The organism is Enterobacter sp. CP102 (genome assembly GCF_025152625.1).
In the GTDB taxonomy this organism is placed as follows: domain Bacteria; phylum Pseudomonadota; class Gammaproteobacteria; order Enterobacterales; family Enterobacteriaceae; genus Enterobacter; species Enterobacter soli.
On sequence record NZ_CP104014.1, the window covers coordinates 3,962,612 to 4,019,464 of the forward strand.

General features: G+C 53.4%; 53 protein-coding genes and 6 pseudogenes (2 of these 59 only partly in view). 27 read left to right on the plus strand and 32 right to left on the minus strand.

The features are described 5' to 3' along the window. Positions 1–1,163, minus strand: partial view of a metallohydrolase gene (locus tag N1249_RS18660; RefSeq protein WP_259831962.1) — the 5' portion only. It extends 19 nt beyond the left edge of the window; the window shows 1,163 of its 1,182 coding nt (coding positions 1–1,163); the start codon lies at positions 1,161–1,163; its stop codon lies off the left edge, out of view. Positions 1,164–1,300: 137 nt separating this feature from the next. Between N1249_RS18660 and N1249_RS18665 the strand changes: the two genes are divergently transcribed. Further along, positions 1,301–2,173: a WYL domain-containing protein gene (locus tag N1249_RS18665; RefSeq protein ID WP_259831963.1), complete on the plus strand. Its 873-nt coding sequence runs from the start codon at positions 1,301–1,303 to the stop codon at positions 2,171–2,173. Beyond that, positions 2,166–2,687 carry a hypothetical protein gene (locus N1249_RS18670; protein WP_259831964.1) on the plus strand — a complete coding sequence of 174 codons (522 nt, stop codon included), beginning with the start codon at positions 2,166–2,168 and terminating at the stop codon, positions 2,685–2,687. The genes N1249_RS18665 and N1249_RS18670 overlap by 8 nt, the downstream gene beginning before the upstream one ends. Positions 2,688–3,457: 770 nt before the next feature. Here the strand turns inward: N1249_RS18670 and N1249_RS23290 are convergent. Together N1249_RS23290 and N1249_RS23295 are read right to left on the minus strand one after the other, a co-directional pair. Continuing rightward, the gene (locus N1249_RS23290; protein WP_409193149.1) at positions 3,458–4,204 is read right to left on the minus strand and encodes a hypothetical protein; all 747 of its coding nucleotides are present in this window, start codon (positions 4,202–4,204) and stop codon (positions 3,458–3,460) included. 19 nt (positions 4,205–4,223) lie between these two features. Next, entirely contained in the window at positions 4,224–4,895 is a 672-nt protein-coding gene (locus N1249_RS23295; protein ID WP_409193150.1) for an ATP-binding protein, read from the minus strand. A 284-nt stretch (positions 4,896–5,179) separates the two neighbouring features. On the opposite strand from N1249_RS23295, the gene N1249_RS18680 reads away from it, so the two are divergent. Further along, a complete protein-coding gene (locus N1249_RS18680) occupies positions 5,180–5,401 on the plus strand; it encodes a hypothetical protein (protein ID WP_259831965.1) in 222 nt (73 codons plus the stop codon). Positions 5,402–6,160: 759 nt separating this feature from the next. Here the strand turns inward: N1249_RS18680 and N1249_RS18685 are convergent. The 3 genes and pseudogenes from N1249_RS18685 to N1249_RS18695 all read right to left on the minus strand — a co-directional run. After that, positions 6,161–6,565 (minus strand): hypothetical protein, encoded by a 405-nt coding sequence (locus N1249_RS18685; RefSeq protein ID WP_259831966.1) that lies wholly within the window; start codon positions 6,563–6,565, stop codon positions 6,161–6,163. After that, positions 6,562–8,700 (minus strand): annotated as a pseudogene (locus N1249_RS18690) (conjugative transfer ATPase); the annotation flags it as partial. The pseudogene N1249_RS18690 and the gene N1249_RS18685, both read right to left, overlap by 4 nt. A gap of 206 nt (positions 8,701–8,906) precedes the next feature. Then, positions 8,907–9,254, minus strand: a pseudogene (locus N1249_RS18695) (DUF3438 family protein); the annotation flags it as partial. Between N1249_RS18695 and N1249_RS18700 the strand changes: the two are divergent. The 10 genes and pseudogenes from N1249_RS18700 to N1249_RS18745 form a co-directional block, all read left to right on the plus strand. Further along, positions 9,249–9,434 (plus strand): annotated as a pseudogene (locus N1249_RS18700) (type VI secretion system-associated protein TagO); the annotation flags it as partial. The pseudogenes N1249_RS18695 and N1249_RS18700 overlap by 6 nt on opposite strands. After that, a pseudogene (tssA, locus tag N1249_RS18705) lies at positions 9,406–10,765 on the plus strand (type VI secretion system protein TssA); the annotation flags it as partial. The pseudogenes N1249_RS18700 and tssA, both read left to right, overlap by 29 nt. Further along, positions 10,757–13,551, plus strand: a pseudogene (gene tssM / locus N1249_RS18710) (type VI secretion system membrane subunit TssM). The pseudogenes tssA and tssM, both read left to right, overlap by 9 nt. A 10-nt stretch (positions 13,552–13,561) precedes the next feature. Beyond that, a complete protein-coding gene (locus N1249_RS18715; RefSeq protein ID WP_259831967.1) occupies positions 13,562–14,914 on the plus strand; it encodes a VasL domain-containing protein in 1,353 nt (450 codons plus the stop codon). A gap of 27 nt (positions 14,915–14,941) precedes the next feature. Then, positions 14,942–15,421 carry an Hcp family type VI secretion system effector gene (locus tag N1249_RS18720; RefSeq protein ID WP_259831968.1) on the plus strand — a complete coding sequence of 160 codons (480 nt, stop codon included), beginning with the start codon at positions 14,942–14,944 and terminating at the stop codon, positions 15,419–15,421. Between the two features lie 32 nt (positions 15,422–15,453). Continuing rightward, complete coding sequence (locus tag N1249_RS18725) at positions 15,454–16,332, plus strand: LysM peptidoglycan-binding domain-containing protein (protein WP_259831969.1); 879 nt, start codon at positions 15,454–15,456, stop codon at positions 16,330–16,332. An 18-nt stretch (positions 16,333–16,350) separates the two neighbouring features. Continuing rightward, positions 16,351–16,797, plus strand: coding sequence for a hypothetical protein (locus N1249_RS18730; protein ID WP_259831970.1), 447 nt, complete (start codon positions 16,351–16,353; stop codon positions 16,795–16,797). A 9-nt stretch (positions 16,798–16,806) separates the two neighbouring features. Beyond that, complete coding sequence (locus tag N1249_RS18735) at positions 16,807–17,172, plus strand: hypothetical protein (RefSeq protein ID WP_259831971.1); 366 nt, start codon at positions 16,807–16,809, stop codon at positions 17,170–17,172. A 719-nt stretch (positions 17,173–17,891) separates the two neighbouring features. Then, the gene (locus tag N1249_RS18740) at positions 17,892–18,653 is read left to right on the plus strand and encodes a hypothetical protein (protein ID WP_259831972.1); all 762 of its coding nucleotides are present in this window, start codon (positions 17,892–17,894) and stop codon (positions 18,651–18,653) included. Positions 18,654–18,781: 128 nt separating this feature from the next. Next, positions 18,782–18,996, plus strand: a pseudogene (locus N1249_RS18745) (transposase); the annotation flags it as partial. Positions 18,997–19,170: 174 nt separating this feature from the next. On the opposite strand, the gene N1249_RS18750 reads toward N1249_RS18745, so the two are convergent. The 5 genes from N1249_RS18750 to gss all read right to left on the minus strand — a co-directional run bounded on the left by N1249_RS18750 (position 19,171) and on the right by gss (position 24,193). Continuing rightward, entirely contained in the window at positions 19,171–19,800 is a 630-nt protein-coding gene (locus N1249_RS18750) for a DUF1109 domain-containing protein (protein WP_259831973.1), read from the minus strand. Beyond that, positions 19,787–20,344, minus strand: a complete 558-nt coding sequence (locus tag N1249_RS18755; protein ID WP_259831976.1) for a sigma-70 family RNA polymerase sigma factor — start codon at positions 20,342–20,344, stop codon at positions 19,787–19,789. The genes N1249_RS18750 and N1249_RS18755 overlap by 14 nt, the downstream gene beginning before the upstream one ends. A 22-nt stretch (positions 20,345–20,366) precedes the next feature. Continuing rightward, positions 20,367–21,602, minus strand: a complete 1,236-nt coding sequence (locus N1249_RS18760; protein WP_259831977.1) for a protein-disulfide reductase DsbD — start codon at positions 21,600–21,602, stop codon at positions 20,367–20,369. Between the two features lie 20 nt (positions 21,603–21,622). Further along, positions 21,623–22,174 carry a peroxiredoxin gene (locus tag N1249_RS18765; RefSeq protein WP_259831978.1) on the minus strand — a complete coding sequence of 184 codons (552 nt, stop codon included), beginning with the start codon at positions 22,172–22,174 and terminating at the stop codon, positions 21,623–21,625. Positions 22,175–22,330: 156 nt separating this feature from the next. Then, positions 22,331–24,193: a bifunctional glutathionylspermidine amidase/synthase gene (gene gss / locus N1249_RS18770; protein WP_259831979.1), complete on the minus strand. Its 1,863-nt coding sequence runs from the start codon at positions 24,191–24,193 to the stop codon at positions 22,331–22,333. Positions 24,194–24,348: 155 nt separating this feature from the next. Between gss and N1249_RS18775 the strand changes: the two genes are divergently transcribed. After that, entirely contained in the window at positions 24,349–24,897 is a 549-nt protein-coding gene (locus tag N1249_RS18775; protein ID WP_259831980.1) for a thioredoxin domain-containing protein, read from the plus strand. A gap of 55 nt (positions 24,898–24,952) precedes the next feature. On the opposite strand, the gene N1249_RS18780 is transcribed toward N1249_RS18775, so the two are convergent. Genes N1249_RS18780 through N1249_RS18800 form a run of 5 tightly spaced genes read right to left on the minus strand, consistent with a single transcriptional unit; the run spans position 24,953 to position 30,351 of the window. After that, on the minus strand, positions 24,953–25,930 hold the full coding sequence (locus N1249_RS18780) for an ABC transporter ATP-binding protein (RefSeq protein WP_259831981.1): 978 nt from the start codon (positions 25,928–25,930) through the stop codon (positions 24,953–24,955). Continuing rightward, a complete protein-coding gene (locus N1249_RS18785; RefSeq protein ID WP_259831983.1) occupies positions 25,927–26,904 on the minus strand; it encodes an ABC transporter ATP-binding protein in 978 nt (325 codons plus the stop codon). Before N1249_RS18785 ends, N1249_RS18780 begins: the two co-directional genes overlap by 4 nt. After that, the gene (locus tag N1249_RS18790) at positions 26,897–27,742 is read right to left on the minus strand and encodes an ABC transporter permease (protein WP_014071734.1); all 846 of its coding nucleotides are present in this window, start codon (positions 27,740–27,742) and stop codon (positions 26,897–26,899) included. The genes N1249_RS18785 and N1249_RS18790 overlap by 8 nt, the downstream gene beginning before the upstream one ends. Before the next feature lie 5 nt (positions 27,743–27,747). After that, the gene (locus tag N1249_RS18795) at positions 27,748–28,701 is read right to left on the minus strand and encodes an ABC transporter permease (RefSeq protein WP_259831984.1); all 954 of its coding nucleotides are present in this window, start codon (positions 28,699–28,701) and stop codon (positions 27,748–27,750) included. 60 nt (positions 28,702–28,761) lie between these two features. Further along, positions 28,762–30,351, minus strand: coding sequence for an ABC transporter substrate-binding protein (locus tag N1249_RS18800; protein WP_259831986.1), 1,590 nt, complete (start codon positions 30,349–30,351; stop codon positions 28,762–28,764). Positions 30,352–30,596: 245 nt separating this feature from the next. Between N1249_RS18800 and yghU the strand changes: the two genes are divergently transcribed. Beyond that, entirely contained in the window at positions 30,597–31,463 is an 867-nt protein-coding gene (yghU, locus tag N1249_RS18805) for a glutathione-dependent disulfide-bond oxidoreductase (protein WP_217186937.1), read from the plus strand. A gap of 502 nt (positions 31,464–31,965) precedes the next feature. Here the strand turns inward: yghU and N1249_RS18810 are convergent. Both N1249_RS18810 and N1249_RS18815 read right to left on the minus strand, forming a co-directional pair. After that, complete coding sequence (locus N1249_RS18810; protein ID WP_259831987.1) at positions 31,966–32,649, minus strand: molybdate ABC transporter substrate-binding protein; 684 nt, start codon at positions 32,647–32,649, stop codon at positions 31,966–31,968. After that, positions 32,649–33,701: an ABC transporter substrate-binding protein gene (locus N1249_RS18815; protein ID WP_259831988.1), complete on the minus strand. Its 1,053-nt coding sequence runs from the start codon at positions 33,699–33,701 to the stop codon at positions 32,649–32,651. Before N1249_RS18815 ends, N1249_RS18810 begins: the two co-directional genes overlap by 1 nt. Before the next feature lie 163 nt (positions 33,702–33,864). On the opposite strand from N1249_RS18815, the gene N1249_RS18820 reads away from it, so the two are divergent. From N1249_RS18820 to N1249_RS18830, 3 genes are all read left to right on the plus strand, one after another. Beyond that, positions 33,865–34,197 (plus strand): glycine zipper family protein, encoded by a 333-nt coding sequence (locus N1249_RS18820; protein ID WP_259831990.1) that lies wholly within the window; start codon positions 33,865–33,867, stop codon positions 34,195–34,197. Positions 34,198–34,385: 188 nt separating this feature from the next. After that, positions 34,386–34,718, plus strand: a complete 333-nt coding sequence (locus tag N1249_RS18825; protein WP_259831991.1) for a type II toxin-antitoxin system RelE/ParE family toxin — start codon at positions 34,386–34,388, stop codon at positions 34,716–34,718. Between the two features lie 12 nt (positions 34,719–34,730). Then, the gene (locus N1249_RS18830) at positions 34,731–35,057 is read left to right on the plus strand and encodes a DNA-binding protein (RefSeq protein ID WP_259831992.1); all 327 of its coding nucleotides are present in this window, start codon (positions 34,731–34,733) and stop codon (positions 35,055–35,057) included. Positions 35,058–35,092: 35 nt separating this feature from the next. On the opposite strand, the gene N1249_RS18835 is transcribed toward N1249_RS18830, so the two are convergent. From N1249_RS18835 to N1249_RS18845, 3 genes are all read right to left on the minus strand, one after another. After that, positions 35,093–35,365, minus strand: a complete 273-nt coding sequence (locus N1249_RS18835; RefSeq protein ID WP_259831993.1) for a hypothetical protein — start codon at positions 35,363–35,365, stop codon at positions 35,093–35,095. A 180-nt stretch (positions 35,366–35,545) separates the two neighbouring features. Then, the gene (locus tag N1249_RS18840) at positions 35,546–35,995 is read right to left on the minus strand and encodes a hypothetical protein (protein ID WP_259831994.1); all 450 of its coding nucleotides are present in this window, start codon (positions 35,993–35,995) and stop codon (positions 35,546–35,548) included. Between the two features lie 291 nt (positions 35,996–36,286). Next, entirely contained in the window at positions 36,287–36,541 is a 255-nt protein-coding gene (locus N1249_RS18845) for a hypothetical protein (protein ID WP_259831995.1), read from the minus strand. Between the two features lie 192 nt (positions 36,542–36,733). Here N1249_RS18845 and N1249_RS18850 point away from each other — a divergent pair, with 192 nt between their 5' ends. Both N1249_RS18850 and fucR read left to right on the plus strand, forming a co-directional pair. After that, entirely contained in the window at positions 36,734–37,717 is a 984-nt protein-coding gene (locus tag N1249_RS18850; RefSeq protein WP_259831996.1) for a sensor domain-containing diguanylate cyclase, read from the plus strand. Further along, the gene (gene fucR / locus N1249_RS18855) at positions 37,714–38,430 is read left to right on the plus strand and encodes an L-fucose operon activator (protein ID WP_259831997.1); all 717 of its coding nucleotides are present in this window, start codon (positions 37,714–37,716) and stop codon (positions 38,428–38,430) included. Before N1249_RS18850 ends, fucR begins: the two co-directional genes overlap by 4 nt. On the opposite strand, the gene N1249_RS18860 is transcribed toward fucR, so the two are convergent. The 3 genes from N1249_RS18860 to yghX form a co-directional block, all read right to left on the minus strand. Then, complete coding sequence (locus tag N1249_RS18860) at positions 38,412–38,699, minus strand: DUF2623 domain-containing protein (protein ID WP_259831998.1); 288 nt, start codon at positions 38,697–38,699, stop codon at positions 38,412–38,414. The two genes, fucR and N1249_RS18860, sit on opposite strands and share 19 nt — an antisense overlap. A 100-nt stretch (positions 38,700–38,799) precedes the next feature. Then, on the minus strand, positions 38,800–40,437 hold the full coding sequence (locus N1249_RS18865; RefSeq protein ID WP_259831999.1) for a methyl-accepting chemotaxis protein: 1,638 nt from the start codon (positions 40,435–40,437) through the stop codon (positions 38,800–38,802). Between the two features lie 115 nt (positions 40,438–40,552). Beyond that, on the minus strand, positions 40,553–41,440 hold the full coding sequence (yghX, locus tag N1249_RS18870; protein ID WP_217186944.1) for a YghX family hydrolase: 888 nt from the start codon (positions 41,438–41,440) through the stop codon (positions 40,553–40,555). Positions 41,441–41,522: 82 nt separating this feature from the next. Between yghX and N1249_RS18875 the strand changes: the two genes are divergently transcribed. Then, entirely contained in the window at positions 41,523–42,563 is a 1,041-nt protein-coding gene (locus N1249_RS18875; RefSeq protein ID WP_259832000.1) for an aldo/keto reductase, read from the plus strand. Between the two features lie 61 nt (positions 42,564–42,624). Here N1249_RS18875 and N1249_RS18880 read toward each other — a convergent pair whose 3' ends face one another. Together N1249_RS18880 and N1249_RS18885 are read right to left on the minus strand one after the other, a co-directional pair. Then, positions 42,625–43,113 (minus strand): TIGR00645 family protein, encoded by a 489-nt coding sequence (locus tag N1249_RS18880; protein ID WP_259832001.1) that lies wholly within the window; start codon positions 43,111–43,113, stop codon positions 42,625–42,627. Positions 43,114–43,192: 79 nt separating this feature from the next. After that, positions 43,193–43,696 (minus strand): ESA_00282 family adhesion-associated protein, encoded by a 504-nt coding sequence (locus tag N1249_RS18885; RefSeq protein WP_014071751.1) that lies wholly within the window; start codon positions 43,694–43,696, stop codon positions 43,193–43,195. A 103-nt stretch (positions 43,697–43,799) separates the two neighbouring features. Between N1249_RS18885 and N1249_RS18890 the strand changes: the two genes are divergently transcribed. Both N1249_RS18890 and N1249_RS18895 read left to right on the plus strand, forming a co-directional pair. Continuing rightward, positions 43,800–44,204 carry a hypothetical protein gene (locus N1249_RS18890; RefSeq protein WP_259832002.1) on the plus strand — a complete coding sequence of 135 codons (405 nt, stop codon included), beginning with the start codon at positions 43,800–43,802 and terminating at the stop codon, positions 44,202–44,204. Further along, on the plus strand, positions 44,197–44,652 hold the full coding sequence (locus N1249_RS18895) for a cytoplasmic protein (RefSeq protein ID WP_259832003.1): 456 nt from the start codon (positions 44,197–44,199) through the stop codon (positions 44,650–44,652). The genes N1249_RS18890 and N1249_RS18895 overlap by 8 nt, the downstream gene beginning before the upstream one ends. On the opposite strand, the gene N1249_RS18900 is transcribed toward N1249_RS18895, so the two are convergent. The 3 genes from N1249_RS18900 to exbB all read right to left on the minus strand — a co-directional run bounded on the left by N1249_RS18900 (position 44,649) and on the right by exbB (position 48,226). Next, positions 44,649–46,100 carry a methyl-accepting chemotaxis protein gene (locus tag N1249_RS18900; RefSeq protein ID WP_259832004.1) on the minus strand — a complete coding sequence of 484 codons (1,452 nt, stop codon included), beginning with the start codon at positions 46,098–46,100 and terminating at the stop codon, positions 44,649–44,651. The genes N1249_RS18895 and N1249_RS18900 overlap by 4 nt on opposite strands. 962 nt (positions 46,101–47,062) lie before the next feature. Next, entirely contained in the window at positions 47,063–47,488 is a 426-nt protein-coding gene (gene exbD / locus N1249_RS18905; protein WP_259832005.1) for a TonB system transport protein ExbD, read from the minus strand. A gap of 6 nt (positions 47,489–47,494) precedes the next feature. Then, complete coding sequence (gene exbB / locus N1249_RS18910; RefSeq protein WP_259832006.1) at positions 47,495–48,226, minus strand: tol-pal system-associated acyl-CoA thioesterase; 732 nt, start codon at positions 48,224–48,226, stop codon at positions 47,495–47,497. A 251-nt stretch (positions 48,227–48,477) separates the two neighbouring features. Here exbB and metC point away from each other — a divergent pair, with 251 nt between their 5' ends. Both metC and yghB read left to right on the plus strand, forming a co-directional pair. Continuing rightward, on the plus strand, positions 48,478–49,665 hold the full coding sequence (gene metC / locus N1249_RS18915) for a cystathionine beta-lyase (protein ID WP_259832008.1): 1,188 nt from the start codon (positions 48,478–48,480) through the stop codon (positions 49,663–49,665). A gap of 142 nt (positions 49,666–49,807) precedes the next feature. Beyond that, positions 49,808–50,467: a DedA family general envelope maintenance protein YghB gene (gene yghB / locus N1249_RS18920; RefSeq protein WP_166717940.1), complete on the plus strand. Its 660-nt coding sequence runs from the start codon at positions 49,808–49,810 to the stop codon at positions 50,465–50,467. A gap of 49 nt (positions 50,468–50,516) precedes the next feature. On the opposite strand, the gene N1249_RS18925 is transcribed toward yghB, so the two are convergent. Further along, complete coding sequence (locus N1249_RS18925) at positions 50,517–51,416, minus strand: AraC family transcriptional regulator (protein WP_259832009.1); 900 nt, start codon at positions 51,414–51,416, stop codon at positions 50,517–50,519. Between the two features lie 194 nt (positions 51,417–51,610). Here N1249_RS18925 and yqhD point away from each other — a divergent pair, with 194 nt between their 5' ends. Both yqhD and dkgA read left to right on the plus strand, forming a co-directional pair. Then, positions 51,611–52,774, plus strand: a complete 1,164-nt coding sequence (yqhD, locus tag N1249_RS18930; protein WP_259832010.1) for an alcohol dehydrogenase — start codon at positions 51,611–51,613, stop codon at positions 52,772–52,774. Positions 52,775–52,880: 106 nt separating this feature from the next. Then, positions 52,881–53,708, plus strand: coding sequence for a 2,5-didehydrogluconate reductase DkgA (gene dkgA, locus N1249_RS18935; RefSeq protein ID WP_259832011.1), 828 nt, complete (start codon positions 52,881–52,883; stop codon positions 53,706–53,708). Positions 53,709–53,804: 96 nt separating this feature from the next. Here dkgA and N1249_RS18940 read toward each other — a convergent pair whose 3' ends face one another. Further along, complete coding sequence (locus N1249_RS18940) at positions 53,805–55,979, minus strand: YgiQ family radical SAM protein (protein WP_259832012.1); 2,175 nt, start codon at positions 55,977–55,979, stop codon at positions 53,805–53,807. Positions 55,980–56,130: 151 nt separating this feature from the next. Further along, a protein-coding gene (gene ftsP, locus N1249_RS18945; protein WP_259832013.1) for a cell division protein FtsP crosses the window boundary here: on the minus strand, positions 56,131–56,853 show its 3' portion. The gene runs 690 nt beyond the window's last position; only the last 723 of its 1,413 coding nucleotides appear in the window; its start codon lies off the right edge, out of view; it ends in the stop codon at positions 56,131–56,133.

A 56,853-nucleotide genomic window follows, 5' to 3' on the forward strand; every position in this document is an offset into this window, starting at 1 on the left:
GCGCGCGGTACTGCAGCCGCTGCTGTGCTAGCTGCTGCTGAAGCAACACCAGCCACAACACGGGCAATTGTTCCACTTTGAGTGATCTCAAACTCAATAAATTCCTTGTCTTTAAGGTCACCCGTGCAACCAAACCAGCCATCAACGTCATCTACAATCTCATCGTACTCTCGTTTCGCACGAATACAGGGCGGATCGTTTTCATCATCGAGGATTTGTTTACTGCTGGAGATAATGGTTGCACCGGCTCGGGCCTGCCCCAAGGCTTTACGGGCATCCTCATTAACTCGAGCATTTTCCCCATACTGGGACCAGCTATGGTAGGACAAGGAATGCCAGGAGCAGTGGTGCGGAGTAAGGAGGAGATCATACTGAAGTACTTCGGGCTGATCTTTATAACGTTCCCAGAGGCGCTCCCAGATAAGTACTTCTGCATCCCCCCCCATCAGTAAATGAACGGGATTTAGTGACCCAGCTTGTGGCGATAGCCTCATGTTCATCACAATGCTGGATTCGTTTTTAGAAAGAGCATCCTCAAGGTTTTCATCATCCTCATGTGGAGCCGGAGCAAGAAGCATGCCTGAGAAAAGTGAAGAGTACTCGCCATTAATACGTGAAAACGTCTCTCCTGCTTTAACCAGAATAGCCTGTAAATTATCTGTCTTGCCATCGGCGTCCTCACCCATTATCAGGATGCGGTTACCGTCAAAAGCGAAGTGGTTTGCTTGCCAGTAGCGGACGCGGCGGCGGGCTTCAGCATCAAAGGCCTGTGCATCTTTGCACAGCACATGGTTCTTGGAACGACGGCGAAAAATCAGGGGGGAAGACCATAGTTCCCTGATGATAATACGCTTTTTAGAATGATGGAGATCATCATCAGGATAATCATCGGGATGGCCTAACCAGAAGTGTTTACTCAGTCCGCCGCAATGATCCTGGTCGGGATGGCTGAGCATAAAGACGTCGACAAAAGGCCGATGCTTATTATCAAGTTTCAGTTTGTTTCGCAGTGCCTTAGCAACATCAGGTGTATCGTCCTGAGGATCATCAGCCGAAGCCCTGATGTGAGTATCAATCAGAATCGCAGTGCCACGAACATCAGCGAGACGCACTAAAGTCATATCGCCATTACCAACCTGAAAAAACGTTATCTTAGCGGTCATCGGGTTCACCCTTCTGGTCATCAGTTGATTGAGCAATAATGCAACAACTGCTAAGATACATATATAAATACGACGAGTCTAGTAATTATACGCATAATTTTTATTCTTATAATGTTGGATATCAGGAATCACAGGTCATGAGTACACATACCACCAGAACAGGCAACTGGGGCCAAGACAGAAGGCTTGAGTTCATCGATTTCCGTTTAATGTGGGAGGGACGGCTGAATCGTTCTGATATTACGGCCTTTTTCCGGATTTCTGTCCCTCAGGCTTCACTGGACCTGGCAAAATATCAGGAGAAAGCACCTGAAAATGCTTACTATGATCGTAACCAAAAGTCCTACATTGCTAACGCTAATTTCAAACCTGTTTTTGCAACGTTTGAAAGCAACCATTACCTGAACGAGTTGATAGGTCTGGAGACGGGAATCCTGTCACCATCTGAGAGTTTCATCGGATGGGTACCCCCGGTTGCGAGCCTTCCTTTGCCAACACGTAAAGTGCAGCCAGAGACTCTGATTGATTTAATTATGGCTATCAAAAACCAGCGTGCATTAGTCGTTGACTATCGTGCGATGCGTGATGAGCCGTCAATTCGAACCCTATTTCCGACGGCTTTTGCGCATGATGGTCATCGCTGGCACGTTCGCGCCTATTGTTTTAATTCGGAGACGTATAAAGATTTTGTTTTAGGCCGTTTTTTTGACATCGTTGAATCTATATCTCCATCAAGTGAGGTGCCCGTTGATACAGAATGGGAGACATTTATTGATGTTGTTATAGGGCCAAATCCTGACTTCTCCATGAATAAAAAAATGATAATTGAAAGCGATTATCAAATGGATAACGGTGAAGCGAAAATACGTATCAGGAAATCCCAGTATTTTTATCTTAAGCGTCGCCTGAATCTTAATGAAGATGGTGAGCCAGTAAACGAGAATCAGCAAATTGTATTACTGCGCATCGAAGAACCGCTTATCTCTTCTGGAGACATCGAGCATGAATGAGAATCCGGATGTCACCAAAGTCAAAAGCAATCACGGCCTGATGATTAGTGTGATCATTCTTTATCTTTTCGCGCTACTGAGCTTTTCCACCTACGCTATCGGAGCTATGTCATTAGGATGGCTACCTGAACCTTACGCACCTCTTCGAGTTCCCTTAATGTGCGGAGCGATAGCTTATACGGGAGGATGCCTCTACTGTTTTCGTGCTATATATCTCAACAAGTGTGTCAGAAAAAACTGGGACCCTGATTGGCATTTGTGGTATTTCATCCGTCCCGTCACAAGCACCATCGCGGGTGCTATCAGTTATTTATTCCTCAAGGCAGGATTGCTCATTCTGGAATCGAGCACCAACGTAGGCTCCAGTGAAATGGGATTTTTTGCCTTAGCCTTTATCGCAGGATTTAACGTTGATAAATTTGTTGCGAAAATTGAAGAGATCGCAAAAGCTGTCTGGGGCATAGATAAAACTCGAAGTTCTAATATTAACAATGGAAATATCGATAGTAGATAACTACTTCACCCGTTCTTAATTTACCCTTTCCCCCCAGATAATGCCTGACGGCAGGCATTATCTGATTTCTCTTCTTCTAAAGACACTCAGCAGGCAACAAAACAATCTGGTTTTAAAGACACTTATGACATTCGCCATCAGACCCCAACCGCAGGCCCGAAACGCCCTCTGTGGCGTTTCGGCGAAGCTTGCCGGTTTACCGATTAGCGTAGTTTAGCTGACGCCCCTACATACTGGTGACCTGTTCCCAGTTGATTGACACACGGCATTGTTAGCAAGATTCATGGTGACTCAATTATGAACGTATGCTGATCGCTCAAAGCTGCCTGTCATGCCTGCTTAAAAAACAGGTTTAGCGTAGGATATTTTCCGTTTCCCAAACGGCCCCTCTATGACCGTCACCAGCCATCTGCAGGTTGAGCCGGTTCAGCAGCCGCTCAACTTCGGGTTCTACCGGTGCGCTGACTGCTTTCGCCATGCCGGCATCGTCAGTCACACCGGGAAGTCCCTTTTTCTGGCGGCCGGCACTGGCGCGTTCCGTCAGCCAGCGTTCCGCCAGTGTTTGCCTCCCGCGCGTTCAAGACTGGTGGTGTATTTCATCAACCATATATGCATATAGCGCTGCCTTTCAGCTGCCATCTCTGTACTGATGTCGTGCAAGCGCTGATAGAATGCCTCATCGTGGCCACAGTCCATACTGTTACCCTGGTGTGCCACTTCATGCTCCGTAAGACTGAATAGCCGACTGGCGGTTCTCAGCGCATCCGTTTTCAGCCGGCGCACGATATCAATGTTATACGCGATATACGTTTCCCCATCGGTCCAGGCATCGGCTGACGTCGACTCCCCCCAGTAAAATGCTGAAACTGATGCCAGCGCCGCATAATTGGCCAGACACCACCGCAGCGCCGTCTATGCACGGCGGGTTTCGCATCGAGCGTTTTCTCACTGACCATCCGGGTACGTTCAACATACGCCTCGCTGAGTGTGGCAAAGTCAATCAGGCTCAGGGACGCGCGCCAGTCCCCACTCCAGTACCCGCGTTCATCTGGCGTGAGCTGTTCGTGGTATGTCGTGAGATTGCCCTGCATCCGCGCTAGGCATTCCATAAACTCTTCCAGCTCAAAACAGCCAAAACGTGTCAGGGTGACGGGATGAACGACCGTGGTAATACCGGCACGGGCAAGTATTTCCCCTTTCGGGACATTCCGGGGATACCTGGCCACAGTGAATACTCCGACCTCCACAGCATGTTTATCATAGCGACATTTGCGAAGAAAATGCTCCAGGGTGACGTGTTGCTTACCCGGAAGCAGCGTGATGACCTCCTCGGAATGGAACAGCTTCAGTAAATCCCCTTCCCCGGCCAGTAACGCCCGCGCGCTTTTTTCCCGGCGGAATTCCGTTTTACGGTGATTTCCCTGCGTACCGGAAAACGTCGCCGCCAGTTGGCCAAATTTCTCAGCAATGGCCTTCCAGACCGGACAGGTCTTGCGCAGGATTTCCGTTCTTGACACATTCAGCGCAATGGGTTGTTTACAGACGATAAGGCCACCTCCCCCCCCAAAGGTGCCCCGGATCATGGCGGACCAGAACCCCCTGGTTATAGACAGATACGGCACCATCTTCCCGTACCCTGTACCATGCAAATTCATCTTCGGCATCCCATTTTTCGTTTTCAGGTGGTCGACTGATAACGGCACCGTTCAGTTGAACGATAATGGGGGTGTAGCGAACCAGATCCCTGATTTCCTGAATACAGGACATGCGCTCCTGACTGCTGAGCGGTTCATACCATTCGCCGGTAATGATACATCCCTGTACTGGCTCATCACGTTCATCCACTTCATAGCTGTAACCCATCACCCGCGTATCCACAGACATTTGCCACTGCCGCGAGCACCAGACAGTGCGTGCATGTGCCATGATCTGGCCCCGGCCAAGACGGAAACGACCATACGTTGCGTCACCTTCCTTATGTGGGGTACCAAAACGGCCAAAATAGCGTTTTACGTCTTCAAATGAGGCAAACCCGTGGCCATCATCCTGGCAGGAGAACCCGTCAGGCGTAATATCAATCCTGACGCAACCAGCCCGGGCATCAACGCTGTTCATAGTCAGCTCGATGACCGCTTTGCCGATTGAGCCGGCCTGACTGTAGATAATGTGATGAATAATTTGAGGATCAAGTTCAAAAGGATATCGCATACAAAGACTCCGGATTGAGGGTGCAGGAGTCATTTTGATGAAGTGCGTGCAGGGAAAAACAAAGAACTGTGAATGCCAGCGTGAAAGTGTGGGGAACTCAGGCAAAAAAGCGGGAACCTTTGACATCAACAGGTTCCCGCTCAACGGATTATGTCAGGGAATATACTCTCCCTTAACCTAAATATGACTTAATTCAAATCTCTCGTCATCCATTATACTCATTGATATACCCACTTTATAAATGTGTTTATGATTGTTTACAGAATTTACAGAGGTCTGTATTTATGAATACATCTGACGAACTCAGGATGGCGGTTGAATGCGGGGATATCATCGGTAAAGCTGTCCGCCGCATTTATATTCGTGGGTATGAAATCAATCACGACACGCTAAAGGAATGCCTTTCCGGGCGGTTGCAGGAGGCGCAGAACGAAGGGTATGCCCCCCTCTCCAGTCTTGTTGTTTCTGCACTGAACAACCTCAACAGGAATAAGGGAAACATCTGAGTGCCTGATGCAAGGCAAAACCGACAACACGCTGAACTGAAGGAAAAAATAATGCATATTCCGGCATTCAGCATAAGGGTAAATACATATACTGATGACAGAAGAAAGACAGTGGCATTAAAAAAAACAAATAATTCAACCATTTCCTCCCCCGGGGAAATGGTTTTTTTTATGAAGCCACCATATCACTGTGATCTGAAGAGAACCTTTTCAGGGCAGATGACGTCTGTATGGCATTACGTTGCAGTTTGAAAAAGAGATAATCAAAGATGGTAAAGCGATATGGCGATCCCAGAAAAAGGCTCGCAGCTAAACAATCAGAACTTGCCAGGAATGCTAACGTACGAAATAAGCAACTTAGCTCTGTCAGTTTAAGAAGTGAAGAAAGACAGGAAAAACAATTAGTTGGTTTTATTATAACGCGTGGAATAATGCAGATACTTTCATATAACACAGATACACAAAAATGGAAGGTTGACCCTACTATTGCAACGTGTTTTTCAACTGCAACCGAAGCTTACGACGTACTTTCGAGCTTACCCAGATACGGACAAACTGCTCGAGTATGTACACTAAAAACTGATGGCAGATATTTCTGTGTCAGTTCTTTATCCCAAACCTTAATGTAACTCAATAATATCAACAGGTTGGGAATTTACTTGTAAAATCAATGCGGGCTCTCTGCCGCCCGCACCCGCAGTCTCCGCCCCTGTCAGACAGCGGAAGAACGCACCGCTGTCTGACAAGGTCGGAGGTGGATCATTCACATCCGGGTTCACTGGTGACTCTGTCAATTTCCTTCAGTACCCACAACATGTCGGTCGCATCCGGCACGCAAATATTCCACCGCAGACCCGACCGGTACTCCTGCTCTCCCGGCCACAGCGTATTGCCGGTGACCGTTATCAGGATATCCAGCGTTTTCTCATGCACATCGCTGAGGTGGACTGCCACGCAGCTGCGCCGCCCAACCCTATGAGGATACACAGACAGCAATACGGGATGCTCCAGCCGCTTAACAATCTCCCGCTGCAGCTGTCTGAGAGACGCATTGTCAGCCGTGCCGACAGACGCCGAACCGGCAGGCGGAACAGTAAAAATAACAGAGGCAATCAGTGCCTTGTCCGGTACAACCATCGGCGGCGCCATGGTCAGTTTTTTCATAGTGTCCCCTGTACAGTACCCATGCCACGTTTCTCATCAAGGCGTCGTGCTACATGAAATGCAGCCTCAAGTTCCGTGCAATTTAATTCATTCATAATGGCCCGTCTTTCAGCTTTTTCCTCTTTTTCGGTCATACCGAGCGCCAGGAAAAGACTGGGGGGAACCGCACGAAACAGAGCCTGTACTTTTCGGGACAAAATCACCCCTTCCGTATACTTTCTCGGAAGCTTTGTCGCAGACAGCAGCATCGCCTTCTGTTCATCAGTGAGCGTCTTAAATCGGGCTATCTGTTCAACTTCGTCGGGCGGCATGACGAGGCAAATCCACCACTCTGCCATGTTGAGCATTTTTTTTGCGGTGTCCGGGAAATCCTCAAGGTTCTGTGTGAACAGCCACAACCACGCGCCGAGTTTACGCCACATTTTAACAATCTTGGTCGCATAGGGCCCCAGCAGAGGGTTAGCCGTCACAATATGCGCTTCGTCGATGGGTACAATGATGTCCCGATCGCTGAACTGATCCCTCTCTGCAATATTGTTAATCGTGTTAAGCAGCGAGATAACGGCGACCGCCATCTGGGCTTCATAGCCCTCACGTGCCAGCGTCCCCAAATCCACGATCGTCACGTCAGCTTCCGGCCATTGCGTCCCCGGGCGGTTAAAGAGTTCGCCTTCGAACCCTTCAGTAAACATCCGGAGTGCTTCAGCCATCTCTTCAGCGCGCGCACGTCGCGCCGGCGTGCGTTTCTCCCGGCCATCAGCGCCGGTGCTCACATCGCGGGCGATATTCTCAAGCGCGAACATCAGGTCTTCAGGCAGCATCTGGCGTCCTTCGTCGAACGCCGTCCGGGCCGCAATCAGTATTGCCTCGCGTATCATCCCGCGGTCAGCACGGGTCATTCGTGCATCTTCCGCCGCTTCACCACCGGTGATCATCAGACGCGCCGCAATCTCCATTTCCCCCAGGATGTCACGTTCTTCATCCTTGTCCTCATCATCCTCATCGATGTCAGGGAGTGCCTCTTCGCTGGTGACAAGGGCTTCAGGTTTAACCTGCAAAAGCAGATGTGAGTCAGCAAACGGCGCCAGGGAAATCACCTTACCGGGCTTGATACTGACCCGGTGCACAGTCAGCCCAAGAGAAGAACAGTAATCACCAAACAACCCGAAGCTGTTACCGGCCTCAAGCAAAAAGATGCGGGGGCGGTAAATCGCCATCATCTGTGCCAGCTTGTCGAGCGCAGTGGCTGATTTACCGGCACCTGTCGGCCCGAACAACAGCAGATGCGCATTCTGGGTGCGATCATCTTTATTAAGGGGGTCAACGGAAAGAGGGCCACCACCACGGTTCCAGAACGTCAGACCGGGATGACCGGTGCCCGTATCACGGCCGTAAATGGGGGAAAGGCAGGCAAAATGCTGTACAAACATGAGGCGCGTATACCAGTTGTGCTTATCCATGTGAGGGTTAAAACACATCGGCAATGCACGCATGTAAGTGCTGAGCGGTCCAATATCGTGTTCCGGATTAACCGGCTCCAGCCCGCAGTTCAGCAACTTACTGCTGAGTTCAAGATACCGCTTATCAAGTGTTTCCTGATCCTGAGCCTTGATGAGCAGCGTGATGGCCGCACGATACAGCTTATGCTTGTTTCCAAGAAAACTGCGCGCTGTCGCCGCATCTTCACGGGCACGCAGGGAATCAACGTTCTCTCCCATTGAATTACGGCTCAGGCTCGCAAAATTCTCCTCCAGCTTGTCCTGGGGCTGAACCACGAGGGTCATGGCCAGAACCGTCCCTTCCGGAAGCAGGTCCATAATGGCATTCACATTATCGCCGCGTCTGACCTCCCCCGTCAGATGCCCGGTGGAAGGTGCAGTACGCAGGCGTGCGACCGGAACGGCTTTATGTGCCACATCATCAAACCACCAGATACCTTTTTCGGCATCGCTGCGCGGTCGGGTAAACCACAGGCTTTCACTGAAATCATTCAGAAGTGGCAGATCTCCCGGGGCATGATCGGCGTGTCTTGCATAACGATACAGTGTTTTCCTGTCGACCCACGCCGGAGCCGGGTTGAACCAGCGCAACAGCCAGCTGTGGATTTGCTCGCCGTTCTGCTTTTCGCACCGGATACGCAACGTATCCTGCGCAGTATCACCTTCCACACCCAGTGCCTTGAGATCTTCTGGTGTCAGGTCCTTCAGGGCAGCATTTGTATTATTTGAAACGCCTTCACCCTGAGTCCTGCTGTCAGAACAGGATTTAATGCCAGTGACCAGGGCTCCAGTGATGACGACAGGGACAACAATTTTAACAATCAGGTTTGAAGCAGGTTTTTTCATTGATGTGCTCCCTGGTTGCTCCGCTGACTTCCCTTGCCTGTTTCGGTTGCGGGTAAAGGGGGTTCTGCAATAAAGGCACCTTCTGGACGCCCTGTCGTGACCAGATACAGAACCGTCGTGTCTTCCGGCGTACCGGCACGCCCCAGCCAGCGGTGCTGGAAAGTCGCCGTCGTGAACTGACCTGCAAGCACTCTCGGGTCAAGAATCACTTTTCCTGCTGACCGGTTACGGACCTGCAGCGCGATAACGCTGCTGCCCTGCAGACGCCAGGCGGCCATCGGCGTGACACTCACGGGCTCAGAGGGCATAAGCGTGGTGATCCTGGAGGGAAGTTTCAGGGATATCTGCTGGAAGCTAGCCGGGGTTTATCCGGCATTGACGAAATCAAACAGCTTTTCGGTGCAAAGACCCTGACCATCAACACCGGTGCGGACAGTGCCGCCGGGAAACTGACATTTAACATTGACGGGCTGGCGAAAACCATCGCACCGCTTCGTGACGCCTGCCACTGGGCGGGGGAATAAAAATGGCAATGGACTTACGTAACCCGGATACCTGGATTTCACACCTGCTGGAAAATCTGCCGGAAGATAAACTGGCCTCCGCGCTGAAAGATGATAACCCTGACTGGGAATATATCGACGGCGAAATGCTTAAACTTGGCTCACTGGCGCACAGCCAGCTGAATATCCCGGAAATTCAGCGCCAGGGATTAGTGCTTCTGGCATCGGAAAGCAAAGATTTTCGCCTGCTGGCTCACCTGTTACGCACGCTGCAACACGCCGGTGATCCGCTGCTGGCGTTACGTTTACTGACGTTGTATGCGGAACATTACTGGACGCAGGCCGCACCGCAAAATGCCGTACATAAACAGCGCTTTGCTGCTCAGGTTATCAAGCGCTTTGAAGCCGGAGTGGAGAGTTTCGCAGAGAATGCAGACACCACGCAGCGCGACAGCCTGCTGGCGGAGCTGGCAAAACTGGCACAGCGCTGGCAGGAGCATAATGTTCCGGTGTTGGCACAGGCCGTGGATGACCTCTCATCGCAGTATCGCCGGGCATTTCACAGGGCAGCCCCTGTGCAGCCTGCGCCGCCATCCATCGATTCGCCTGCGCTCACTGTCCCTACGACCGTTCCGGCATCGGTGACAGCGTCTGCCATTGCTGCTGTCCCGACCGTCGATATTGAAAGTCACGATGACAAGTCCTGGCGCGATACGCTGCTGAAAGTCGCCGCCATTCTCTGTGAGCGCCAGCCGGATTCGCCGCTGGGTTACCGCCTGCGGCGCCATGCATTATGGCAGGCCATTACATCCGTACCCCTGGCAGAAAGCGACGGGCGGACACCGCTGGCGGCAGTGCCTGCTGATATGACCGCCGATTATCAGACCCGACTGAACAATGCCGATCTGGCGCTCTGGCAGCAGGTGGAAAAAAGCCTGCTTCTGGCCCCGTACTGGCTCGATGGCCATTACCTATCAGCGCAGGCCGCGCAACGCCTGGGTTACACCAGCGTAGCAGAAGCCATCCGGGATGAAGTGGCCCGTTTTCTCGCCCGCCTGCCGCAACTTACCGCCCTGCTGTTTAATGATCGCACACCATTTATGAACGAGCAGACAAAACAGTGGCTGGCGACCTCTCCGGACAGTCAGAAAGCCCCAATTGTGCGGACCGACGAAGATACAGAAGTTGCCCGCCAGTGTTTCAGCGAGCAGGGACTGGAAGCCGCGCTGCAATACCTGGAAAAGCTGCCGGAAGGCGATCCGCGCGATCAGTTTCTCCGGCAGTATCTTGGCGCGCAACTGATGGAAGACGCCGGAATGGTGCAGCTTGCACAGCAGCAGTATCTGGTTATTGGTCCATCCGGAAGTGGCAAATCGTCGCTGCTGCGCGAAGGTTTTCCATCCGACATTATTTACGCCCCAGAGGCCGTGCGGGGAGTGGAGCTGCGCAGGTATGTTATTCCCCACGTAGGAAAACAGGCGGTCATTTTTGATGCAGACGGCCTCCTCTTTGAGCAACCGGAGGCGAATGTGCTGCACCGTCGCCTGTGGACAACGATGCTGGACTGGCTGGTACAAAAACGCGCCAGACAGCCGCTGAACGGCCTGATACTGACGCTGGATCTGCCCGATCTTCTGACTGCCGACAAACGACGCCGGGAGCACCTGTTGCATATCCTGCGCGGACGTTTACAGGATATACGCCAGCACCTTCACTGCCAGTTACCTGTGTATGTGGTGCTGACCCGGCTGGATTTACTGCACGGTTTCGCCGCGCTGTTTCAGTCTCTGGACAGGAACGATCGCGATGCCATTCTTGGCGTCACCTTTACCCGCCATGCCCATGAAAATGATGACTGGCGCGCAGAGCTGAATGCATTCTGGCAGACCTGGGGCGAACAGCTCAATAACGCCCTGCCGGAGCGGATGCTAACCCCCGGTTCCCGCAGTTCCCTGTTCAGCTTTGTCCGCCAGATACAGGGGGGCCGCGAGCCGCTGGTATCCCTGCTGAACGGACTGCTGGACGGAGAAAATATGGACGTCATGCTGCGCGGCGTGTACTTCACCTCCTCCCTGCAACGCGGCCAGATAGACGATATTTTTATGCAGTCTGCCGCCCGTCAGTTCCGCCTGGGCAACAGCCCGATGACGGCCTGGCCCCTGGTAGACACGGCCCCCTATTTTACCCGAAACCTGTTTCCACAGACCTTACTGGCAGAGCCTAACCTCGCGGGTGAAAGCCGCGTCTGGCTGATGCAGTCTCGCCGACGGTTATCGGTGTTTTCCGTCACCGGGGGCATCGCCGCGCTGCTGCTGATTATGGGCTGGCATCACTATTACAATAACAACTGGCGTTCCGGCATCACCGTACTGGAGCAGGCCAAAGCCTTTATGTCTGTTCCGCCACCGCAGGGTATGGACGATTACGGCAACCTGCAACTACCGTTACTCAACCCGGTACGTGACGCCACGCTGGCCTACGGTGACTGGGGCGATCGCAGCCGCCTGGCCGATATGGGATTATATCAGGGCAGGCGTGTCGGCCCGTATGTAGAGCAGACCTACCTGCAACTACTGGAGCAGCGTTATCTGCCTGCCCTGTTTAATGGCCTTGTCAAAGAGATGAACACCGCGCCGCCGGAGAGTGAGGAAAAGCTCGCGGTGCTGCGCGTCATCAGAATGCTGGAGGATAAAAGCGGACGCAGCAACGAGGTGGTGAAACAGTACATGGCCAAACGCTGGAGCGATAAGTTCCATGGCCAGCGCGATCTCCAGGTGCAGCTTATGTCTCATCTGGACTACGCCCTGCAACATACTGACTGGCACGCGGAACGTCAGGCGGGCGACAGCGACGCCATCAGCCGCTGGACACCTTATGACAGTCCGGTGCTGGCGGCCCAGAAAGAACTCAGCAAACTGCCTGTCTACCAGCGTGTTTACCAAAGTCTGAAAACACGTGCGCTCGGCGTGCTACCCGCCGATCTGAACCTGCGTGACCAGGTAGGCGCCACGTTTGATCAGGTGTTTACCTCCGGGGATGATAATAAACTTATTGTTCCGCAGTTCCTCACCCGTTACGGCCTGCAAAGTTATTTTGTCAAACAGCGCGATGCGCTGGTTGAACTGACGGCGATGGATTCCTGGGTACTGAACCTGACCCACAGCGTGAAATACAGCGAGGCAGACCGGGCAGAGATTCAGCGCCAGCTCACCGAACAGTATCTCAGCGACTATACCGCCACCTGGCGCGCCGGGATGGATAATCTCAACGTGCGTAATTATGAATCTGTTGCGGAGCTGACCGGGGCGCTGGAGCAAATTATCAGCGGCGATCAGCCGCTCCAGCGGGCGCTGACGGCACTACGCGACAATACGCAGCCCGCCGTACTCTCTGAAAAACTGGATGACAGCGCGCTTAAGGAAGCCATGGCAGAGCCAGATTATCAGTTACTGACCCGCCTGGGACATGAGTTTTCCCCGGAGAACAGCACGCTGGCGGTACAGAAAGACAAAGAAAACACCATGCAGGCAGTCTATCAACAGCTGACGGAACTGCACCGTTACCTGCTGGCGATCCAGAACGCGCCAGTACCAGGAAAATCAGCGCTGAAGGCAGTGCAGCTACGGCTGGATCAAAACAGCAGCGAGACGGGGATAACAGCGTCATCATTCGCGAGGATGTCCGCAGGCAACTGGAGACCGCGCAGGAGATCCGCGAGGCGTTTTTCAGCCGCCAGAATGGGCTGGGTGCCCAGTTTGCCGTGGAAACCGTATCGCTTTCCGGCAATAAACGGCGCAGCGTACTCAACCTTGACGGTCAGTTAGTGGACTACAGCCAGGGCCGCAATTATACCGCGCATCTGGTTTGGCCAAATAACATGCGTGAGGGTAATGAAAGCAAGCTGACGCTGATTGGCACCAGCGGCAAAACGCCGCGCAGCCTCGGCTTCAGTGGACCGTGGGCACAGTTCAGGTTGTTTGGCGCAGGGCAACTCACCGGCGTACAGAATGGCACATTCAGCGTGCGCTTTAACGTGGACGGCGGCGCAATGGTGTACCGGGTGCATACGGACACGGAAGATAACCCGTTCACCGGCGGGCTGTTCAGCCAGTTCCGGCTGCCGGATACCCTGTACTAAGGAGGCTGAAATGAGCCAGGACATACTCACACAAATTATTGTTTCCGGCAGCGATCCTCGCGGCCTGCCGGAATTCAGCGCCCTGCGGGAAGAGATCAATAAATCCTCTCACCCGTCGCAACCGGATCTGAACTGGAAACTGGTGGAATCACTGGCACTGGCGATCTTTAAAGCCAACGGCGTGGATCTGCACACGGCTACCTATTACACCCTGGCACGCACGCGCACACACGGGCTGGCCGGATTTTGCGAAGGGGTGGAGCTACTGGCGGCAATGATAAGCCACGACTGGGATAAATTCTGGCCGCAGGATGAATCAGCCCGTACCGGGATGCTTGACTGGCTCAATACCCGGACAGGTAATATCCTGCGCCAGCAACTGTCCTTTTCAGACGCTGACCTGCCGTTGCTGTACCGGACTGAGCGCGCATTGCAGTTGATTTGCGACAAACTCCAGCAGGTGGAACTGAAACGCCAGCCGCATGTAGAAAACCTGCTTTATTTTGTACAGAACACGCGTAAACGACTTGAACCACAGCCGAAAAGCAGTGTGGGTACTCCGTCACAGGCCACCGTCAGAACGTTAATCTATGCGCCGGAGAGCACACGGCCCGTCACGGAGGAAAACCGTCTCCCCCTGCCCGAGCTGCCGGAAATGAAGGTGGAAGTCCACCACGGCACCACAGAGAATACAGCATCAGCCGCAAGCGCCGCATCAGGCCGGAACTGTAAAGGCTTTATGGCAGGAGTTGCCTGTACAACGGCTGTCGCTGCCGCACTCTGGTGGTGGCAGGTATACCCGATGCAACAACAACTGGCACAGGTCAAGGATACGGCGCAGGGCGCGGCAACGATCTGGCTGGCGTCACCTGAACTGAAGAGTTACGGGCAACGGCTGCAACAGCTTCCTGACGCCTCGCCGCTGCAACTGCTGGAAACAGGTATGCAGATGATGCGAACCGCAGACAGCCGCTGGCCGGAGAGTCTGCAACAGCAGCAGGCAACAACGCAGTGGAATGAAATCCTGAAAACCCGCGCGCAAAGCAGCCCACAAATGCGTGGCTTGCAGCAGGCACGCCAGAATTTGCGCGACTTTGCCGACCTGATGATGCAGCGGGAGACAGAGAAACAGGGCTTTACCCTCTCCTATATCAAAACCGTCACCTGGCAGGCAGAGCGTTTACTGAATCAGGAAACGCCGCTGGAATCCCTGCTGACACAGTACCAGGACGCCAGGGTACAAGGACGGAATACGGAAGCGCTGGGAAAACAAATTAACGAACAGCTGAATGGCGCATTAAGCCGCTGGCTGCTGCTGAAAAACAATATAGTGCCGGAAGCGGCAACTAATTCAAAACCCTAAAATAATAGTTAAACCAAGGAGATTAACATGGCCAATTTAATTTATTTAACACTGAACGGTGATAAGCAAGGATTGATTTCAGCAGGTTGCTGTTCCCTTGACTCTATCGGTAATAAAGCACAGTTACAGCACCTTGATCATATTATGGTATACGAACTGACACATGGGTTAAGTCGGGATCAAAATGTCAATCATCATTCAGTTACGATAAAAAAACCTGTCGATAAATCATCTCCTTTGCTGGGAAAAGCGATTAACGATAATGAAATACTGTCCTGCGTTTTTGATTTTTACCGGACAAATAGATTTGGTATTAATGAAAAATATTACAAGCTGGAATTAACGAATGCCCGAATTAGTGATATTAACCTCTCGATTGCCCATGTAATAACTGACAGTGAAGCACAACCCCAGGAAAGTATTTCTTTTATATATGAATCAATCAACTGGGAGCACTGTATTGCCGGGACCAGCGCATACAGTTTATGGAATGAGAGGGTTTTCTAGTAAAAAATATACCAATGAATAGAGGGCTTCACATGGTAAAGCGCACAGCAGCGGCACACAAAGGCATCCCGATAACAGAAAATCCGAGGAAAAGACCTCAGGTAAATAATCGGACAACAGGGAAAGTCTCTGGACAACCGCCCAAGAAACTCAGTTCCCTTGAGGAGTGGAAGTCCGGGCGAGAAAAAGCAATTGGCAATCCTGACTGGTATATTTATGATAATACAATCAGGAAGCTTGTATCTGAGATTAATCAGCATTTATCTATGTCGAAAAACATCGAACAGTACAAACCGCTGGACTGGAAATTGATTAAGGCGATGATATGGACTGAAACAGGTGCGACTTCACCCGCATGGAAAACAAGAACTATGCAGATAGGAAATACCAAGGATAAAGGAATCCTCGAGGTGACGGTTCCTGCTCGCCCGAGAAAATACAATATTATAGTCCCGAAAAATTGGGACAAATACTTAAAAAACAAATCTGATATGATAAAAAGTAATCCTGAATATAATATTCGCGCTGGCATTGCTCTTTTAATGATAAAAATGTCAGAAACGGAAAAAGATAAAACGGTATATGACGATGAAAAAGAATATACCTATGAAATTGTTAAGGGCGATCGTGGCTATAGTACTATAGCGACGAAAATAGGTACAACACAGGGTGTTCTTACTACACTGAATGGCGTTAAAGTCATTCATCCCGGAGATAAACTTAAATATAAGAAAGCGCATCTGGAACAGTATATACCTGGATGGAAATTGTTTACTCCTCAAAATATTCAAATACAATACAATGGAGATCCAAAGAGAGCAACAACCAGTAACCCTGGAGATATAAATTATGCAGATAAAATTCAATACATTTATGACCTTATCATTGCTGATGAGATCAAAAATAGATAATTCATTTAAGGAGTGAAAATGAAAACAAACAAATATTTATTTTTAATATTATTGTTATTGTGTAATATTACCAATGCACATGATATAAAAGTATCCGATTGTTCATATGACCAATTAATACAACAAGATAGAGTTTATTGGTGTCTTATGGACAAATATCAGCAGAGCGTTTTGGCTTTAAAACATGAGGAAGACAGCGCAGAAAAAAGGCTAAAGAAATATGATACCGAAGGAGAAAGAGGGATTAATGAAGATGGCTCTACTGATTACGAACCTTATATTCACATAGCAAGAATAACATTCCCGGAACTGCATCGCTCATTTATTCTTTATCGCGAAAAACAATGTAAGTACGCCTCACAACGTGATGGAGCGCGTCCTGGCTATCGCTCCTCAATTTCGTCACTATATTGTAAAACCAGTATGAATTTATCACAAATACAATGGATTAAAAACACCATCTAGGATGACACCATGAATAACAAGTATTTATTCAAAATTATTTTAATGACATTATTTACCTTACACTCCGGTTTACTATTTGCGGTGGATAAAGTTATTATAGAAAAAATGCCACAAGATCTTCAGGATTTTTTTGAAAGTGCTGAGGCTTGCGAGGGTTGGATAAGTGATTTTGACCCACGCTTAGAAAAAACAACTTACAATATTGTTGAAAGTGTTATTAAAGAAAGTTGCTCAGATATTGAACATAAACTATCCGCAATGAAAAACAAATACAAGAATAACAAAGATTACTCAGCAAGACTAACGGTATATGATGATACAATCATCATATATGACGAGTATAAAAAGACGAGAATGAAAAATAAAAATAATTAGTAAATTCATAGTTATTATTTAATAAGTTAATGGTGGTAGCACTTAGTTAAATCAAAAAAATGATACCATTCCACTCTCACAAATAATTCATAAGGTTATTGGTGACAGAAATTCAGTTATTGGTGGGGCACTTGCTTTTTATGTGTTTATTGGTTACTGGATGTCAAATTTTGAAAACCAGCCCTGCTTATACTCTGTACAGAAGAAACTGGTTCAACAATTATCAGACAGTAGAAGGAACCAAACCTGCATCTGGCAACGAATAAACCAGCAGACAAATAATGTAGATTGCCTGCAATGCTGTAAGGGATGGTTTCGTGGTGGTCTTGACAAATAACCAAAAAAAGTTTTATTGCACGAAACAGTTCGTTGGCCCCAAGGACTGCACCGAGACCGGGAATGCCATACAGGCATCATGTGTATTTTTTTCTGCTATCCCCCTCCTCTATTGTGATAATGTCCTCTTCAGACAATGACAAAATGTAACCGCTGAGCAAGCGCCTGTGGTAGCAGCTGACATTTAACTCCCTCTGCAATTTTCAGAATATATTTATAAATAATTCACCAAGGCAATATCATTCATTAACCTAGATTATTTTAGTGGATACATGCACGTAAACTATATTTTATATAAAATAAAAAACAGCATATAATCCAACCAACACCTCAGGCTGTTAACCCCATAATAAACACTTACCATCATTGCGAGATAAACATATATGAACATCAGGCTGACCCTGTTTTTATGCATATCGTTATTTTTATTAAACGGTTGTGTTCACTCCCCCATCGATGCAAAAAAAACAGGGTTTAAACGTGCAGATAGCAATTTCAGCAAAAATGCAGCAATTCAACTTACTGATAAAGATATTTTCGGCAATGAAACCACGCTTGCGGTATCAGAAGAAGATATCCAGGCTGCAATTAATGGCGATAAATTCAGAGTACCGTTGAGCTCTTCAGTTATTCTGGTTCAGTCCGGTAGCCATGCACCGGAAATGACCATGCAACAGGAGATGGGGAAATACTATCAGGTATCAACATTCTCAGGTATTCCGGACAGGCAGAAACCGCTTACCTGCAACACGGTAAAAACGGAGGAAGGTGACGCAGTACTCAGCGAAAACATGAATTACATGCAGGCGTTGCGTTATATTGCGGCAAAAGGACAGCAAAAAGCCGTGATTGTTTATTGGGATACATTACAGACTGGAAGATATGACACCACAACCAAAACAACTCTCTGGTCAGATTACCGTGGAGAAGCATTGTCCGATTCCGCATCATTACGCTATCTGATACGTTTTGCCCTGGTGGATGTGGCGAGTGGAGAATGGGCCACCTGGACACCGATTAATTACGAATACAATGTCCTCCAGCCTCAGCCGGGAAAAATACCTCTGACCGAAACACAAATCGGCCAACTCAAACAAAAAACCTATGTGGCCGTGGTTAAGGATCTGGTAAATCGGTATCAATGACCATTTAAGTGAGAGTCTGTTTGACACAAGGGACTGTAATTAAAATTGTGTAATTGCCTGATTTTGATATGTTCACTCCAGTAAAGGAGACAGGCAATTATGGACGAAAAGAAACTCAAAGCCCCCATGAAAATACCTTCGAACCGCAGCTGATTAAGAAGCACCAGACGCGCATTACGCAGATGGACAGCCAGATTTTATCCCTCTACGCCAAAGGCATGACTACCCGCGAAATCGTCGCACCTTCAAAGAGATGTACGGCGCCGATGTGTCGCCCACGCTGATATCTAAAGCCACCGACGCCGTAAAAGAGCAGGTCACTGAGTGGCAAAACCGGCGGCTGGCGATGAGCCGCATTTTTATCGAGTTCGATGACCGCCTGAGCGATCACCTTTGATACATTGGCAGTTACACAGAATTACTGGCAGGCTCGGCACACACCTTCAGCCTGCGTGTACGCAAGATGTTCTAATCGTGACCGTAAAACGGGGCCGCTAATGGCCCCGTTCTTTTATCCTCAACGTATCGCAACCCACTTCCACCCCGCCCCCATCGTCCCCAATACAATCGTCACCACCGCCGCCACATGCAGCAAAAAATCCGCCGGATGCACCTCTACGGGATGGCAAAACGAGAGCAACGTTAACGCCATACAGGCAACGCCCGCTCCCGCCACCGCAAGCGTTCGCAGCGGATACAGCGCCCGGGTTCGGCGCAAATACCCGATCGCCAGCACCATCATTGGCGCGCTCACCGCCATCATAAAGACATAACAGTTCACCTCATCAGGATGATGGGCCTGCACATGCGTCTGGCCGAGACTGAACCCCACGCTGCCCAGCCAGAGCACCACCAGCGGCACAAACCATCGCCAGCTCAGGGGTTTTCGCCCGGCAATGCTGAGTAAAAACGCGTTACGGATTGCCAGCGTGCCGGTAATAAACACCAGGATTAACTGAAACACAGCTAACACCGCACCGGGCTGTGTCCAGTCGGTGGCGACACGCTGAAACATCAGGCTACTCAAGGCACCGCAGGGCAGCGCCATCAGCAGCCAGGCGACGACTCTCCTGCTGTTTGTCCAGGGACGATAAACAGGCTTCGCATCCAGGCTCAGCTGTTTAATTAATACCTCATGACTGCCCATGATTCGCTCCCATACGGCGAAGATTGGTTAATGCTCTGTGGAGTAATGATTTCACGGCGGCGATGCTCAGGTTGTGGCGCTCAGCGGCCTCCGCAAGGCTCATCTCCTGCAAATGGATGTGTTCAACAATTTGCCGCTGTCGCGACGGAAGCTGGTCTAATATCAGCGCCAGCTGTTCTTCATTTTCCCGGTGTTCCGGCTTTTCTACCGTGGCGCCGTCATACGCCCTTTCGTCATCCGTTTCTCGCTGCTGATAACGCCCACGGCGACGCAACGCGTCAACGGCGCGCGCCTGCACGATGGCCATCAGCCAGGGAAGAAACGGAAACGCCGGGTCGTAGGTGTGGCGAACCCGATGTACCGTCAGCAGGACATCCTGGATGACATCGTCAACCAGAACGCTATCGGCAATCTGCTTGCGCACCAGCACCCGGATGGCCGGGACGATAGCCCGCAGCAGTTGCGTATAGGCTTCGCGATCCCCCGCCTGGGCGGAGGCCATTAGCGCGGGCCAGCGCTCACGCGGGGCGAGATCGTTATCCATAGTCCGCCACGATATTGTTACCTCATGCTTTTTTACCGGATGCCTGATTCAGGGCATTCACCACAATCGACGGCGTCAGCACCTGCGGCAGCACTTTCGGCGCGCTGCCATCCGCCGGGTAGATCACATACAGCGGCAGCCCGCCCTGCCCGAAGGCATTCATCGCATCGTCGATATCAGCATTAAATTTAGTTGAATCGGCGACCATATAGACGGTTCCGGTGCGGGAAATCGCCTGTTTCACCGCCTGGGTGGATAACGACGTGCGATCGTTTACCTGACAGGTAATGCACCAGGATGCGGTGAAGTTGACGAAAATGGCTTTGCCGTGGCCGCGCATTTCCGCCACGGTCTGCGGAGACCATTTCACCTCGGTGATGTTATCCGCAAGCTGGCTTTCCGGCTGGGCAGGTTGCGTGTGCATAACGCCCGGCAACGGAGCGATCGCCGCCAGAAACACCACCACGGTCACCGCCAGCAGCGCTTTATAGCTGTGCCCGGTAAAGCGCCTGCGCTGGGCGATGCCGTACAGCCACGCGGTAAAACTCACCACCACGGCGCAGGCCAGCATCGCCGCCAGTGCGGTGGTTCCCGCCTGCTGCGCCAGCACCCAGACGAGCCAGGCAAAGGCGCCAAACATGGGAAATGCCAGACCACGTTTGAGGATATCCATCCAGGCTCCCGGGCGCGGTAAGCGTTTTGCCATCCCCGGGAAGAGGGAAATCGCGGTAAATGGCGCAGCAAACCCCAGCGCCAGCGCCAGGAAAATGGCCAGCGCCACGACAGGTGGCTGAACCAGCGCATAGCCCACAGCCCCTGCCATAAACGGCGCCGAGCAGGGGGTTGCCACCACAATCGCCAGCGCGCCGGTTAAGGCTGAACGCACAAACGCACCGCGCCCTTCGGCATTGATTTCCCCTGCCCGCTGAAGCGACAGCCCGACTTCAAACACCCCGAGCAGGTTCAGCGCCGCACCCAGAATGATCAGCGCCAGCGCCGCAATCACCAGCGGCGACTGGAGCTGGAACCCCCACCCCACCGCCGTTCCGCCAGCGCGCAGTGCCAGCAGCACGGCCGCCAGCGCCATCATGGTAAAAATGACGCCAAGCAAAAAGCCCAGCCCTTCCGTGCGAGCGCTCGCGCTGTTGCCCTGATGACGTAAAAGCCCCAGCGCCTTCAGCGAAATCACCGGAAAGACGCACGGCATAAAGTTGAGAATAATGCCGCCCGCGAAGGCGGCCAGAATAGCCGTTAACATAGAAAACCCCGGAGGCTAAGTTACGAGTGCGATTGCGCGTATTTTTTCACGGCATCCATCGTTTTCTGGATATGCTCATCCGGGTTACGGTCGGTGTAACTCAGCAGAACTTTGCCATCCGGGGCGATAACGTACGAAGTGCGATCAGACAGGGTTTTGCCATTCATCTGCATCAGCGTTTTATACTCTGCCGCCACTTTCGCCCCTGGGTCAGCCGCCACCGCGAACTTGTCGCGACACTCCAGTTTCGAGAACTCATCCACCTGGTCGACATTCCCGGCGGTTACCCCCACCACGGTCGCCCCGAGTTTTTTAAAGTCATCCGTGGCTTCGGCAAAGGCGTGGGCCTCCAGCGTACAGCCCTTTGTAAATGCCGCCGGGAAGAAATAGAGCACCACCGGCCCTTTCTGTAGCGCCTGCTGCAACGAGAAGGTCAGCGGTTTACCGCCCAGCGCCCCTTGCAGGCTAAAGTCCGGGGCTTTATCCCCCACGTTCAGCGCAGCCTGTGCGCTCATGGCGAAAAGGGAAAAGCTCAGTACAGCGGCGGCAGACAACGTTTTCAACGGTTTCATGGTCAGCTCCATCAGGGAAAAATGTATTACCTGAAGAGTAGTTCGCTAATGATGTTGAAAAGGTTTCGCTGACCACGAAAATTTATTCATTTAGTGGGCATGGCGCACAAGAGGGGAGACATACCGCTCCAGGGATACTCCCCGGAGCGGTTAGCGTTACTTATTTTTCTCGACAATTAGCGGCTCAATGTCGCTCTCTTTTTTCACCACGAGCGTATCGTCCCCACGCAAACAGGTGCCGCCATAGTTCCCGCCCACGGTAAAGGTACACACCTGAATGTACTTGCCATCGACGTTTGGCAGGCACCACAGCTGCTGGTAGATGTTTTTACGGTCGGCAAACTTGCCGCTGGATTTGTCCAGCAGCTCATCCTGTGGGCTTATCAGGTCGATGTTGCTGCCGCAGCGCCCGGCAATCGGTTTAGCGGCATAGCCGGTCTGTTTCAGCAGGTCGTTCACCTCAAAATCGGTATCCAGCAGATAACGGTGGTTCGGGAAGAGCTGCCACAGCACCGGCAGGATCGCCTTGTTGCCTGGGATGACCGTCCACAGCGGCTCGAACACCAGCACTTCCGGGCGCAGCAGCACATCAATCAGGCGCACTTCGCCTTCAGGATGCCCGGTGCGGATCGGCACGGCGGCGTATTCGGTTTCGCTCACTTCACGGATTTGCTCAATTGCCGTTTCCCAGGCCCAGGTTTTCCACACGCAGTTCACGTGGCGGCCTTCATCATCGACAAGCTGCCCGGCGCTGTCCCAGCTTAGCGCGCCAAGTCCATGCAGGATCCGGGTTTCAAACCCGGCCTGAATAAGCGAGCGCTGGATAAAGAGGGCGTGATAATCCTCTTCGATATCGTTGTCCTGCATGATGTGAACAAACGGTCGGGCGTGGCTGTGTTTCCACGCGCCAGTCAGTTCTTCCAGCAACCCTTCGGCCGGGTTGTGGCCGTTGCCGCGATAGCCGTTTTTCACCCACTCTTCGAGGATCAGCCCACCCTCGGTGTGACAGGAAGCGGAATCGGCGTTGTACTCGTACACCTTCAGCCCGCGCTCATCCATGCAGAAATCCATACGACCGGTGATCATATGGTGACGACGCCATTGCCAGGAAAGACGCAGACGCGGCCAGAGGATTTTCGGGATGTCGAAAAGCGCCAGTAAGTTATCGTCTTTCAGCACCTTGTCGGTAGCGTGCAGGTACATCAGATGCAGTTCGTTAGTGGCTTTGATAAGTTCCTGCTCGGCACTTTCGGTGATGGTGAAATACTGGCAGGGATCTTTATTGATAAAGTGGCCGTTCGCCTCTACGTAGGCCTTCTGAAGGGCATCGTCTTCGTTGAGCCATTTCCCGTCGAACTGACGTTTATTTTTCAGTCGCGCACCGCTGATTTTCAGCAACTCGCCGTCGATTTCCGGCTGCGGCAGGCTGTGTTCGGTGTCATCGGTCTGGATCATCCAGCCGAGGATTTCGGTGTCGTTGAAGGTGTCATGAAGGGTATAACACCCGTTCTCAACGCTCAGACGCAGTTCACGCGTCCATTGCTGCCCTAACGGGAGCGGGGAGTGAATCACGTTCTGCTCAGCAATGCGGATCTTATCGTCCAGCAACTGGGTGATAACGGCAACGTGCCCGGTTTCATGGAACTCGCCGCCCTTTTGCCAGATAAGCAACGCCCCGGCCTGCGGCGCGCGTTTTGAGCCATTGGCAAAGGCCTGCAATGGCAGGATGTTATCGTTCACCACTTCGCGCAAAAAGCGCAGAGAGAAGATCTCCCACGCCATGCCGACATCGGTAAACACCACACCGTAGTTGAGGAACAGGAAACGGCGGGCAAACTCAACACATTGCCACTTGTGGCCCATGTATTCGTTGCTGATATAGCTTCTGAAATCCGCGTCTTCCGGATAGTTACGCGGATCGAGGCTGCCGTAATTTGAAGAGTAAATCGCCACACCACCTGGCGCATAACCTAACAACGTCCCGAACGGAGCGTCACTGCTTAACTTTCCTTTACGCATGTATCCAACCTAAAACAGGCAGGCGGCAATTTTTTGAAGGGTTGTCGTCGTCTGCACGTTGTAATTAACCTGACAGAGGTGGATTTATCATACACCTGCGTGGCAAATTATTCGTCGCGACAATAACTAAAAAATTCACAACATCAGGAGTCAACATGAGCTTACAGGCGCAACCGCTGGAATGGGGTCACGGCCCACGCACTTTTGAAGTGTTCCTGGAACCAACCTGCCCTTTCTCGGTTAAAACATTCAACAAGTTAAACGCGTTCCTGGAACTGGCCGGTGCAGATAAGGTGACGGTCAAAATCCGTTTACAGTCTCAGCCGTGGCATCTGTTTTCCGGCGTGATTGTGCGCTGCATTCTGGCGGCGTCAACGCTGCCGGATGGTAAAGCCGCAGCGCATAAGGTGATGCAGGCCGTGGCCGATCACCGTGAAGAGTTTGAATTTACCGACCACTGTAGCGGCCCGAATATGCAGGCGACGCCGGAAGAGATCGTCGCGCGCATTGAACGTTACAGCGGGGTGCAGGTTGCAGAGGCGTTTGCCCGCCCGGAATTGCAAACCGAGATTAAGTGGCACTGTAAATATGCGCGCCAGAACGGCATTCACGTCTCCCCAACGTTTATGGTCAATGGTCTGGTGCAGGCGGATTTGGGCAGTGGCGATGAAGTAGAGGTGTGGGCGAAGCGGGTTTTGGGTTAGTCCACATTCGCCTGTCATGCCGGGTGGCGGCTACACCTTACCCGGCCTACAAAACTCACATCTTAAACAACCAACACGCGGCGAAATGCCCAGGCGCTACCTCCTGCATTACAGGCTCCTGGGCCTGACAAACCGGCATGGCATGTGGGCAACGGCTGCAAAACTTACAGCCCGGCAGCGCTGAGGTTGGCCCGGGGATTTCCCCACGCAGGGTCGCTTCTTCGAGGTTACGAATTCGCGGATCCGGCTGTGGCACCGCCGCCAGCAGCGCGCGCGTGTAGGGATGCACCGGATGCTGATACAGCTCGTTTGCCGGCGCAACCTCCACCAGCTTACCGAGATACATTACCCCGATACGGCTGGAAATATGGCGCACCATCGACAGGTCGTGCGCGATAAACAGATAGGTCAGATCCAGCTCCTGCTGGAGATCCTGCAAAATGTTCACCACCTGCGCCTGCACTGATACATCCAGTGCCGACAGCGGCTCGTCACACAGCACAAACTCCGGGCGCACGGACAACGCCCGCGCGATGCTGATACGCTGACGCTGCCCGCCGCTGAACTCATGCGGGAACCGTTCAAGATGTTCCTTTTTGAGCCCGACCTTATACAGCAGCGTTTCCGTCCGCTCCCGCTGCTCTTCCCGGCTGTAGCCGTGGATCTGCATTGGCTCGGCCACCAGCTGTTGCACCGTCATACCGGGGTTAAGCGACGAATACGGATCCTGAAAAATCGCCTGCATTCTTTTACGCAGCGGCTTCAGCTCTTTTTCGCGGGCGTGGGCGATCTCTTGTCCGGCAAAATGGATCTCACCCGATGTGATATCGAACAGGCGCAGAATGGCGCGCCCGAGTGTCGATTTCCCGCAGCCGGATTCCCCGACCAGGCCAAAGGTTTCACCACGCTGAATATCAAAGCTCACCCCGTCAACCGCTTTCACCGCCACGCCTTTGCGCAGCAGGCCGCCGTTAAGCTGATAATGTTTGCGCAGTTCCCGTACGCTCACTAAGGGCGAATGTTGCTCGCTCATGCCTGAACCTCCTTATCTGCCCATAACCAGCACGCGGCGCGATGGCCTTCTCCTGGGGTGTAAAACGCTGGCTGTCTTTCGCACTGGGGCATCCGTTTCGGACAACGTTCTGCAAACGGGCAGCCCGGGGGCGGGTTGAGCAAACCCGGCGGCGAACCTTCAATAGGCGAAAGGCGATGATTCACCTCGTCCGGGCGCGGCAGCGAGGCCAGCAGCCCCTGGGTGTAAGGGTGCGCCGGACGATAGAAAATGTCCTCCACGCTCCCCTCTTCCATCACCAGCCCGCCGTACATCACCACCACGCGGCTGCACACCTGCGCCACCACGCCAAGATCGTGAGTGACCAGCAAAATGGCAGTCTGCGTTTTCTGTTGCAGGCTCTTCAGCAGGCGCAGGATCTGCGCCTGAATGGTCACGTCCAGCGCGGTGGTGGGCTCGTCAGCAATCAGCAGTTTCGGGTTGCAGGAGAGCGCAATGGCGATCATCACACGCTGGCGCATCCCACCGCTGAACTCGTGCGGATACTGGTTGTAGCGGCGTTCAGGCTCGGCAATGCCGACCTGCTCCAGCATGGCAATGGCCGCAGCTTTTGCCGCTTTTTTTGCGAGGCCTTTGTTACGTACCAGGATCTCAGACATCTGTTTGCCGATGGTCAGCACCGGGTTCAGGGCCGTCATTGGATCCTGGAAAATCATCGCAATATCGTTGCCGCGAATGGCGCGCAGCTGTTCGGGGGTTTTCTGTGCCAGATCGTCGTTCTGAAAACGGATGCTGCCGCCGGTTATCCGCCCGTTGCTGCCCAGAAGCTGAATAATCGACTTACAGGTGACGCTTTTGCCGCAGCCGGATTCACCAACAATGCCAACAAGTTCTCCAGGCTGAACCTGAAAGCTCACGCCGCGCACGGCATGAACATCGCCATCGCGTGTGTGAAAGGTGGTTTGCAGGTTATCGAGTTCTAATAAATTACTCATCGCGGTTCGCTCCCGGCTCGAAGGCGGTACGGAACACATCGCCCAGCACGTTAAAACTGAACACCGTCAGCAGGATTAAAATGCCGGGGAACATCGCCAGCCATGAGGCTTCACCAATGTACGACTGCGCATTGTTGAGCATACTGCCCCAGGACGCGGCAGGCGCCTGGACGCCAAGCCCGAGGAAGCTGAGCGTCGATTCCATCAAAATGGCCGACGCGATGTTGAGCGTGGCCGCCACAATAATGGTCGGCAGCACGCCGGGAATAATGTGGCGCACAATAATACGCAGCGGGTGTTCCCCCGATGCGCGGGCATAGAGCACATACTCGCGCTCTTTCACCGACAGGGTTTCCGCACGCACCAGCCGCGACATGCTCATCCATGTCAGCAGGCTGATGATCAGAATGATGTTATCCACCCCGGGTTTAAGGTAGGCGTTCACCACCAGCAGCAGAAAGAAGGCCGGAATGGCCATCAGGATATCGACGGCGCGCATCATCAGGTTATCGAGCCAGCCGCCAAAATAGCCGCTGACCGTACCAACGACCGTGCCAATCAGCGTGGAAAATACCATCGCCAGAAAACCGACCATCAGTGATATCTGCCCGCCGTACAGCGCGCGGGTGAAGTAATCGCGCCCGTATTCGTCAGTGCCAAACCAGTGCGCGGCATCCGGGGGTAAGGTGCGGGCACCCAGCGCCATCTGGTCGGGATCGTAAGGACTCAGCCCCGCGCACAGGGCCGCGATGACGAAAATAAACAGAACAAATAACGAAAATTGCGCCGGACGATTGCGGCGCAACTGGTGACGAACCTGTTGCCAGCGTCTGCTCATCCGGGTTACCTCAGTGTACGAATGCGGGGATCGGCGAAGCGATACAGCAGATCCGCGATCAGGTTGCCGAGGATCAGCATCATCGACGAGAGCATGATGATCGCCATAATCAGGGGGTAATCCAGCGAGGTGATCGACTGGATCCCAAGCAGGCCCATCCCCGGCCAGGAGAAGACACTTTCCGTCACATACGCGCCCACCACCAGTTCACCAAACGACAGGCCAAACAGGGTTATGACCGGCAGCAGCACGTTTTTCAGCACATGGCGGAACAGAATGCCGGAACGTGTCGCGCCGTAGGCAAGCTGGGTTTGCACGTAGTCGGCAGAAAGCTGTGAAATGGTATTAGACCGGATGTAACGCACGTAGCTGGAGAGGTTGTAAAAAGTGAGCGCGATACACGGCAGCACGCCGTGGCGCAGGACATCCAGCCAGTTGTCGTCCATGCCGATGGTGCGCATTCCCATGCTGGGGAACCAGTTCAGCTGCACGGCAAAAACGGTAATAAGAAGAATACCAAACCAGAAAATCGGCACCGAAATACCGATATAGGCGAATAAGTTCAGCAGGTGATCCAGCCAGCGGTGCTTAAATGCCCCGGCCAGCAGCCCCAGCGGAATAGCCAGCACAATCGCCATCAGCAGCGATGCGCCCATCAGCCCTAAGGTTGCCGGAATACGCTCGCCGATCATCTCCAGCACCGGGCGGTGGTAAATCAGCGAATAGCCCAGATCGCCCTGGAAAACGTTCTTCAGCCACAGCACGTACTGCGTCACCAGTGGTTTATCCAGCCCCATGCTCTGGCGGATGCGTTCAATATCTTCCGGGGCCATGCGTGGCGTAATGTACGCAGCTACCGGATCGCCGGGTGCGAGCTTGACCAGCAAAAACGCTACCAGCGAAATAAAGAAAAGCATCGGCAGCAGTTGCAGCAGCCGACGCGTGAGTAATGTGTTCACGACATGCCCTTACACGACTTAGCATACGAAAAACCCCGGCCAGATGACCGGGGTAACTGCTTATTTTTGGTATATTTTTGACAGATCCTGGAACAGATAAACCGGCTTCGGTTCCGCTTCCTGCGTGCCGCCAAAGCGTTTATCCACGGCAACGGTCGCGTTGGTGTAGGCAATCGGGTAGTAAGTCATGTCGTTTGCCACGGTCTGCTGAATTTGCTTGTAGATATCAGCACGTTTCGCGGCATCGGTTTCCACTGCGCCTTTGTCCCACAGGGCATCAAACTGCGGATTTTTATAGTGGGCGTAGTTGTAGGCTTCGTTGCTCATAAACAGCGATTTATAACCGTCCGGCTCTGACCCCATGATGTAACCGCCCAGGTTCAGCTCCCACGCGGTGTTGTTCATGTCCAGACTGCGCTGGGACATGGCGTTGGAGTCCAGCGGCATCAGTTCGACGTTTACCCCAATGCCCTTCAGCGCCTGCTGAATATAGAGCGCCATGCTCTCCTGGGTTTTATTGGTGTTCACATACGCCAGATGCAGCTTCAGGTTTTCCGGCGCCCCGGAGGCCTTGAGCAGATCTTTGGCTTTTTGCAGATCGAACTTGTACTGCTCGACGTCGTCAGTCTGATACAGCGTATCCGGCGTCAGGAACGAGGTTGCCGGTTTGGCGTAGTCCAGCGAAGTAAATGCGGTCTGGGTCAGCTCATCTTTGTTGATGGCATACGCGATGGCCTGACGAAGCTCTTTGCTTTTCATGACCGGCACGTTCTGGTTAAAGGTCATGTAAGCCAGACGTCCCTCCGGATAGACCACAAAATCAAATTTACCGGTATTTTTCAGGCGATTCACGTCCTGCGGATCAACCATCTTGAGGTTGATTTCGCCGTTTTGCAGCGCAAGGTTGGCGGAGTTGCTGTCTTTGGCAAAACGGTAGGTCACGGAATCGAGCTTCGCTTTACCGTTCCAGTAATCGTCAAAACGAGTCAGGGCGTAATACTGCCCGGCGCGGTACTCTTTAAACTTGAACGGCCCGGAACCCACCGGCGCATCGTTTTTAGTGCTCTTTTCCAGGTCACCTTCATTCGCGAACACGTGCTGCGGGATCGGGTAGATCTGCACCAGGGTTCCGGTAAAGGCTGCGCTCACCTGCGGTAAGGTGAACTTCACGGTGCGATCGTCAACCTTACTCACTGCTACGGGTTTGTCGCCGTAAGTGAACATGCTGCGGAAGAAGCTGTGCTGTTTGGCATCCAGCAGTTTATTGAAGGTGAACACCACGTCGTCCGCCGTCAGCGGTTGGCCGTCCTGCCATTTCAGGTTTGGTTTTAAGGTCAGGGTGTAGCTGAGGTTATCGGCGGATGGCGTCAGACTTTCTGCCAGGCCCCATTCGATTTTGCCGTTGTTGAAGCTATACAGCGGGGCATAAAGCGCCTGCATGATGGTTAAGGTGGTACGGTCGCTGGCATAGAGTGGGTTAACCGCTAACGGGTCGCCGGAGGTAATACCGATAATCAGCGAGCCCCCCTCTTTTGGTGCGTCGCTTTTCGCTGCTGGCGCATTTGCCGTCTCTTTATTTTTAGCATCATCACAGCCTGCCAGACCTAACGCGAGCGATACTACAACTGCGGATAACAGAAGCTTACGCATCTCACTAACTCCTTGCCTGATAAAGTATTTACTACTGATAATTGTCTTTATATGACAGCATCATATTCAGCTTTGCGGTAATACGCATTAACAATGAAAATGCGATTTTCGATTAAGCTTATAACGCTTTTGATATATATAAGCGCCAGAAGGAATAGCCGCGACTCTAATGCGCTCAGTTCGTTAAACCATTCACAAATCTCCTGCTACACTGCCTCAACACATCACTCAAAAGGCAGGCCAACATGTCAGACAACACTTATCAGCCACCGAAAGTGTGGGAATGGAAACAGAACAACGGCGGCGCATTCGCCAACATCAACCGTCCGGTATCGGGCGCAACTCATGAGAAAACGCTGCCGGTGGGATCTCACCCGTTGCAGCTCTATTCCCTGGGGACACCGAACGGCCAGAAAGTGACTATCATGCTCGAAGAGCTGCTGGCGCTGGGCGTGACGGGTGCAGAGTACGATGCGTGGCTTATCCGTATCGGTGAGGGCGATCAGTTCTCCAGCGGCTTTGTGGACGTGAACCCGAACTCGAAAATACCGGCACTGCGTGACCACTCCACCACCCCGCCAACGCGCGTATTTGAATCCGGTAATATCCTGCTGTATCTCGCCGAGAAATTTGGTCACTTCCTGCCAAAAGATCCGGCGGGCCGGGTAGAAACCCTGAACTGGCTGTTCTGGTTACAAGGCTCTGCGCCGTTCCTCGGCGGCGGTTTTGGCCACTTCTATAACTATGCGCCAGTGAAGATTGAGTACGCGATCGACCGCTTCACCATGGAGTCAAAACGCCTGCTCGACGTGCTGGACAAACAGCTGGCGCGGGGTCGCTATGTGGCAGGGGAAGAGTACACCATCGCCGATATGGCTATCTGGCCATGGTTCGGCAACGTGGTGCTCGGGAACGTGTATAACGCCGCTGAGTTCCTGGATGCGCAGCAGTACACCAACGTGCAGCGTTGGGCGAAAGATGTGGCGCACCGTCCGGCAGTGAAGCGCGGCCGTATGGTTAACCGCACCTTTGGTGAGCCGAGCGAGCAGCTACATGAACGCCATGCGGCGAGCGACTTTGATACGAATACCGAGGATAAGCGTCAGGGGTAATGCTCTCTCCCACAGGGTTGAGGGATCCCCACAAAAAATACGAGTACGGACGTCTCCCTCTCCTCTTTGGGGAGAGGGTTGGGGTGAGGGGGAACATACAGCTGTGGTGGTCATTCCGTTCACTTTATGTTCCTTGCTGCTCTGTCACCACAATACCCGTGAACGTGCCAGGGTAGCTCACCGCCGCTACCCTGGCGACCCGGGCTCCCGGCAAGAAAATCGCCGCTTCGCGGTGCCTTCGGCTTATTCCTTTCGGCTTTCGGGTCGGGCGCGATGCAGCGTCCATGCAAGTCGCGCCCTCTCGGCGCATCCCTGCGCCTCGCCCCGGCCTACAGGAAACGCCTCAGCGATTTTCAGCCGGACCAGGGAGCCGCTGTAATTCTTTTATTTCAATGGCATAATGTCATCGCTGAATAAAGACAAACATTACTGGGGATCCCTCAGCCCACGGGGAGAGGGAATAAAACAGTAGGCCGGGTAAGCGCAGCGCCACCCGGCGGATTTACGCGCCGAAGCCTGCTTTTAACAATATCGTTTTTGCCTTTTCCGATACCAGATAATCCGCCAGCGCTTTCCCCTGCGGCGTCACTACCGCACACGCATACTCCGCGCGCGGGTTATAGGGTGCAGGGATGTCGATAACCGTCAGCCCGCCGACCTCCCGCAATTTTGCGGCATAGCTGGCATAACCGATAAACACCTCCGCCTGCCCGCTATGAATGATCCACTCGGCCGCCAGTTTACCCGCCGGAATCGGCGCAGAATTTCGCCCGCCCACCAGGGCTTTCGCCCGCACTCTTACCCTCTCACCTGCTTCACCCATTCGGCTAAACAGCTCCAGGGTGTAATCCCCGGACGGATCGGCGCCTGCCGTCGAGGTCGCGACACGCACATCATCACGGGTAAGCAAAGAGAACCAGTCATCCCCGGCGCGCAGCACATCGCTGCGTACGGTCAGGCAAAGCTGATTGCGGGCAAAAGGCACCACCGATAACGCCTGCCCGGCCGCAAATAACGCCTGCGGATGGGCAAGATTTGCCGAAGCAAACAGGTCGCACGGCTCACCGGTTTCAATACGTTCCCGTAACAGCCCGGCCGGGCCAAACTGGGTTTCCACCGGTTCAGGAAAGTGCTCCATCAGGTGCTGCCACACCACCCGCAGGCTGCCCGCTGCCAGCACGCGCATCAATCAATGCCCTGATATGTGGTGCGATAAAAACGCTGATACCAGTCGTTCGCGACCTTACGCATATCCACGTCTTTAAACTTCTCCGGGTAGAGCTTTTTCGCCATCCACAGCTCGCCAATACCCATGGCTTCCGGCATCGGGTAGCCCCAGGCTTTGGCGTAATCCGGCATCAGGTACACACGCTGATTTTTCACCGCGTCGATGGTTTGCCACTGCGCACCGGTTTTGATCTCGTTCACCACGGACGGGTAACGGTCCTGCACGAAGATCACCTGCGGGTTCCAGGCAATTACCTGCTCCATCGCCACGGTTTTGAAACCCTGAATGGTCGCTGCCGCCACGTTAACCGCGCCCGCGTGCGCCATCATCAGGCCAGTGTATTTCCCGGAGCCGTAGGTGGTGAGTTCCGGGTTAGCCATATAAGCGCGAACACGTTTTTCTGTCGGGATATCTTTCAGGCGGTCGCTGACCATTTTGCGGCCGTTGTCGGTCGCTGCAATCAGGGCTTTCGCTTCTGGCTGTTTATTAACTATTTCGCCAATCAGGGTGATCCCCTCGCGCAGGCCCAGATCGTAAGCCTGTTCTTCATCTGCCATCGTCGGGTTCAGCCTGGCTTTTTCACCGGCAGCATCGTGGCGCAGGGAAATGGCGACCACCGGAATACCCAGGCTGCTGATCTTGTCGATCATCTCCTGCGGGGCGTAGTTAGTGACGAACACCACCTGCGGCTTCAGCGCCACCAGTTTTTCCGGGTCGACGTGAGTCAGGTCACCAAGCGCGGCTTTCTGGTTCAGCTCTGGTGCCAGGCGCGCATAGCCATCACCCAGTTGCTGCTTCCAGTTCGCCATCACGCCGACGATTTTGTCCGTGGCGTTCATCTGCACCAGCAGGTTCAGGGTCTGGTGCTGGAGCACCACCACACGGTCAACCTCATCAGGGATCGTGACGGTACGGCCAATCTGGTCAGTTATCTGGCGGGATGCCTGGGATGATAACGGGAGTAAAATCAGTACGCTAAACGCGACTGCCTGCCAAAAGCGCTGTTTCATATAATCCTCACATTTTCGTTATGCAAAAGATTATACAGCGATAGCGCATCGGAGTCGTGATGTGCTTTGGGGGTAGGTAAACAAGCATTATTGGCCTACCGGGTATTTGGACCGACTGGCAGACTTCACGGCGATGTTTGATTTACGACTACAAGGAACCGTCATGAAATACCTCAAAACCACGCTTCTCCTCACCACCCTTATCGTTTCTGCCTCCACCATGGCGATGGATAAAACCGCCGCCGGTGTGGTAGCAGGCGCTGCCATTGGCGCCGTTGCAGGCAAAGATGTGAAGTCTACTGTAGGTGGCGCAGTCGTCGGTGCGGGTACAGGGGCAATGTTCAAAAACGGCGATAAAGGTAAAGCCGCGCGTAAAGGCGGTGCTGTCGGTGCTGCCGTTGGCGCGGGCGCTGCGGCCGTAACCGGTAAGAGCGTGCTGAAAGGGGCGGCCGTCGGTGCTGGCTCTGGCGCGCTGATTGGTGAAGCCACGCACTAAAAACCTCGCCGGGCGGCACTGCGTTTGCCCGGCCTACGCACATCCCTCGTATAGCCTGCCCCCTGTTCCTTTTTTGCGATCAGCTTTCAGAATTAACAACGTTATCCTGCCATTATGCTGAGAACGGTTGTCTGTCGTAGCCTGAAGGTTACAATACATTTGCATATCGTAAACTACAGGCTACAATAATGGCTAAGGTTAAGCACTATACAACAGCAGATGGATATGACCCTTTTGATGCATATTTACGCAGCGTGAAAGATCCCATAGCAAAAGCGATGATCGCTACACGCGTCGCCAGAATGTCCACAGGCAACTATGGTGATTGCAAGCCATGCAGAGAAAGTGTTTCAGAGCTTAGGATTGACCAGGGACCCGGCTATCGCGTCTATTTTAGTGAAGTCTCAGACCCCACCGATGGAACAGTCAGTCTGGTGCTGTTGACCGGTACGAAAAAAAAGCAAAATGCAGATATTGCCAGAGCCGTTGAGTATCTCAACGACTATAAGCGCAGAGTATAAGAGGTAATCGTAATGGCTAAATCAGTACTTCATGATGATGCAATGGTTCAACTCCTGAAAGATTCCCCGGATTTCGCACCGGTTTACCTTCATCAGGCGTTCATTGAAATTGACGAGCCTGGGGGGTATGAAGCATTTATGCTCGCATTACGCCATGTTATTGAAGCCTCTGGCGGAATGACCGTGATTGCAAAACGTGCGGGCATTTCCCGGGAATCGCTTTACAAATCACTTTCTCCCAACGGTAACCCTTCGTTTAAGCGAATCGCAGAAGTGGCATCCGCGACGGGATACCCGATCTCCCGAATCGCATCTGCCGGCCTACGCGCATCGGCGTAAGAGGCGCACAGCGTACGCCCGAAGAAGTGCCAATCTTAATGGTGATCATCATACTGATGTTCAATCACCATCCCTTCCGCCACGCTCGCCACATGGCGTGCACGCGGGTGATAAACCGGCGCAGGTGCAGCATAGGTGGTGGGTGCGGGGGCCGGCGCAACGGCCACTGCCTGGGGGACCGTGGTCGATGACGGGACAATCACCACTTTATAACCACTCGGCACATCCACGGTGACGCTTTGCGCCATTGCCGAATTGGCCATGACTAACCCGGCCAGAGCGGCCAGCAAAATAAAGAGATTCTTCATAGTAAATTATATTCCAGGTACAATTCAGAAATAGAATTATGAAGAACCTTTCTTAAGACAATATTAATTTTCGTTCTTTGCCATGTGCAGAAAATGCCAAATTTATTGTTACATTCATAAATATAAAAAAATAGTACAGGCCGGGTAAGGCGCAGCCGCCACCCGGCAACTTACGGATTTTTAATTAATCGCGATATTCCCTTCCAGCGTATTTAGCCAGCGCGGCGCTTTCAGCGTATCGGCGAAATAATCCACCAGTTCACAGAGCAAACTTTCCATAACCGCTGCCATCTCTGGTGGCAATGCCCGGCTTATCAACAACTGCGTTAATACCTGACAATACTGCGCCAGTTGGTCACTTTCAGGCTCAAAAGCAGGCAGGCGCGACGGCAGATCGTCCACGGTGAAATGCGGGATTAAGTGTGCCGGAACAGGCTCGTGCAGCGTAGGTTGCAGCAGCGCAAGACAGGCAGAAAGACGCCCGCAAAGCGCCAGTTTTTCGGTGATGTCTTCGCATTCCACCAGAGAATAAGCGTACTGCTCGCAGTTATCCGCCAGCTCGGTGAAATCGGTGGTATTGGCAAAGGGCGTGGTAAATAACGCGTGTGTCTGGGTTGGGGTTGTAGCCATGATGGCAGCCTCCTGTAATTTGCATTTATCTGCCACCAGAGAGGCTAATCTCATGGTGGCAGAACCGAGCGGAGTTAGCCTTACCGGCATTACAGGAAACCGGCGCGTCTTGCGACGCCCCCGCCCGGCCCGCCATTGAGGTGTAACCGTGCGCACGGCATATTACTATGCCGCCTGTAATTTTACCCGAGAGGCTAATCCCGACGCCTGATTTTGCAGGCGCGGCAAAAAGATACTGCGATTAAGACGAGGCGACAAGGGGCATTCCCGGAAGCCGCCTCGCAAAACGGATCAATACTTTATGTCCCGCGCTTTTTGCCGTCCGGCCTGTTTCATTTGCCGCTTGTCCTGACGGCAGTCGTGATTACTCTGGTTGTTGTTAACCACACAGGTTTGCTTCACATGCCGGGACGCTTCACGGGTATCCTGCCGCGTATCACGCGCTTCACGGCGCTGTTGCCCCTGCTCGGTTGCGCTAACCGTAAAAGAGCACAGCATAATAAAGATGAATGAGAGGAATGTAATGGCAGATGCAGATCTGTTCATAGCAACACCTTTTAAAAGATGGGCCGAAAATACATCAGGGATCGCCAAAGAATAGCACTTGCGGAGATAGCTAAATGGCACGTTAATCACCTTGCGCTCGACTTAACGCAAATCACCTTCTTTTTTCAACATCATATTTACAAGCACGTCTAAACTGGCAAAAATCATTCTTATTTCCCGAAGAATCGTCGCATGTCAGAACAGGCGCTAAAACAGCAGATTCAGAATCTGAAAAAGCATAACGCCCGGCTTGCCAGGCTGGCGCGTGACGCCCGCAGCAAACTCAGCGCCGCTCTCGACGGCACGGGTCTGTGTCTGTGGCAGCTCGACGTACCTACGGGAAAACTGATTATTTATAACCGCCGCTGGGGCTCTATGCTCGGCTATCAGCCCAAAGAGCTGAACGCACAGTTTGAGGTCTGGCGCGAACATCTTCACCCGGAAGATAAACAGCAGGTACTGGACGCCTTCTACGATCACCTGAACGGCAAAACGCCCTTCTACGAAGCATTGCACCGGATGCAGCATAAAAACGGCACCATTACCTGGGTGCTGGACCGGGGTCGCGTCAGCGAATGGGACGATGAGGGGAATCCCCTCAAGGTGACCGGCACCCACATCGACATGACCAAAGAGAAGCAGTATGAAGAACAGCTCGCACTGCTTGCCAACCACGACCCACTCACCGGCCTTGCCAACCGCCATGCGCTGATCCAGCATTTTGCCGAGCTAAAAGCTATCGGCCCGCTGTGCGTGGCGTTTATCGATCTCGACGACTTTAAAGCCGTGAATGACACTTTCGGCCACCGCAGCGGCGATGAACTTTTAATTCAGCTCAGTCAGCGCCTGCGCAGGAGTTGCCCGGAAGGCACGATTGTCGGCCGACTCGGTGGAGATGAATTTGTGCTGCTGCTGCCCTTCCCGCTCTCCAGTTTACTGGTTAACAGCACCGCGCACAGTTGCCTGCGGGCGGCGCTGATGCCGTTCGAACTGGATAACGGCGAGGCGCGGGTGGGCGCATCGATTGGGATTGACGAAGTGCAAGCGCTGGATGATTTTGTGAATGCGCTCAGACGCGCGGATCAGTCGATGTACCAGATTAAACACACCGGGAAAAACGGCGTGGCAATTGGCACAACGCTTATCTCTATCTCACGCACCGGAACGGACGCATGAAGGAAAGCCGACAGCAAAGCATCGTTGAACTGCTGAGCAACAGCGACTGGCTCACCACCGACGCGCTGGCAGAGCATCTCGGCGTCAGCAAAGAGACGATCCGTCGCGATCTGAGCGGCCTGCAACAGCAGGGGAAGATCCTGCGCCAGCACGGACGGGCACGGCTGATCCACCCCGACAGTCGCGATAGCGGCGAGCCATTTGGCGCGCGGCTCAAAAGCCATTACGCCGATAAAGCCGATATTGCCCGGCACGCGCTGAAATACATCAGCGAAGGCATGACGATTGCGCTGGATGCCAGCTCAACCTGTTTTCATCTGGCGCGACAGCTGCCTGACCTGGAGCTGACGGTTTTTACCAACAGCCTGCCCATCTGCCATGAAATGGCCCGCCGCGAGAAAATCACGCTGATCTGTTCCGGCGGAACGCTGGAGCGCAAGTACCGCTGTTACGTCAACCCGGCGCTGGTAACCCAGCTCAAAGCGCTGGAAATAGACCTGTTTATCTTTTCCTGCGAAGGCGTGGATGAGCAGGGCATCATGTGGGACCCGGTTGCGCACAACGCCGCGTTTAAAGCACAGCTGTTAAGCCGCGCCAGCCAGTCTTTGCTGCTGATCGACAAAAGTAAATTTCAGCGTTCGAGCGAAGTGAAAATCGGCCAGCTTTCGCAGGTGACGCATGTCATCCAGGGCTGTCAGCCTTCCAGACGATAGCCTGCCATAAAATAGCGCAACACGGTGCTGGAGTGGCTCTCTTTGAAGAAGTCCATCACCATGTCCCGCTCCAGCCCGTAACGGCGGGTTAAAATCCCCGCTTCCCACGCGCTAAGCTGACGATCGCCGGTTTTCTCAAACATCCGGTGCGAAAAGCCCAGCACAAACCCACGCTTATAGTCAGCACAGAAGTGCGCCACATTTTTCGCAGTGTCGGCCTGCGCTGCCCGCATTCCCGCCATCAGCCCTTTGCCAAAATGGTTTTCCATCGCTTTGCCCTCAATCGCTATATATTAAATTATATAGCGATATTTTGAGCGATAGCCAGAGATAATTAAGGCCGCACAAGGCGGCCTTCAGGATGGAGATTTAGAACGAAACCCAGTCGTCCGGCGTCGCCGCAGGTTTAGCACGTGCGGGAGTTTTGAGCGGGGTGGCAGCAGCCTGAGTTTGTGGCTCCTGGGCTGATAAGCGGAATTTCTGCACCGAGCGTTGCAAATCTTCGGTCTGGCGCTCCAGCGCGGATGCCGCAGCGGAAACTTGTTCCACCAGCGAGGCGTTCTGCTGCGTTACGCCGTCCATCTGGCTGATGGCCACGCCAACCTGCGAAATACCTTTGCTCTGCTCTTCCGATGCGGACGCAATCTGCTTCATAATGGTGGTCACTTCGGTGACGGCACGCAGAATCGCTTCCATGGTGGTGCCGGTGTCATTAACCAGCTGCGCACCCTGCTCCACGCGGTTGACGGAATCGGCAATCAGCCCTTCGATCTCTTTTGCCGCATTGGCGCTGCGGCTTGCCAGGTTACGCACTTCACCGGCGACAACCGCAAAACCACGCCCCTGCTCGCCTGCGCGCGCCGCTTCTACCGCGGCGTTAAGCGCCAGAATGTTGGTCTGGAAAGCAATGCTGTTGATCACGTTGGTGATTTCAGCGATTTTCTTCGAGCTGTCGGAAATACCGCTCATGGTGGTGACGACATCATCCACCAGCGAGCCTCCGCGGCTGGCGGTGGTTGACGCCACATCTGCCAGCTGGCTGGCCTGACGCGCGCTTTCGGCATTCAGCTTCACCGTTGCGGTCAGCTGCTCCATGCTGGCCGCCGTCTCTTCCAGCGCGGCGGCCTGCTCTTCAGTACGGGAAGAGAGATCGTTGTTACCGCTGGAGATTTCCGTCGCACCGCGCCAGATATTTTCACTGCCCGAGCGGATTGTGCTTACGGCTTCACGCAGGCTGTCCTGCATGGCGCTCAGCAGCGGAACCAGCTGCCCCACGCAGTTGCGGCCAAAAGGTTCAATCGGATGGCTGAGGTCGCCCTGCGCAATCTGGCGGAACTGCTGACGGATACGATCCAGCGGTTTGACCAGCATCGCCACCAGGTAGCGGTCGGTGAAGAGCAGGATCAGCAGGCCAATAATGGTGGCAGCGATAATCACGGTGCGGGTCATGGTGGTCAGGCCGTCGACCACCACACGGGTGGAGTCCAGACGGTCGCCCGCGGCTTTGTTAAAACTTTCTGCGGCAGCACCAAACGCGCGGCTCAGCGGCGGAGTAACGTTGTTCGCCTGCTGGCGATAGCCGTCCAGTTGCCCCTGCTGCGCCTGCTGCATCTGCGGTGCAATACCCTGGTCGAGCAGCGCCTGCCAGGAGCTGATCACCTGAGCGGAAACCTGCTCATCCATAGGGCCTGGAGAGATGGCCTTCATCTGCTCCAGCTTTTTGCTCATGTTCTCCAGCGCCTGCTGTGCAGATGCCAGGTCAGGGTTACCCCCGCTGGCTTTGACTTCCATCGCGCGGCTCAGGCGCGTAACAAAGCGGAAATACTGATCGTTGCCCTGGCTGAGCACCGTCATCTGCTGCACCAGCTGTCTGTCAACTTCGTTGCCGTCAGACACCCGGGAGAGCGACCAGGTGCTGTACAGGCCAACGCCTGCCCACATTAAACAAAAGATCCCCAGTATCGTCAGCATGACGAAGCGGATCGTGAAATTACGAAGCATCTGCATAGAGTGTTCCTTGCCGTGAGGGTGAATTCGCCCAGAGGCGAGACTTACCCTCGTTATCGGCAGATGCTGCGGAAAATCTAACCTTTTATGATGAATTTTGGCGGCGTTTTTTTAGTCAATTCAGGTACTTTTCAAACCAGCTTAACGTTCGCTTCCAGGCAAGCTCCGCTGCGGGTTCGTCGTACCTTGGGGTAGAATCGTTGTGAAATCCGTGGTTTACGCCCGGATAGATGTACGCCTCGTAAACTTTATTATTCAATTTAAGCGCTGCTTCATAGGTAGGCCAGCCCTCATTAATATTTTTATCCAGCCCGGCATAATGCAGCAGAAGTGGCGCTTTTATTTTCGGAACATCTGCCGCGGCGGGCTGGCGTCCGTAAAACGGCACAGCGCAATCCAGCTCCGGGTACGCCACTGCGGCGGCGTTTGACACACCTCCGCCGTAGCAAAATCCGGTTATCCCCACTTTGCCGCTGGCATCCGGGTGCTTTTTCATAAACTCGACGGCGGCAAAGAAGTCGTTCATCAGTTTTGTCGGGTCAACCTTCTGCTGCAAAACTTTCCCTTCTTCGTCATTGCCCGGATAACCACCCACCGAGCTTAAACCGTCTGGCGCCAGCGCGATGTATCCGGCTTTTGCCACGCGTCTTGCCACATCTTCGATATACGGATTAAGACCCCGGTTTTCATGAACCACCACCACGGCAGGGACTTTTCCGCTGGCTTTAGCCGGCTTCACCAGATAGCCACGCACTTCACCGTGGCCGTTTGGCGAGGGGTAGTGAATATATTCAGGCAGGATATCGGGATCGGTGAATTTGACCTGCTCTGCCAGCGCGTAGTTGGGTTTGAGCATATTGAACAGGGCCAGCGCCGTTACGCCCCCCACGGCGTAGCGAGCCGCGAGATTCAGGAACTCGCGTTTGTTGATTTTACCGTGGGCGTAGTAGTCGTAATAGTCGAGCAATTCCTGTGGAAAATCTTTGGCGGTCAGGCGCGTCATCGCTTATCTCCATGAATTGTGATTTGATAAGCATAGAATGAAAACGTTGTTTCGAAAATTCATCGACAAGAAAGGAGACATCATGTCCTGGCACCCTTACTCCGGCCGCTATGAAAATATGCAGTACCGCTACTGCGGAAAAAGTGGCCTGCGTCTGCCTGCGCTGTCACTTGGCCTGTGGCACAGCTTTGGCCACGTTCAGGCGCTCGATTCCCAGCGCACGCTGTTGCGTAAAGCCTTCGACCTTGGCATTACCCATTTTGACCTCGCCAACAACTACGGCCCGCCTGCAGGCAGCGCCGAAGAGAATTTTGGCCGCCTGCTGCGCGAGGATTTTGCCGCGCATCGTGACGAGCTGATTATCTCCACCAAAGCGGGCTACGACATGTGGCCGGGGCCGTATGGTTCCGGCGGTTCACGTAAATATCTGCTCGCCAGTCTCGACCAGAGCCTGAAGCGTATGGGCGTGGAGTATGTGGATATTTTCTATTCCCACCGCGTGGATGAAAACACGCCAATGGAAGAGACGGCCTCAGCGCTGGCGCACGCCGTACAAAGCGGCAAAGCGCTGTATGTGGGCATCTCCTCCTACTCAACCGAGCGCACGCAGAAAATGGCCGAGCTGCTGCGCGAGTGGAAGATCCCGTTGCTTATCCATCAGCCGTCCTACAACCTGCTCAACCGCTGGGTGGATAAAACCGGGCTGCTGGATACCCTGGCGGAAAACGGCACCGGCTGTATCGCCTTTACGCCGCTGGCGCAGGGGTTGCTGACGGGGAAATACCTGAACGGTATTCCTGATGGCTCGCGGATGCAGCGCGAAGGCAAGAAAGTGCGCGGCCTGACGGAAAAAATGCTGACGGAAGCTAACCTCAACAGCCTGCGTTTGTTGAACGAGATGGCCCACACCCGCGGGCAGTCCATGGCACAAATGGCCCTGAGCTGGCTGCTTAAAGATGAACGCGTGACGTCGGTGCTGATTGGCGCAAGCCGCCCGGAACAGCTGGAAGAGAACGTCCAGGCGCTGAATAACCTGCGCTTTACGGACGATGAGCTGAAGCGGATTGACCAGCATGTTGCGGATGGAGAGTTGAATCTGTGGCAGGCGTCGTCGGATAAATAGAGCGGTCTGTTACCCTCACTCCTCAGCCCTCTCCCCTTTGGGGTGAGGGCTGAGGGGGACTTTATTTCTTACTGATCTTATCCAGATACCCCATCAAAAACGCCGACAGCACAAACGTCAGGTGGATAATCACATACCACATCAGCTTGTTATCCGGGATATTCTTCGCGTCCATAAACACGCGCAGCAGGTGGATGGAAGAGATGGCCACAATCGAGGCGGCGACTTTGTTCTTCAGCGACGAGGCATCCATTTTGCCCAGCCAGCTCAGTTTTTCTTTATGCTCGTCGATATCGAGCTGAGACACAAAGTTCTCGTAGCCAGAGAACATCACCATTACCAGCAAACCGCCCACCAGCGTCATATCCACCAGTGACAGCAACACCAGGATCAAATCGGATTCAGCAACGGAAAAAATGTTGGGTAAGACGTGAAAAATTTCCTGAAAAAACTTAATGCTCAGTGCGACCAGTGCCAGAGAAAGGCCGAAATAGACGGGTGCCAGTAACCAACGAGAGGCATACATTGCATTTTCAAAAAAGCGTTCCATAAAGTCCTTTGTGCAAAAGAAATAAGCGCAGTATATCTTAACGGCGCTTACTCTTTGCAACAACTAACCAACAAAACACCTACACATCATCCGGGTTTACTTCAGGGCGTGCATATTCAGGCCATACCAGCACAACCAGTTCCGGGTACGCTTCCAAGCTGAACTCGCGAAAGCACTGACGCAAATTTAAAACATCCAGATCGGAATACGACACTTTCTCACCATTAAGACAACGCTTCTTGATATTGTCGTAATATTTATACACAGCGGAATTCAGGTCGCTGCAACGGCGCTGAGCTTCAAACAGCCCTGGCGTGTCATTAATTTGCGACATCTTCATGCGTTTTATTGTGGCATGAAGAAAGTCGATATATTCGTGGTTAACTCGCCAGTACCAAACTGGTGTCACAGAGTTCATCAAAACGGAAAAATGATCTTCCCCTTCCTCTTTGCTCATCAGTTCAGGTTTAGGCGGTTCACTGGCGTCCTTCGACACTTTCGTTTTATTGAACTCTTGCATCAATAAAAGAACACCAGCGGTCAGTAATAGTAATGTGATGACCGTAAAAAAAATGCTGTTCATGGGTAGGCTCCATTTTTTTTGATTTTAAAATTGCCTCATGTTATTGTCAACGAATCTCACGCCTTTACCAACCCCACCCTTTTGAAATTAAAGGAAATTAAAAATGCTGCCCGACAATCTTGTCCCGGCTAAGTACCACATTGCGCCTGTGGAACAGCAACCGGCGAAAGCAGAAAAAGAGGCTAATTTCACTCAAGGGAAAAGAAAACTCTCTGATTTTGAAGCAGACATATTAATTGGTGTTTCCCGTACCGGGAAGTCTCGTAATATGTTGCTGGAAGAGCACGATCGTCATATAAAAGACCGGTTATTTCGCGTTGTTAAAATCGAAGCCTTTGTTCACCTTCTGGATGACTTGCAGGCCGAGGGCGAAATAGATGCCCAGACACTAAGTCAAATAATGGTCGAAAAAACAAAAGAAATAAATGAAGCCGGCAATGAAATTTGGCTTAATTTAATTACCCGCGAAAAAAACAACCCTATTTTTTATAACCTTGGGGATGATTAACGTGAAAGGTACTGAAGATAACAATGTCTATTTGACTTTAGATGACAAAAAAAGTGACGAGTTTATCTTAGAGCAAAATCTGGAGGCATTGCGAAACACAAAAAATGTGGAAATGACGCGTATTACGCAAGATTTGGTTTCAATACCCGCTACGCTGGTGCGTCTGAAATGGCAGAACCGCCGCGAGATTTATGCGCTCCAGGTTAAAGAGGAGATTTACGGCGCAGTGATTAATGCGTTGATTGAGCAGCGGCCAGAGCTAAAAGAGAAGATCCTCGGGCGTCTGGAAGCCAACTACCAGTACCTGCTGGCCAAAGAAACGGCCACCCTGCGTCTGACCCGCAAACTCTCCGACGGCGAATACCGCACGTCGAATGTCACCTATGTCGCGCTGAATGAAGACGCGCTGGCATCTAAAACCAACGCGCCCGCTGAACCAAAAAGCTAATCAAATCTAAATACCGCTATCGCCTCTTTTAACTGCCCGGTCTGCTGCTGTTGCTGCTCGGCAACCTGTATCGTCTGCGCGACATGCCGCACATTCTCCTGCACGCTGGCATCAATACTGGCAATACTGCCGTTCATTTGCGCGATGCTGGCCCGTTGATCTTCACTCATCTGCGAAAGCTCCTCCAGCAGCGAACGTAATCCATCGATGCTCTCAATAATGGATTTCATCGTCTGTCCGGCCTGCTCAACGTGCTCCACACCCTGCTGCGTGGTCGTCTGGGAGATTGTCAGCAGCTGACGGATCTCTTTTGCCGCCTCTTCACTGCGCTGGGCCAACGTGCGCACCTCAGAGGCCACCACAGCGAACCCTTTCCCGTGCTCCCCTGCTCTTGCCGCCTCGACAGAAGCATTGAGCGACAGAATATTCGTCTGGAATGCAATACCGTCAATCAGCTCAAGAATGGCGTAAATTCGCCGGGACTCTTCACGGATCTGATCCATGGCCGCGACGGCCCGGCGAACGTTCTCGCCCCCCCGTTCTGCCACCTCGCTGGCACTCAGCGCCATCTCCCGCACCTGAATGGCCTTCTGGCTGGTCTGGGTCGCCACGGTGCTGAGATGCTCCATTGCGCTGGCCGCCGTCGCAAGCGATGACGCCTGATGGTCGGTTCGCTCTGAGAGTGCGCTGTTACGCTGCCGCAATGCCCGTGAGGCCTCCAGCAGTTGCCCGATATTGGCGCTCACCTGCTCAAGCGTGGAACGCATTGTGCCAAGCGTCAGGCTGAAGGTGCGGGCGAAAGAGGAGTCGGCAGGCTCGCTATCCACCGCCAGCGTCAGATAACCTGGTTCGCGGTTAATAACCCCCGCGAGCCTCGCCACCTCGCTGGCCGAACGGGCATCCTGCTCCATGCGTACCGCCATCAGGACAAGAATGGCCGTCTGTACCACCACAAACAGGCCGTGGAAGACCACCATATGAAAACCGGTGTGCATAAAGACCACCACGCCGTACAACCCATTTTCCTGAAGATAATTAAACACCAGATGGTGCAGCGCGATAACCGCAGCACCCATCACCAGCGGACGCCAGTCACGCCAGGCCAGCAGCGCCGAAAGCAGGACAAAAACAGAGAAGTGATATTCCGTCTCCCCTTCGCCCAGATGGATAAGCAGCGCGGAAAACGCCATCAGAACGAAGGCAAAGCTCAGGCGCAGCAGCAACGAGCCGGGGAAAAGCACCGCCAGCAGAGTCGAGCCACAGCTCAGCAGAGTGCTGATAATCGCCCCCTGCGCCATATTGTCGTTCATATATCCCACGCACAGCGAAACGCCCCACATGGCCCAGATAAGCACCAGCATTAAGCGGTCAGCACGTTGTCGTATTGCAGATAAAGAGATGAGGTCGCGTTGAGGTGCGTGCGGGTGCAGCCATGTCGTCATCGCCATAGAGAGTCTCTTGCTGTGCAGGTGAAATAAGCCCTTCAAAAGAAGGTATTTTTTATTATCTGTTTTAAGCGTAGTGGGTATATCCCACGATGCCATTTCAGTAAAAAGATATATTCTGATAAGGCAGCCGAATACTGATATTTTCTTAACTATCAATAGATTATTTACTATGGCTTTATTGATAAATAAATATGAAGAGTGGGGATATACAGCAGAAAAAAAGCTGGCTTTCGCCAGCTTAATGCCAGTCAGTTAAGCGATATTAAGCCACTCTGTTATTTTAGTGGCATCGTTCCGTTCACTCAGACTTTCCTGCTACCTGCATAATCCGCTGCGGTGAACGTGCTAAGGGGGCTGCCGCCGCCCCCTTAGCAATCCCGGCTCCCGGCAAAGAAAATCGCCGCTTCGCGGATTGTTCGCCCCATCCCTGGGGCTCACCCCTTCGGGGCCAGCGCAAGCGCTGTCCAAAATTGCTCCTGGCAATTTTGTCCTCAGCTTATTCCTTCCGGCTTATCAGGGACGGGCGGAGGTAACTTCCCTGTAAATCCGCCCTCTCGGCGCATCCATGCGCCTCGCCCCGGCCTTCAGGAAACGCTTCGGCGATTTTCAGCCGGACTCACGCACCCTCAACCTTCTCTGCGGCCTGAAAATGGCACGGATGTTGAGTCCCGCTGAAATCGGCGAACCGGAGACCGGATGACAAGGGCTGGACGCCATGGATGGCGGCCAGAGGCGAAATGAGACAGGATGTCGAGTCGAGCCGACCGCAGGCAGACGGTCGGGAGGTGAGCGCAGTGCGAAGCACCGATTTCATTGCGGGCCGCGGGGATTGATAAGGGGGCCGCGGTGGCCCCCTTATCCCGTTCACAGGTTCTGAACAAATTATTTTCTGCTGATATTAAGGTGAACGGAATCATGCACCGTGCTTAACTGACAAGCATTAGGCTTTCGCCAGCTCACTTTTATTTGACGGCGGCTTTTTCTTCGCCGACCAGGCCAATCTTCAGGTAACCCGCCTGATGCAGCGTGTCCATTACCTTCATCATGGTTTCATAATCAACCGTTTTATCCGCGCGGAAGAAGACGGTGGTGTCTTTCTTCCCGCCAGTAAGCTGCTCCAGCGCCGGGATAACTGATTCATCCGTCACCGGGTCATTGCCCAGGAACATGGATTTATCGGCCTTCACCGACAGATAAATAGGCTTTTCCGGGCGCGGCTGCGGCTGGCTGGAAGAGGCCGGCAGATTCACCTTCACGTCAACCGTCGCCAGCGGCGCCGCAACCATGAAGATAATCAACAGAACCAGCATAACGTCAATAAACGGCGTCACGTTGATTTCATGCATTTCGCCGTTATCGTCCAGATTTTCGTTAAGACGCATTGCCATAGCTAATCAACCTGCACGCAGTTTCGACGCCGCGTGTACCGGTTTAACGGAGCTGGCGTTAAGGTCAAGGTCACGGCTTTGCAGCAGCAGAACCTGCGCTGCCACGTCGCCCAGAGTGGCTTTGTAGCTGCCAATCATACGCGCGAAGACGTTGTAGATAACCACCGCAGGAATTGCCGCCACCAGGCCGATTGCCGTTGCCAGCAGCGCTTCTGCGATACCCGGCGCCACAACCGCCAGGTTGGTGGTTTGCGTCTGGGCAATGCCGATGAAGCTGTTCATGATGCCCCACACCGTACCGAACAGACCCACGAACGGGGAAATCGCACCGATAGTGGCCAGATATCCATTACCGCGGCCCATATGACGGCCAACAGCGGCGACGCGACGCTCCAGACGGAAGCCGGTACGTTCTTTAATACCTTCGTTATCTTCACTGCCTGCGGAGAGTTCCAGCTCGTTCTGAGCTTCGTTTACTAACAGGGTGGTCAGGCTTTTCGTGTGGAAGGAAGAGGTCATATCAGAAGCCTGATCCAGCGAACGGGCTTCTGCCAGCTGCTGCTGTTCGCGCTTGAGGCGACGCTTCTGCGAAATGAGCTCAACGCTCTTACTGAAGAAAATAGCCCAGGTGACAACGGACGCCAGAATCAGGCCGATCATCACAATCTTAACCACGATGTCAGCATGATGATACATGCCCCAGACGGAGAGATCCGCCTGCATCAAATTATTACCCACTCTGTATCTCCAGGACGCAAATCACAAAATCTGAGCGTAATAATATCAAAACGACGTCGAATTGATAGTAGTTCTCATTAGTATTTACATACTGCCGTAATTTTCGCTCACTTTCCTTGCGCTTACGCAGTAAAAATTTCTTATGCGTATTTTTCATAAAATTTTCTGCTTATTCGATAAGCATCCGGGTGCACATTTTTTCAATCGTGGTAGTCTGGACGTCCAGACGTATAAAAACAGGGTTGGCGAACATGACTAAGAAGCAGCTTGATACCACGCTTGTGCAGGCAGGACGCAGCAAGAAATACACACTGGGATCGGTGAACAGCGTGATTCAGCGGGCCTCTTCACTGGTATTTGATACCGTTGAGGACAAAAAAATCGCAACGCGTAACCGTGCCAAAGGCGGGCTGTTTTACGGTCGTCGCGGGACGCTGACCCATTTTTCCCTGCAGGAAGCCATGTGCGAACTGGAAGGCGGCGCAGGCTGCGCACTGTTCCCGTGTGGGGCTGCGGCGGTTGCCAATACCATTCTGGCGTTTGTGGAACAGGGCGACCATATCCTGATGACCAACACCGCCTATGAACCAAGCCAGGACTTCTGCACCAAAATTCTCAGCAAGCTCGGCGTCACCACTGGCTGGTTTGATCCGCTGATTGGTGAAGGCATCGCCGAGCTTATTCAGCCAAACACGCGCATCGTGTTCCTGGAATCTCCGGGCTCTATCACCATGGAAGTGCATGACGTACCTGCCATTGTGAAAGCCGTGCGCAGCAAAGCGCCGGAAGCCATCATCATGATCGACAACACCTGGGCGGCAGGCGTGCTGTTTAAGGCGCTGGATTTCGACATTGATATCTCTATTCAGGCCGCAACCAAATACCTGATTGGCCACTCCGACGGTATGATTGGCACCGCCGTGTCCAATGCCCGCTGCTGGGATCAATTGCGTGAAAATGCCTATCTGATGGGGCAAATGGTTGATGCCGATACCGCCTACATGACCAGCCGCGGGATCCGTACGCTGGGCGTGCGTCTGCGTCAGCATCACGAAAGCAGCCTGAAAATCGCTGAATGGCTGGCGCAGCACCCGCAGGTTGAACGCGTCAACCACCCTGCGCTGCCGGGCAGCAAAGGCCACGAGTTCTGGCAACGTGACTTTACAGGCAGCAGCGGGTTGTTCTCATTCGTTCTTAAAAAACGGCTGAATAACGATGAGCTGGCAAGCTATCTGGATAATTTTGCCCTCTTCAGCATGGCCTACTCCTGGGGCGGCTTTGAATCACTGATCCTGCCAAACCAGCCAGAGCAGATAGCAGACCTGCGCCCGGGCGGCGAGGTGGACTTCAGCGGCACCCTGATCCGCCTGCATATTGGTTTAGAAAATGTGGACGATTTAATTGCGGATTTAGCGGCAGGATTTGAGCGTATCGTGTAGAGTGCTGGCTGAAAATGTACTCCTGGACTCTTTTGTGAACACCGCCACCAGAAAAGTCTGCATTAGTTGCGCCCGCGATCAAACCCAGCGGGCAAATCAGGGTGTACAATAGCGCTATATCTGCTGTTCCACAGGAAAGTCCATGGCTGTTATTCAAGATATTATCGCGGCACTCTGGCAACACGATTTTGCCGCGCTGGCGGACCCACATGTCGTGGGAGTTGTCTATTTCGTGATGTTCGCGACCCTGTTTCTGGAAAATGGATTACTGCCAGCCTCATTTTTGCCCGGTGACAGCCTGCTTCTGCTGGCCGGCGCGTTAATCGGAAAGGGTGTGATGGACTTTACCCCGACGATGGTCATTCTCACCTCTGCTGCCAGCCTGGGCTGCTGGTTAAGCTATTTGCAGGGCCGCTGGCTCGGCAATACGCGCATGGTGAAGAGCTGGCTGTCGCAGTTACCTCATAAATATCATCAGCGTGCGACCTGCATGTTTGACCGGCACGGCCTGCTTGCGCTGCTCGCCGGGCGCTTCCTGGCGTTTGTCCGCACGCTGCTGCCGACAATGGCCGGTATTTCAGGTCTCTCGAATCGCCGCTTCCAGTTCTTTAACTGGCTGAGTGGGCTGCTGTGGGTCGGTGTAGTGACCTCACTCGGCTACGCACTGAACATGATCCCGTTTGTGAAACACCATGAAGATCAGGTAATGACTTTCCTGATGATCCTGCCGATGTTCCTGCTGGTCGCGGGACTGGTGGGTACGTTGATTGTGGTGATCAAAAAGAAGTATTGCAGTGCGTAATTGACTAAAGCCGGGTGGCGGCTACGCCTTACCCGGCCTACATTTCCCGTCAGGCTCCCTGCATCATTCTGATGCGTGAAGCATCTTCCCCCGGCGTCACGCCGAAGTAGCGCTTAAACTCCCGACTGAACTGCGACGCACTTTCATACCCAACCCGCATTGCCGCCGCACTGGCCTTCATGCCGTCGTGGATCATCATCATGCGCGCCTTATGCAGCCGGTATGTTTTCAGGTATTGCAGCGGCGAGGTGCTGGTCACTGATTTAAAATTATGATGGAACGCCGAGACGCTCATGTTCGCTTCCGCCGCCAGCTGGTCAACGCTGAGGTTTTCCGTGTACTGGCTTTCTATGCGCTTAAGCACGCGGCTTATCAGGCTGAAGTGCGTCTGGCGGCTCACCAGCGCCAGCAGCGCCCCGCCACCCGGCCCCAGCAGCACGTGATAAAGAATTTCGCGGATAATCTGTTTACCCAGGATGCGGGCATCCAGCGGCCTTGCCATCACATCCAGCAGGCGCTCGATAGCACAGAGGATCTCGTCCGATAACGTAGCCGAGTTAATCCCGCTTGCCGCCATCGACGGCTGGAACAACTCGTCCTCGCCGATCTCCATCAGCAGCTCCTGCAACTGAAGGATATCGACATTTAAGCGAATACCGGCCAGCGGAACGGCCTCTGTCGCGAAGGTTTCACATTCAAAGGGTAAAGGTACTGTCAGGAGCAGATATTCATTGGCGTCGTAACGGAACACGCGCTCATTGATATAGCCAATTTTATGGCCAGAGAAGAGAAAAACGATGCCCGGCTGGTACATCACCGGCGTACGCGTACCCGGCTGGGTGCCGTAGAGCAGGCGAATATCCGGCAGCAGCTCACCTGTATTATTTTCTTTTTCTATCAAATGGTTAATCTGAGAGGTTAACTGAAGGCAAATCTCTTCGCGGTTCATTTTTAGTTACTCCGGGTACGGTTTCCGACCTTAACAGTGTGCGCAGTTTTTCGCTGTTTCTCCAGCGCTCTGTAGAAATGGGCAAGACATCGGCAGGAATGTGCATTGAGAGGATGGCGCGTGCCCGCCACAATGTGCAGCATCAGGTAGCCATCGCGCCACCACGATTTTTCACCCACGATAGGGAACGAGCAATGAACAATTTTAATCTCCACACCCCAACCCGCATTCTGTTTGGTCAAGGCGCTATCGCCGACCTGCGTGCACAAATCCCGGCTGACGCCCGCGTACTCATCACTTACGGCGGCGGTAGCGTGAAGAAAACCGGCGTGCTGGATCAGGTTTACAGCGCTCTGGAAGGTCTGGACGTGCGTGAGTTCGGCGGTATTGAGCCAAACCCATCTTATGAAACCCTGATGAACGCGGTCAAAATTGCCCGCGAAGAGAACATCACCTTCCTGCTGGCTGTTGGCGGCGGCTCCGTACTGGACGGCACTAAGTTCATCGCAGCTGCAGCACATTATGCAGACGGCGTTGATCCGTGGCATATCCTCGAAACCCGCGGCAGCGACGTGAAAAGCGCTATCCCAATGGGCTCGGTCCTGACCCTGCCTGCTACCGGCTCTGAATCCAACAAAGGTGCCGTTATCTCCCGTAAAACTACGGGCGACAAACAGGCCTTTATGAACGATCACGTACAGCCCGTGTTCGCGATCCTCGACCCGGTTTACACCTACACCCTACCTGCGCGTCAGGTCGCTAACGGTGTTGTGGACGCGTTTGTTCACACCGTTGAACAGTATGTGACTTACCCGGTTGACGGAAAAATTCAGGATCGCTTCGCGGAAGGTATTCTGCTGACGCTGGTAGAAGATGGTCCGAAAGCACTGCAAGAGCCTGAAAACTACAACGTACGTGCCAACGTAATGTGGGCCGCAACTCAGGCACTGAACGGCCTGATCGGCGCAGGCGTTCCGCAGGACTGGGCAACCCACATGCTGGGCCACGAACTGACGGCGATGCACGGTCTGGATCACGCACAAACGCTGGCGGTGGTGCTGCCTGCGCTGTGGAACGAAAAACGTGATACCAAGCGCGCCAAACTGCTGCAATACGCTGAGCGCGTGTGGAATATCACCGAAGGCTCAGAAGATGCACGTATCGATGCCGCAATCGAAGCGACCCGCAACTTCTTTGAAGGGCTGGGCGTTCCGACGCGTCTTTCTGGTTACGGCCTGGACGGCAGCTCCATCCCTGCCCTGCTGGCAAAACTGGAAGAACACGGCATGACGCAACTGGGCGAACATGGCGACATCACGCTGGACGTGAGCCGTCGTATCTACGAAGCGGCGCGCTAAGCGTTTTTATCATCCCGCCTTTCGTTTTTTGACATTTCGTCCAGACTTAATGCACACACGCCATCGGGGGTTCGCCCCCGATGGATGAGCAAATGAAGGAGGAAAAATGGCAAACCAAACCGTAATCAAGCTTCAGGACGGCAACGTGATGCCCCAGTTGGGGCTCGGTGTATGGAAAGCCGGTAACGACGAGGTCGTATCCGCCATTCATAAAGCACTGGAAGTCGGCTATCGCTCTGTCGATACCGCCGCCGCGTACAAGAATGAAGACGGCGTGGGTAAAGCGCTTGCCACCGCAGGCGTCTCCCGCGACGACCTTTTCATCACTACTAAACTGTGGAACGACGACCAAAAACGCCCGCGTGAAGCGTTGCAGGAAAGCCTGGATAAGCTACGGCTGGATTTCGTCGATCTGTATTTGATGCACTGGCCCGTTCCGGCTATCGACCACTATGTTGAAGCCTGGGAAGGGATGATTGAGCTGCAAAAAATTGGCCTGGTGAAAAGTATCGGGGTCTGTAATTTCCAGGTTCACCATCTGCAACGTCTTATTGACGAAACAGGGGTGGCGCCGGTCATTAACCAGATTGAGTTGCACCCGCTGATGCAACAGCGTCAGCTCCACGCCTGGAATGCCACGCACAAAATCCAGACCGAGTCCTGGAGCCCGCTGGCCCAGGGCGGCGAAGGTGTTTTCGATCAGAAAATTATCCGTGAACTGGCGGATAAATATGGCAAGAGCCCTGCGCAAATTGTCATCCGCTGGCATCTGGACAGTGGTCTGGTGGTGATTCCGAAATCGGTCACGCCAGCGCGTATCGCCGAGAACTTCGACGTCTGGGATTTCCGTCTGGACAAAGATGAACTGGGTGAAATTGCGAAGCTGGATCAGGGCAAGCGGCTTGGGCCGGACCCGGATCAGTTTGGCGGGTAATCGCGTAAAAAAGCCGGGTGGCGGCTTCGCCTTACCCGGCCTACGCTATGACCTGTAGGCCCGGTAAGCGCAGCGCCACCGGGCATTTTTACAGGTTTAACCGATCTTACGTTTTACATTCTTCTTCGCTGTTGCCCCACCGTTCGAACGCTGATGCACAATCGGCGTGTGCTTGGTCAGCGCCGGGCGCGTATTGCGATTCTGGCGACGCGCTTCGCGCATCTCATCCAGCGTTGGTGCAGGCACCAGACAGTCGCGACGCGAGCCAATCAGGTGTTTTTTACCCATCTCTTCCAGCGCCTGGCGGATCAGCGGCCAGTTTTTCGGATCGTGGTAACGCAGCAGCGCTTTATGCAGACGACGCTGTTTATCCCCTCTCGGCACCACCACGTCTTCACTCTTATAGCCAATCTTACTCAGCGGGTTCTTCCCGGTGTAATACATGGTCGTCGAGTTCGCGAGCGGCGACGGGTAGAAGTTCTGCACCTGATCCAGACGGAAGCGGCGTTGTTTCAGCCACAGGGCGAGGTTCACCATGTCTTCATCACGCGTACCCGGGTGCGCAGAGATGAAATACGGGATCAGATACTGCTCTTTACCGGCCTGCTTCGAGTAGGTGTCGAAAAGCTCTTTAAAGCGGTCATAGCTACCCATGCCCGGCTTCATCATTTTCGACAGCGGGCCTTCTTCGGTGTGCTCCGGGGCAATCTTCAGGTAACCGCCAACGTGGTGCGTTGCCAGCTCTTTGATATAACGTGGATCTTCTACGGCGATGTCGTAACGAACACCGGAAGCAATCAGGATCTTCTTGATGCCTTTCAGGTCACGGGCGCGGCGATAGAGATTGATCGTCGGCTCGTGGTTGGTGTCCATGTGCTCACAAATGCTCGGATAGACGCACGACAGACGGCGGCAGGTTTGCTCTGCACGCGGGGACTTACAGCGCAACATATACATGTTAGCCGTCGGGCCGCCCAGATCGGAGATCACTCCGGTAAAGCCTGGCACGGTGTCACGAATCGCTTCGATTTCGTTGACGATCGACTCTTCAGAGCGGCTCTGAATAATACGGCCTTCGTGCTCGGTGATGGAGCAGAAGGAACAGCCCCCAAAGCAGCCGCGCATGATGTTGATCGAGAAGCGGATCATCTCATACGCCGGGATACGGCTGTTGCCATACGACGGGTGTGGAACGCGTTTGTACGGCAGTGCAAAGACGCTGTCCATCTCTTCGGTCGACAGCGGGATGGCTGGCGGGTTAACCCAGATGTAACGCTCGCCGTGCTTTTGCATCAGCGCACGGGCACAGCCCGGGTTGGTTTCATGGTGCAGAATGCGGGAAGCGTGTGCGTAGAGCACTTTGTCGCTTTTGACCTTCTCAAAGGACGGCAGCAGCACATAGGTCTTTTCCCACGGCTTCGGACGCGGCGGCTGTACCACAACGGCTTTGGCTTCGGCTTTTTTTGGCTCGACAGGTTTGTTATCCGCGCACGGCAGATCGTCACCGTACGGATGCGGAATCGGGTCGATTTTGCCCGGCATATCGATGATGCGGGAATCCACACCGCTCCAGCCTGGCAGCGCTTCTTTCACCATGATCGCGGTGTTACGCACGTCGCGGATCTCGCTGACCGGCTCGCCCTGGGCCAGACGGTGCGCCACTTCTACCAGCGGACGTTCACCGTTACCGAAGATAAGCATGTCGGCTTTGGAATCCACCAGCACTGAACGACGAACGGTATCAGACCAGTAGTCATAGTGCGCGGTACGGCGCAGGCTTGCTTCGATGCCACCCAGGATGACCGGCACGTCTTTCCATGCTTCTTTGCATCGTTGGGTGTACACCATCGTCGCACGATCCGGGCGTTTGCCCGCCACGTTATCGGCGGTATAGGCGTCGTCATGACGCAGCTTACGGTCGGCGGTATAGCGGTTGATCATCGAGTCCATGTTTCCGGCGGTGACGCCGAAGAACAGGTTCGGTTTCCCGAGCGACATAAACGCGTCTTTGCTGTGCCAGTCAGGCTGGGAGATGATCCCGACACGGAAGCCCTGGGCTTCGAGCATTCGGCCACAGATGGCCATCCCGAAGCTCGGGTGGTCGACGTAGGCATCGCCCGTGACCAGAATGATATCGCAGCTGTCCCAGCCCAGTTGGTCCATCTCTTCGCGGGACATCGGCAGGAACGGCGCCGGTCCAAAGCAGGCAGCCCAGTACTGGGGCCAGGAGAAGAGGTCACGATCCGGCTGGATCAGGGATATTGCGCTCATAATGCTTCCGAAGAAAAAATAAACAAAAGGGCGGGGATTATACGCTGGATCAATATTGGAAATGAAGGGGTATTTATTGCCCGGTGGCGCTGCGCTTACCGGGCCTACGGGCCTGTAGGCCGGGTAAGGCGAAGCCGCCACCCGGCACGATTTACGGTGCCGGATTTACCAGCATCTGCCCCACGGAGCCCCTGTCGATCATCTCCAGCGTCTGGCTGTGGAACAGGAACGGGAAGTGCGGCCACGAAGGCTGGCCGTAGTAAACGAGCAGTTCGACCTGTCCATCCACCCAGACGGTATCCTTCCAGCCCCTGTCTTCCGGGAACGGCATTGCGCCGTTGACGTTACGGATCAGGAAGTTCACCCCTTCAATATGGAACGATTGCGGCATGTCTGAACGCACGGTCCAGCGTTCCCATGTTCCCTGCTGGGCAGTGATATCAATGCGGTTAACATCCCACAGCGCGCCGTTGATGCCCGGATCGCTGTCCAGGCTGATATCACGGCTACGAACAGGCGACCCACTCATGATCTCCTGCGGCAGTAAACGCATTGGCAGTGTGTCGGTCACCAGCGGCAGCAGGCCGGTAGGACGCAGGGTCAACACCAGGGTCGACACCAGAATGCTGGAAGGTTCAAAGAACCCGCGGATGCGATCCACAATGCTCGCCGCTTCACCGCAGGTTAGCGACACTTCATCCCCGTTAGTCATATCAACGAGGATTTCACGACGTTCGCCAGGCGACAGCGCCAGCTGTTTGACCGCAACCGGCGCAGGTAAAAAGCCCTGATCGCCCGAAATCACATGCAACGCGCGGCCATCGCTCATTTGCAGCTGATAGCGGCGTGAGTTAGAGGCATTCAGTAATCGCAG

What these genes read in the sequence shown, in the direction of transcription:
- N1249_RS18875 (WP_259832000.1), top strand. Translation starts at nt 41,523, where the DNA reads ATGTCCTGGCACCCTTACTCCGGCCGCTATGAAAATATGCAGTACCGC.
- N1249_RS18835 (WP_259831993.1), bottom strand. Translation starts at nt 35,365, where the DNA reads ATGAAGAATCTCTTTATTTTGCTGGCCGCTCTGGCCGGGTTAGTCATG.
- yqhD (WP_259832010.1), top strand. Translation starts at nt 51,611, where the DNA reads ATGAACAATTTTAATCTCCACACCCCAACCCGCATTCTGTTTGGTCAA.
- N1249_RS18820 (WP_259831990.1), top strand. Translation starts at nt 33,865, where the DNA reads ATGAAATACCTCAAAACCACGCTTCTCCTCACCACCCTTATCGTTTCT.
- exbD (WP_259832005.1), bottom strand. Translation starts at nt 47,488, where the DNA reads ATGGCAATGCGTCTTAACGAAAATCTGGACGATAACGGCGAAATGCAT.
- N1249_RS18750 (WP_259831973.1), bottom strand. Translation starts at nt 19,800, where the DNA reads ATGGGCAGTCATGAGGTATTAATTAAACAGCTGAGCCTGGATGCGAAG.
- N1249_RS18850 (WP_259831996.1), top strand. Translation starts at nt 36,734, where the DNA reads ATGTCAGAACAGGCGCTAAAACAGCAGATTCAGAATCTGAAAAAGCAT.
- yghU (WP_217186937.1), top strand. Translation starts at nt 30,597, where the DNA reads ATGTCAGACAACACTTATCAGCCACCGAAAGTGTGGGAATGGAAACAG.
- N1249_RS18685 (WP_259831966.1), bottom strand. Translation starts at nt 6,565, where the DNA reads ATGAAAAAACTGACCATGGCGCCGCCGATGGTTGTACCGGACAAGGCA.
- N1249_RS18890 (WP_259832002.1), top strand. Translation starts at nt 43,800, where the DNA reads ATGCTGCCCGACAATCTTGTCCCGGCTAAGTACCACATTGCGCCTGTG.
- N1249_RS18940 (WP_259832012.1), bottom strand. Translation starts at nt 55,979, where the DNA reads ATGAGCGCAATATCCCTGATCCAGCCGGATCGTGACCTCTTCTCCTGG.
- N1249_RS18765 (WP_259831978.1), bottom strand. Translation starts at nt 22,174, where the DNA reads ATGAAACCGTTGAAAACGTTGTCTGCCGCCGCTGTACTGAGCTTTTCC.
- N1249_RS18740 (WP_259831972.1), top strand. Translation starts at nt 17,892, where the DNA reads ATGAACATCAGGCTGACCCTGTTTTTATGCATATCGTTATTTTTATTA.
- N1249_RS18925 (WP_259832009.1), bottom strand. Translation starts at nt 51,416, where the DNA reads ATGAACCGCGAAGAGATTTGCCTTCAGTTAACCTCTCAGATTAACCAT.
- N1249_RS18780 (WP_259831981.1), bottom strand. Translation starts at nt 25,930, where the DNA reads ATGAGCGAGCAACATTCGCCCTTAGTGAGCGTACGGGAACTGCGCAAA.
- N1249_RS18845 (WP_259831995.1), bottom strand. Translation starts at nt 36,541, where the DNA reads ATGAACAGATCTGCATCTGCCATTACATTCCTCTCATTCATCTTTATT.
- metC (WP_259832008.1), top strand. Translation starts at nt 48,478, where the DNA reads ATGACTAAGAAGCAGCTTGATACCACGCTTGTGCAGGCAGGACGCAGC.
- N1249_RS18715 (WP_259831967.1), top strand. Translation starts at nt 13,562, where the DNA reads ATGAGCCAGGACATACTCACACAAATTATTGTTTCCGGCAGCGATCCT.
- yghX (WP_217186944.1), bottom strand. Translation starts at nt 41,440, where the DNA reads ATGACGCGCCTGACCGCCAAAGATTTTCCACAGGAATTGCTCGACTAT.
- N1249_RS18880 (WP_259832001.1), bottom strand. Translation starts at nt 43,113, where the DNA reads ATGGAACGCTTTTTTGAAAATGCAATGTATGCCTCTCGTTGGTTACTG.
- N1249_RS18725 (WP_259831969.1), top strand. Translation starts at nt 15,454, where the DNA reads ATGGTAAAGCGCACAGCAGCGGCACACAAAGGCATCCCGATAACAGAA.
- N1249_RS18785 (WP_259831983.1), bottom strand. Translation starts at nt 26,904, where the DNA reads ATGAGTAATTTATTAGAACTCGATAACCTGCAAACCACCTTTCACACA.
- N1249_RS18760 (WP_259831977.1), bottom strand. Translation starts at nt 21,602, where the DNA reads ATGTTAACGGCTATTCTGGCCGCCTTCGCGGGCGGCATTATTCTCAAC.
- N1249_RS18895 (WP_259832003.1), top strand. Translation starts at nt 44,197, where the DNA reads ATGATTAACGTGAAAGGTACTGAAGATAACAATGTCTATTTGACTTTA.
- N1249_RS18670 (WP_259831964.1), top strand. Translation starts at nt 2,166, where the DNA reads ATGAATGAGAATCCGGATGTCACCAAAGTCAAAAGCAATCACGGCCTG.
- N1249_RS23295 (WP_409193150.1), bottom strand. Translation starts at nt 4,895, where the DNA reads ATGCGATATCCTTTTGAACTTGATCCTCAAATTATTCATCACATTATC.
- N1249_RS18800 (WP_259831986.1), bottom strand. Translation starts at nt 30,351, where the DNA reads ATGCGTAAGCTTCTGTTATCCGCAGTTGTAGTATCGCTCGCGTTAGGT.
- N1249_RS18730 (WP_259831970.1), top strand. Translation starts at nt 16,351, where the DNA reads ATGAAAACAAACAAATATTTATTTTTAATATTATTGTTATTGTGTAAT.
- N1249_RS18815 (WP_259831988.1), bottom strand. Translation starts at nt 33,701, where the DNA reads ATGAAACAGCGCTTTTGGCAGGCAGTCGCGTTTAGCGTACTGATTTTA.
- N1249_RS18860 (WP_259831998.1), bottom strand. Translation starts at nt 38,699, where the DNA reads ATGGAAAACCATTTTGGCAAAGGGCTGATGGCGGGAATGCGGGCAGCG.
- N1249_RS18900 (WP_259832004.1), bottom strand. Translation starts at nt 46,100, where the DNA reads ATGGCGATGACGACATGGCTGCACCCGCACGCACCTCAACGCGACCTC.
- dkgA (WP_259832011.1), top strand. Translation starts at nt 52,881, where the DNA reads ATGGCAAACCAAACCGTAATCAAGCTTCAGGACGGCAACGTGATGCCC.
- N1249_RS18775 (WP_259831980.1), top strand. Translation starts at nt 24,349, where the DNA reads ATGAGCTTACAGGCGCAACCGCTGGAATGGGGTCACGGCCCACGCACT.
- N1249_RS18810 (WP_259831987.1), bottom strand. Translation starts at nt 32,649, where the DNA reads ATGCGCGTGCTGGCAGCGGGCAGCCTGCGGGTGGTGTGGCAGCACCTG.
- N1249_RS18865 (WP_259831999.1), bottom strand. Translation starts at nt 40,437, where the DNA reads ATGCAGATGCTTCGTAATTTCACGATCCGCTTCGTCATGCTGACGATA.
- yghB (WP_166717940.1), top strand. Translation starts at nt 49,808, where the DNA reads ATGGCTGTTATTCAAGATATTATCGCGGCACTCTGGCAACACGATTTT.
- N1249_RS18840 (WP_259831994.1), bottom strand. Translation starts at nt 35,995, where the DNA reads ATGGCTACAACCCCAACCCAGACACACGCGTTATTTACCACGCCCTTT.
- N1249_RS18735 (WP_259831971.1), top strand. Translation starts at nt 16,807, where the DNA reads ATGAATAACAAGTATTTATTCAAAATTATTTTAATGACATTATTTACC.
- N1249_RS18885 (WP_014071751.1), bottom strand. Translation starts at nt 43,696, where the DNA reads ATGAACAGCATTTTTTTTACGGTCATCACATTACTATTACTGACCGCT.
- N1249_RS18720 (WP_259831968.1), top strand. Translation starts at nt 14,942, where the DNA reads ATGGCCAATTTAATTTATTTAACACTGAACGGTGATAAGCAAGGATTG.
- gss (WP_259831979.1), bottom strand. Translation starts at nt 24,193, where the DNA reads ATGCGTAAAGGAAAGTTAAGCAGTGACGCTCCGTTCGGGACGTTGTTA.
- N1249_RS18755 (WP_259831976.1), bottom strand. Translation starts at nt 20,344, where the DNA reads ATGGATAACGATCTCGCCCCGCGTGAGCGCTGGCCCGCGCTAATGGCC.
- N1249_RS18665 (WP_259831963.1), top strand. Translation starts at nt 1,301, where the DNA reads ATGAGTACACATACCACCAGAACAGGCAACTGGGGCCAAGACAGAAGG.
- N1249_RS18825 (WP_259831991.1), top strand. Translation starts at nt 34,386, where the DNA reads ATGGCTAAGGTTAAGCACTATACAACAGCAGATGGATATGACCCTTTT.
- N1249_RS18680 (WP_259831965.1), top strand. Translation starts at nt 5,180, where the DNA reads ATGAATACATCTGACGAACTCAGGATGGCGGTTGAATGCGGGGATATC.
- N1249_RS18830 (WP_259831992.1), top strand. Translation starts at nt 34,731, where the DNA reads ATGGCTAAATCAGTACTTCATGATGATGCAATGGTTCAACTCCTGAAA.
- N1249_RS18790 (WP_014071734.1), bottom strand. Translation starts at nt 27,742, where the DNA reads ATGAGCAGACGCTGGCAACAGGTTCGTCACCAGTTGCGCCGCAATCGT.
- fucR (WP_259831997.1), top strand. Translation starts at nt 37,714, where the DNA reads ATGAAGGAAAGCCGACAGCAAAGCATCGTTGAACTGCTGAGCAACAGC.